We start from the raw sequence: 57,671 nt of genomic DNA on the forward strand, positions 1-57,671 counted from the left end.
CACGTTGATTAGTATTATTTCCTAAACGACTGTTACCTAAGTTAATATCTGCAAAGACCCCGCTAAAATCTTGTTCGGCATTAGTATTAATCTTAGTGTTATCGTTAAACCGGTTAAACATCTCTTGAAAGTCTTCTGGCTTCAACGTATTATTATTAACTTTATCAGTAATCGACTGCCAAGTATATTCTGGCTCAATTGCATAGCCTAAGTCTTCAGCAATTGCTGTCAGAAAGTCTTGTAGTTCATCTCCTACCGCTTGCTCTAGATAGTCTTTATTTAATTCTTCAAAAGTATTTCCAGTCAATAAGTCACTTTTACGCAAATGATCTAATTGATTTTCTGACAAATAACGATAAAACATGAAACCCAGAATATAATTACGATATTCATCAGCTGCCATATTTCCTCGCAATTCATTGGCCATAGCCCATAATTTACTTGTAATTTCTTGAGCACGATTTTCACTCATTTGTTTCTCCCTTACTTATTTAACTGATCTGCAAACTTTTTAAATGATTGACGCAACTTAGTATGATATTTAATTTTACTAAGTTCTCTAACCATTGTATCTTCTGCGTCATTTTGGTAATTCTGTTGGCCTTCCTGCACTATCTTGGATAGACCACCTTCAACATCTAAGTCATCTTGACCAACAACGTGTTTTTCTAATAACTCATTGATTCTTTGTGAATCAGTAATATCTACTAGACCCCATTTTTTCTTAAAGTCTAGAATTTCTGTACGATGATTCTTCTCTGTATGATCCTTAATCAGCTGTTTTACTTCTTCTGCTAAAACCGGATATTTCTTAACATCTACCTGATGAACCATCAAATCATTAGCTACAGTTTGAACATCTTTAGCATATTTTTCATCTTCTAGTTGTGCGATAAAGTTTTCAATTTGTAATTTGGTTTTAGCGGCCTCAGTCATTTGTTCATTATTAACCTGGTTGGCTAATTGTGCAATTAATTCATCGAGGTAGTCATAGTCAACGTCAATATCTTTGATATGTTCCATTTCTAAAGTTAAGTCACTAACGTCCAAATGCCGACTTTTAGCTACACATTCTTTTATTTGACTAGTAAATGCACCCGTTAGTTTTGCCTCGTCATCTTCAGACATTCCAAGCTCTTGCAATAATTTTTCTGGATGTTCCTCATCATATTTTTCATCCTGCTTAATTCTAGCCATAGAATGACTATAATCATTCAGAGTGTTATACATTTGTTTTTGTTTAACTTCACTATGAGGAATGTCATCAAAATTATTAGTTAATGTGGCTAATTCATCCACTGTTTTCTTTAGTGCTTCAACTTCTTCATCGTATGACTTTGCTAAAATTGAGGTAGCTGCAACTTCAGGTAATTCTTCTTGCACAAAAGCAGATTGCCTGTCAGCATATGTTGCTAAAGCTTGCTTCATTAGCTTTTCAGCGTTCTTAGGCCAGCGATAATTAACAATGCGACCAAAGGGCTTTTTTTGCATATCATGAACCCTATTGGTTCTTGAATAAGCTTGAATCAGAGCAGACCCTTTCAGTGTTCGATCAACATAAAGAGTATTTAATTCAGGGGCATCAAAACCCGTTAATAATTGATCAACTACGATTACTAAATCTAGATAATTTCGATCATCAGCACTGCGATTAAGCCTAGACATCAGGTCTTGTTCATAATCGTCTACCTGATCATCTGTAAAGTTGGTATTGAACAGTGAATTGTAATTATCCATTGCCCTTCTTAAATTAGTATTATTAACTAATTGGGTATCATCATTACTTGTACTTTGACTAAAAGTTACAGCAACCTTTAGTGGCTTAGCCATAGTTGCCATCTGTTTATTAAATTCATCAAGATACATCATTGCCATTTCTGATGAAGAACCTTGACCAACATGAGTAGTCAGTAACGCGTTATATTGACCTTTATTGGAACGCTTGTCCCACTTTTCTAGAATATCCTCGACTACTTTTTCAACATGTTTAGGATTACGATCATAGACACTTGGCTCCACCATCTCATCCATATCATCGGGTGTTAAATTATTAATTCGTTCCTCAATTTGAGCTTGAGAGAATTTAGGATATCTAAATTTAAAGTATCTTGGTAAATATTGGTTCTTCATCACTTCTTCTGATAAAGTCGTTTCAAAATCAACTTTAAACCCCAAAACGTTTTTATCAGAAATTGCATCCTTGATGGTGTAAATATGAAGCGGGTCTCCAAATACTTCTTGGGTAGTTGGACCTTTTTTAGCATCAAAATTTGGCGTTCCTGTATAGCCAACAAATGCTGATTTTGGAAATGCTGCCTTAATCTTTTGCATCATGTCACCAGCAGTAGAACGATGAGCTTCATCCATGATAAAGACAATATTTTTATCAGAACCATAAACTTCTTTATGACTGGCAAGACTAGATAATTTCTGAATCGAAGTCACGATAATATTATTACTTTTAGACCGCAATTGCCGACCCAAATCATAATGATTTTTAGTTTTAGAAATTGACCCACCAGCAGCAGTATCTGCTGTTGGATCATAGGCTAAATACTGTTCAAAAGTTTGCTTAGTTAATGCTTTTCGATCAACCGCAAAAACAACTTTATCAACATTAGGTAATCTGGCAGCTAACCAAGCAGCTTTAAAGGAACTAATAGTTTTACCAGAACCTGTTGTATGCCAAATATAGCCAACCTCTTTAGGGTCAAAACCAAAAGAATGATGCCGTAATTTTTCCAAAATTCGTTTGGTTGCGTATACCTGATATGGACGCATTACTTTAACATTTTCATGATTTTTTGTACCATCCAAAATCATAAAGTTAGTTGCCATTTCATGAGCCATCGGGATTGAGAGCATTTGTCTAGCAAATTCACGCCATTCATATACTGGATGATTATCTTTTTCTCTTTGCCAACGAAAAGCAAAGTCTGTATTAAACTTATCCAAAGTGGTATTAGCCATATAACGAGCATCATGCGGCGTTAAAGCGACTAAAATCTGCACTGTTGAAAAAATATCACTATACTGATTTTCCGAAATATATTGCTGCATTTGATTAAGTGCTTCTTTGGCATCGTGAGCATCAGCTTTTTCTTCAATTTGAATAATCGGCAGACCATTAATTAATAATGTTGTATCAAATCTTCGTCTTTTGCGACCTACTATTACAGGGTCACGCCAAATCTGATTAACAACTTGATAAACGGTATTACCAGCACCAATATGACTTTGATCAAAAACGGTAAGGAAAACATGGTTACCATTATCCAAATCTACTTCAACTTGGGAAATTCCATTAACTCCGTATAAAAATTGCCCTGCTTCATAAGGTGTAGATAAATTCTTGATTTGCACCTTAACTTGGTTAAATTCATTAGTAGTTAATGGCTGATCTAATTTATCTTGATTATTTTGTTCTAAAATTTGCTTAAAGTTTGCCCATAATTGCTCAGTCGTTTTTATTTTTAACATATAGGTCCATTGCTTGTCACCACCAATTTTAGTTAAATAATCAATTAGTTCATCTTCAAATTTTAATTCACTGTTTTCAATTGCCATTTTTTGCCTCTGTTTTAATACCAATAATATTGTCTAAAGTTTGATACACAACCCTATCTCTATTTAAAATATTTTTATACAATTGATTAGACTGTTTTAACTGGTCCACATATAACTTACCAATTGATTTTTGATTTTCAATGCTCAATTCCGGAACAATGATTTCTTTGAGAATTTTTGTTGTATATTTAAAAACAATGCTACCCTGCAAATATTTTTTTATTTGTCGATCGAAACATCTACTTTCGTTTAATAGAAAAAGAATATATTCAATTGATACAGAAGTTCTAGGAATTAATTTAACAAAATTTTGTGTTAAAATGTATTTGTTGTGTTTCTGAGTTATAATGGCTGCTTTTCCACTTTGTAGGTTAAAAATTAAGTCACCTTGCTTAACCAGAACCACATCAGATGTAGTTTTTATTTGCTTTGTTTTGCTATTATTTGTTAGGGATTGAAAAGTATCTTCTAAATAACAATTTCTATCATAAACAAAGTAAGATTTTGTATTACTTTTATTATTGGTTTCTAGTCTAGATTGTAATGAACCACTTTTAAATTCGAAAAGGTCATTTAATTTCAAATTTAGTTCTCCTTTCTTTTAGTAATTTAGCTAAATTACATAAATAATTATAATACATTGTTTACTAAAATCAAGTGTAATTTTTAAAAATTACTTTATTTTCATCACTTATTACTATAAAAAGAAGGTACAAAAATGATTAAGTTTTATGGTTATAAACGTTGTTCAACCTCACGCAGTGCCGAAAAGTGGCTGCACGAGCATGATGTTGACGTCGACTTTCAAGATTTAGTAGAGCAGCCACCTAAAAAAGAAGATCTAGTTAACTGGATGACTGCCCATCAGGACCGCGGACTGCGTTACTTCTTCAACACCCACGGCATGGACTACCGCAAACTGCACTTAAAGGACCAATTACCAGACATGACAATTGATGAAGCAGCCGAAATGATGTCCAAAAACGGCAAGTTAATCAAACGACCACTAGTTGTTGATGGCGACAAGCTAACTTGCGGCTTCAACGAGGATGTTTACAAAGATACTTGGCTATCAAAGCGAGCTTAATGCTCGTTTTTATTTTGCCTATTTTCTATGCTTACAATAACCTTTATAATAGGAAATAAAAAAGGAGCACAGTATGAAATACAATCAATATGCATATGTCAAAACCGACTTCAAAACGCAAGTGCAAGAATTACTTAATATTCAATTTTTACCAGAAAATTATCAAGAACTGACTTTTAGCGAGTTATTGGCAGAACTTGTCGAGAACACGCTGGCAGAAGTTAAGCCTTGGGAGGACTCTGCTAGACAAGCTAAGCTGGGTGAATTTGCCGTTTCAGAAACACAAACCTTGGCCGACTTTTTAGCAGTAAATCCTGAAAGCATTACACTAGATCAATTTTACAACGTTGCCTTGCAGCTTTTGGGCTACCATGTCTACTACGATTATCAGTTGTCTGACCCACTCGGCTTTATGACCAAGCAAGCCCTACCGATAGTTTCTAACATTAACAACAAGGATGAGCTAATTCATGCTTGTTACCGATTGTTAAACACCCGCGCTAAAAACGGTCAACTATTAATTGATGTCATAGCTGGTAAAGGTTACTTTCACGAAAAACTCCTTGGTGACCCTGAGAGCAAATTTATTTTATTTAACGGCAAAAGTTTGCCAGTATTTGATACCAGCAATGTTATTCGCGAGGTTGTCTATGTGGAAAGTGACCTCGACACCGATGGCGATGGTCAAGCGGACTTATTACAAACGACTATTTTTCGTCCAGTGGAAAGCGAAATGATGAAAGTCCCCGCACTCTATACTGCTAGCCCTTACTTTGGCGGCGTCATTGACAACGTTAAACGCAATCACAGTGTCAATGAGAATTTGAGTGATGCAACTGAATGGACTAATCCGCAATACGAACCTGCTGCACGAGTGAAAGCCGAAAAGTCTGGCTCTGAAAATCATGCCGCAATGGAAGAAGCTGTCGGCAAATCATCTTACACATTTAACGAGTACATGCTTGCCCGCGGCTTCGCCAGTGTCTTTGCCGGCGGCATCGGAACTCGCGGCTCCGACGGCTTGCGTATCACAGGTTCTCCTGAAGAAACCGAAAGTGCCAAGGAAATTATCGAGTGGCTGCACGGCGATCGGATTGCTTATACTGATCGCAAGCGAACTCATCAAGTTAAGGCTTCATGGTGCAACGGCAATATCGGCATGACTGGTCGCTCCTACTTGGGCACCCTGCAAATTGCTGTTGCTACAACTGGAGTTAAGGGACTTAAAACCGTTGTTTCAGAAGCCGCAATCTCCTCTTGGTACGACTATTACCGCGAGCACGGTCTAGTAATTGCCCCTGAAGCTTGCCAAGGTGAAGACATGGATTTGCTTGCCGAGACCTGTCAGTCTAATCTTTGGGACGCAGGTTCTTATTTGAAGATCAAGCCGAAGTATGATGCTATGCAACAGCGGCTTCTAACTAAAGAAGACCGCACAACAGGACAGTATTCGGACTTTTGGGAAGCACGCAACTATCGCCACCATACAAACAATATTAAATGCTCTTGGATCAGTGTTCACGGGCTCAATGACTGGAATGTTAAGCCGAAGAATGTCTACAAAATTTGGCAAAAAGTTAAAAACTTGCCGCTGCCAATTAAGCCGCACTTGTTCCTACACCAAGGACCACACTACAACATGAATAACCTGGTCTCAATTGACTTTACCGACCTGATGAACCTCTGGTTTGTTCATGAATTGCTCGAAGTTGATAATGGTGCTGAAAAGCAGTGGCCAGCCGTCATGATTCAAGACAACTTAAAAGCTGACACTTGGCATCAAGAAACTGATTGGAGTAATAATTTAGGCCAAGAAACGACTTATTACCCAACTGATGATGGTGAGTTGCAAAAAGATGGCAATGGTAAAAAGCAACTAGCATTTGTTGATGTTGGCGGGCAAAAATTTAAGCAAGCCCATATTTCTGAAAGTGATTGGCAATATCAATTTATCTGCGGCAAAGAGCCGTGGGCATCATCAAGCCTGCGTTTTACCACCGATGAGTTTATTCATCCCGTAACAATCGTTGGTCGACCCGAAGTTACAGTTCATGTTTCTTCCAGTTTGAACAAGGGTCAACTCTCAGTTGCCTTAGTTGAGTTAGGTGACCGCAAGCGGCTGACAGCCACACCTAAATTCCTAATGCGCGGCGGACAAGAACTCGGCTATCGCTTTGGCACCGATACCCTGCAAGAATTTATGCCGGACAAGCTAACCCATGCTAAATTAATTACTAAGGCACACATGAATTTACAAAATTACGCTGATATGAAAAAGCCTGCTGCAATTAAAGCTGGACAATTTTATTACCTGACCTTTAAATTGCAGCCAACTTATTATCGGCTTCCTGTCGGCAGTCGCCTGTGCCTAATCATCTATTCCACTGACCAGGGCATGACTAAGCGCCCACTTGAAGAAGCAACTTATACAGTTGATTTGGCAAAGACAGCAATCAAATTTAGTCAAAAATAATCAAAAAATCGTTAGAACCTAATAGTTCCAACGATTTTTTGATTTTAAGAAACAGTTTTTATTGCCAATGCCTCATAAGGTCTTAGATGCAAAGAGTGATTAATTTCAACCTCATCTTCTTGATAATTACTAATTAAAACCTGGTAAGTCTGATTGCAGTACTCCTCTGGCACGCTAACTACATGCTCTTGACCATAAAAATTATTAAAGACTAATATTTTTGGTGAATCATTATTCAAATAACGTTCATAGGCCAGCACCCTCTGATCAGATTTCAAGAACATTTTAATATGGCCATCTGAAATTAAGTCTTCATGCTTACGCAATTTAATCAGCTGTTGATAATAATTGAAGATTTCACCCTGCGTCAATTCTTTTTTGACATTAATCTGTGCTTGGTTTTTCGGCATTAACCACGGCTTGACCTTACTAAAGCCCGCATATTTTTGATCATCCCAGTGCATTGGCGTTCGCGAATTATCGCGAGACTTGGTATGGACAATGTCAAAGGCCTCTTGATCTGACATGCCTTGCCTTTTCAAATTATTAAAGGCATTCTTGCTTTCAACATCAACATAACTATTAATCGAAGAGTAATCAGGATCGGTCATGCCGATTTCTTCCCCCATATAAATGTACGGCGTGCCCCGCATCAGATGAATTGCCGTCGCTAGCATCTCCGCAGACTTTGCCCTGTACTGTCCGGAGTCACCAAATCGGCTCAAGGCCATTGGCTGATCATGATTATTCCAAAACAAAGCATTCCAGCCGCCACCTTGGTCCATCTCTTCCTGCCATTGAGTTAACAAACTTTTCAGTTTCATAAAATCAAACGGCATCTTAGTCCACTTTTCACCATTTTTGTAATCAACTTTTAAATGATGAAAGTTAAACACCATTGATAATTCATGCTCACTAGGCTTGGAATACGCAATCGAATTTTTAATGGTAGTTGAAGACATTTCCCCAACTGTGATGCTGTCAGGATCTTTACCAAAACTGGCCGCATTCATTTCCTTTAAATACTTATGAACTACTGGCGTATCAGTGTAAAGACTCTTTTCTTCCACTGGGTCAGTCGAATCAATTAACTTAGCGGCCTTTCCGGTAACGTTGATAACGTCAAACCTGAAGCCCTTTACCCCCTTAGAACGCCAAAAGTTGATTACCTTGTACACTTCCCGTCTTACATCAGGGTTATGCCAATCAAGATCAGCCTGACTTGGATCATAGAGATGTAAGTAGTAATAATCGGTATCGCCAAACTTAGCCCATGCAGGACCGCCGAATTTACTTTGCCAATTGGTCGGCAAACTGCCATCTTTTTTAGCTTTACGTAAATAGAAAAACTTCTGGTACTTTTCATCCCCTGCCAGAGCCTTTTGAAACCAGATATTGCTAGTCGAGCAATGATTAAAGACCATGTCGAGCATCACATCAACATTAATTTCTTTTAATTTAGCAACTAGCTCCTCGAAGTCCGCCATCGTGCCAAAAAGCGGGTCAATCTGATAATAGTCCGCAATATCATAGCCATTATCACGCTGCGGCGAAACGAAAAAAGGATTGAACCAGACCATATCAACATTTAATTTTTTGATATAAGGAATTTTTTGAATGATTCCGCGAATATCACCAACACCATCACCATTAGCATCATAGAAAGATTTGGGATAAATCTGATAGATTATCTTTTTACCTAAATTAACCATTTAATTTCTCCTTAAAATCTAATTCTTTGTCTGCGCGCAAAATCAACAAATTTAAATTTACTTGGATCATGATAAGACAGCGTCAACTGAAATAAGGTTGCATCACTTAAATAATTATGACTAGCAACCAGTACAGCGGTTTTATCCTTCAAGCTTAACTTTCTTTGCAGCTCATCGTCGACCTTTTCAACCGTAATTGCCTTGGTCGCATACGAAACTTCCAACCCTTTTTCATTTTCCAGATAGTTATAAATTGAAGTCTGAGCCGCATTTAGTGGCAACTCGTTAATCGGTGGTGAAAAAAGAAAATCACAATCAAGAATTTCTGCATTGCCATCAATTTTTCGTAATCGCTCAACATAAAACCCAGTTTGTTGCTTCTCATTAGGGAACTTTTCCTTAAAAAGTTCAGGTAAGGTATGCATCTTCTCTAAAGTTAAAACCTCGGTTTGCGCATCCATCCCCAAAGACTTGCTTAGTTCCGCAAAACTCGAAATACCAGAAATTGGAAAAGAATACTGCTCCAAATTCAAAACTAGCGATCCCTTACCACGTATCTTTTGAATCAAGCCTAACGAATTTAACCCCTGCAATGCCTTACGCACCGTCTCTCGCGAGGTCCCGTATAACTTAGTTAACTCACTTTCGCTTGGTAAAAAAGAATTAGCTTTAAATTGCTCGTGTTTAATTTTGGCTGCAATATCTTGCGCAATAATATCTGATTTTGACTGCATCATGGTTTTCCTTTCACTTAATCAGATTAATTATATCTGCTTATGTACATACAAGTAAATAAACTTTACGAGCATAGTTATAAATATCAACAAATACTCTATTGCATCTTGTCTAGACAAGTATGATAATAATCATAAATCATTTATTAATAAATGCAAATGTATTTAGTTAGAAAGAAGGAAAACTAATGGCAATTAACAAAGAAACTGCTCTATTAGCTCCTGCAAACGGAAAAGTTGTCGCTCTTAGCAGCATTGATGATCCTGTCTTTAGCAAAGGAACAATGGGACAGGGATTTGGTTTAATACCGACTAATGGTAAAGTCGTTGCACCAGTTTCCGGAAAGGTTGTGACGGTTGCGGAAACAAAGCATGCGATTGGTTTCAAAACCTCTGATGGCCTTGAAGTACTGGTTCACATGGGGATTGATACTGTAACGCTTAAAGGTCAGCCATTTACAATCGATATTCAAAATGGTGGTGAAGTTAAAGCTGGACAAACAATTGCCCAAATGGATCTTGAAGCCATTAAAACTGCCAAGTTAGACCCGACAATCATTACAGTTATTACCAATACAGCTGATGCAATTGACGGGTTAGACATTACGGAAGGTGACACATCTAGTGGCGCTAAAGTAGCTACCGCTTACCTTAAAAATGACATCCAATCAGTATCTAATAAAAAGTTATCTTATGATGAACTAGCTACTTTTATTATTAATAACGTCGGTGGTCCAGAGAATATTAACAACGTCATTCACTGTATTACTCGGTTAAGGTTTTATCTTAAAGATGAAGCTCAAGCCAATGATGATGTGCTTAAAAATCAGCGCGGGATTCTTGATGTCATGCACGCATCCGATCAATATCAAGTCGTAATTGGCGATGGCGTTGCCAATCTCTACGATGCCTTAGTTAAGCAGTTACCAGAATTAGATGATTCAGCTGCGCCAGCAACTACGCAAAATGATGGTAAAAATCCTTTCTCACGAGCAATCAATAACTTAATCGGCTTTATTACGGGCTCAATGAGTCCCGTTATTGGGGTTATCGCCGCATCCGGTATTATGAAAGGGATTCTTGCACTACTAACACTGCCGCAACTCGGCTCTCTACTTAATGTTAACAGTGTGCCTTACATTACCATCAGTGCAATGGCCGATTCAGCCTTTTACTTCCTACCAATCTGGGTTGGTTTTAGTGCTGCTAAACGGCTGGGCAGCGACCCGATTATCGCCGCAGTTATCGGTGGTGTAATCACCATGCCACAATTAGTCACATGGGGCAAAGCTGGAAAGGTTATGTTCAATCTTGCGGGATTAAACTTCCAGTTTTTGAATTATACCTACTCCATCTTCCCAATGATTTTGGCTGCATGGCTAGCTTACAAGTTGGAAAAATGGCTTAAAAAAGTCCTACCAACTTATTTGCAAATGATTTTTGTACCTTTAATCACTGTCCTAATTGTTGCCACGATTACTTTGGTTATCACTGGTCCAATCATTCAAGGAATTGCGAATGGAATTGCTGTCTTCATTAACTGGTTGGTATCTGTATCTGGCTGGTTCGGTGGTTTCATTATCGGCGGCTTTTACCAAGTACTTGTTATCTTTGGCTTCCACTGGGGTGTTGTGCCGCTGGTTGCTCAACAAATTGCAAGTACTGGTCAAAGTGCGATTAACGCAATTATCTGTTCAACCATGATTTCTCAAGGTGCCGCAGTCTTGGCAGTTGCGATTAAATCAAAGAAGGCTGACATCAAGGAATTAGGTTTTGCAGCAATGATTAGTGCGTTCTGCGGTGTTACTGAACCTGCTATTTACGGTATCAACCTTAGATATAAGAAGGTCTTCATTTCTGGATCAATTGGTGCCGCATTTGGTGGACTAGTTACCGGATTAATGCACGGGACCATGTTTGGCTTTACTGGTGGATTGATTGGCTTCTCAAGTTTCTTCAATCCGAAAAATCCTGGAGACTTAAGCAGCTTTTACGCATTCTTGCTTGCCAGTGCAGTTGCCATCGTTGTTGCCTTTGTTATCACTTGGTTCTGGGGTTATGACGATAAAATGGTCATGGGCAAAAAGGTTGCTAAAGCTAAACGCCCGGGGACAATTTAATTTGCTAAAAACTTAACTATCTTCAATAACATAAAGCGGTCAAGAATTTCTTTTGAAAAACTTGACCGTTTTTTATTGTCTCAAATTTTACTTGCTACTTAATTTTTATTTCAGACTAGTTGTTAAAAATGACCGGTTAGCAAGTGCCGTCAACAATGCGCGTGCCGTGTCCAAGCTAGTGATTAGCGGCACATTCTGCTGGATTGCCATCTGCCTGATGATAAAACCGTCTGAGTTCTTGGCTAAATCGTGTCCCATCGTATTGATTACCAAATCAATCTTGCCGCTGCGCAATTCGGTTAACAAATTGTTGTCTGCTTGGTCATGAATTTTTCTAAGCAGCGTCACATGAAGATTGTGCTTTTGCAAAAATGCCGCGGTGCCACTGGTTGCGAATATCCGGTAACCAATCTGGACAAATTTTTGTGCTAAAGGCAAAACCGCTTCTTTATCGCGATCTTCAATGGTTAGCAGCACATTACCGCTGTCTGGAATCCGCATCCCCGCACCAGCAAAGGCTTTGTAAAGAGCTTTGGGAAAGCTTAAGTCACTCCCCATTACCTCACCAGTCGACTTCATTTCAGGTCCTAAATAACTGTCAACATCGGCTAGCTTACTGAAAGAAAAGACAGGTGCTTTCACACTAATCAGCTTCGACTCTGGTGCTAGACCATCGGCGTAACCTTGCTCGCGCAAACTCTGCCCCATAATTACTCGAGTTGCAACCTGAGCCATTTCAATGCCAGTGATTTTACTTAAAAATGGCACTGTACGACTAGCTCGCGGATTAACTTCAATGACATAAATCTCATTATTGCGCTCAATTAGCTGCAGATTCATAATCCCGCGGCAATTTAGCTTTAACGCCAATTGCTTGGTAATTGTTGCAATTTTTTGCTTAATTTCAGGTGTAAAAGTTTGTGCTGGATAAACAGCCATTGAGTCACCAGAGTGCACCCCGGCATGTTCGATGTGCTCCATAATGCCGGGAATGAGTACACGTTCACCATCACAAATAGCATCGACATCGCATTCGCGCCCATCCAAGTAATCATCCACCAGAATTGGGTGGCTGCTGGCAATATCAACATGGTCGCGCAAATAATCTTCTAGTTCGTCTTGGCTGTAAACAATTGCCATTGCCTTGCCACCCAAAACGTAACTTGGCCGCACCAAAACTGGGTAGCCGAGTTTAGTCGCTGCTTGAATAACGCCATCATGAGTTGTCGCCGTAATTCCCTGCGGCTGCTTCAGATGCAATTCCTTAACCACTTGGTCAAATAATTCGCGGTCTTCTGCGCGATTTAAGTCCTTGACGCTTGTTCCCAGAACCTTGATACCATGTTCTTCCAGACCAGCCGCAAGATTAATCGACGTTTGCCCGCCAAATTGAATAATCACACCAACAGGCTGCTCCAGGTCACAAACGTTAAGCACATCTTCCAGCGTTAACGGCTCAAAGTATAACTTATCGGAAATCGAAAAGTCAGTCGACACCGTTTCCGGATTCGAATTAACGACAATTGCTTCATAGCCCATCTTTTGCAATGCCTTAACAGAATGCACGGTCGCGTAATCGAACTCAACGCCCTGACCAATTCTAATTGGGCCGGAACCAATAACCAGTACCGACTGTTTATGGTCAGGTTGACTCTCATTTTCTGTATCATAAGTCGAATAAAAGTATGGCGTTTGCGAAGCAAATTCGGCGGCACAAGTGTCAACCATTTTATAAACCGGAACAAGCCCCTGCTTTTTACGTAATTGCCTTACCTGTTCGGCCGTTTGCTGCCACAAATTAGCAATTGTTTGGTCACTGAAGCCATATTTCTTGGCGGTTTTAAGCACTGCTAAATTATCTGAATGCGACTTAATCATCTTTTCCAAATCAACAATGTGGCGCACAATATCCAAAAAGTAGAAATTGATTTTAGTTAATTCGTGAACATCCTTCATCGAATAGCCGCGACGAAAAGCTTCAGCCAGATAAAACAGGCGATCATCTTGTGCCTTAACCAGCTTTTGTTCCAAATCTTCATCGCTTGTCTTGTGCGCTACTTCTGAATAAAAATCCTTCTGATCAATTTCCAGCGACCGGACCGCCTTTTGAAAGGCTTCTTCAGCCGTGCGCCCAATTGCCATCACTTCACCGGTGGCCTTCATCTGGGTGCTCAACTCGCGATTAGCTTTGGGAAACTTGTCAAACGGCCACCGCGGAATTTTACAGACAACGTAATCAAGGACTGGTTCAAACTCCGCAAAGGTTGTCCCTGTTACCGGATTTTTGATTTCATCTAAAGTCAACCCAACCGCGATTTTGGCTGCCATTTTGGCAATTGGATAACCCGTGGCCTTCGAAGCCAAAGCCGAAGACCGCGACACCCGCGGATTAACCTCAATCACATCATAATTGAAGCTGTTTGGGTCAAGTGCCAACTGCACGTTGCAGCCACCCTCAATCTTCAATGCTCGAATTAAGCGCAATGAGCAATCGCGCAACATTTGATATTCCTTGTCCGACAGTGTTTGTGATGGTGAAAAGACAATCGAATCACCAGTATGAATGCCAACAGGATCAAAATTTTCCATGCAACAAACAATCATCGCATTATCGGCGTGATCACGCATTACTTCAAATTCAATTTCCTTATAGCCAGCAATCGACCGCTCTACCAAACATTCAGTAACTGGTGATAGTTCCAAGCCATTTTTGGCAACACGGGCAAGTTCATTACGGTCATTACAAATGCCACCGCCAGTGCCACCCATGGTAAAGGCAGGACGCACAATGATTGGGTAGCCGATTTCATCCCCAAAAGCCAATGCTTCTGCGACCGTTTTGACACTTTTTGACGGTGGGACAGGCTCACTCAACTGTTGACATAGCTGCTTAAACTTTTCTCGGTCTTCGGCTTGCTCTATCGACTCTAATTTAGTGCCTAACAGTTCAATCCCTAGTTCTTTTAAAATGCCACTTTTGGCTAATGCCAAAGCCATGTTTAAACCAACTTGACCGCCCAATGTTGGCAAAATGGCATCGGGATATTCTTGGCGAATAATCCGCGAAGCCGCGTCAACGGTTAAAGGCTCAAGATAAACCTTGTCGGCAATTGCAGTATCGGTCATAATCGTTGCTGGATTGGAGTTAACCAGCACAACTTCGTAACCTTCTTCGCGCAAAGCCAGACATGCTTGAGTTCCCGAATAATCAAACTCTGCTGCTTGCCCAATAATTATCGGGCCAGAGCCGATTACCATAATTTTATGAATATCTTGTCTTTTAGGCATGCTGATTGGCTTCCTTTCCTTGATCAATCATTTGCATAAAGTAATCAAAAATCCCTTGCTGATCATGTGGGCCAGGAGTTGCGTCCGGATGAAATTGCACTGAAAATGCTGGGTACTTCTTGTGCCGCAGGCCCTCAATTGTACCGTCATTAACTTCAACATGGGTGACCATCAAGTCAGTTGCAGCAATTGATTCTACCTTAACCGCATAACCATGATTTTGCGAAGTAAAACCAATGTTTCCCGTGGCGATTTCACGAACTGGATGGTTAAATCCGCGGTGACCAAACTTCATTTTGAATGTCTCAGCACCATTAGCTAGGGCAAAAATCTGGTGTCCCATACAGATCCCCATTAATGGCAAATGCTGTTCAACTTCTCGCACCATTTTTGCCGCGTCGATCATTTCACTTGGATTACCGGGACCATTAGAAAGCAGTACGCCGTCTGGATGCAAGCTTAAAATACGCTCGGCAGTGGTCGTATACGGCACAACAATACAGTTACAATCGCGCTGTGCCAGTTCACGCAAGATACTATTTTTAATACCAAAATCAACGACGACAATGTTGCGTTTAGAACCCGGTACCGGATACGAACGGGTTGTCGAAACGCGGCCAATTGCCCCTTGGGTTAAATCTTCTTGCTTTAATTCTTGCGTAATCTGTACAGCTTCAGCAGCGGAATTGACAATTTGACCCCGCATTGTCCCGCGCGAGCGTAACTTTTTAACTAACGCCCGTGTATCAACTCCTTGAATACCGGGAATATTTAGCTTTTTAAGAAAATCCGGCAAAGTCGTCTGCATGCGCCAATTATCAGGATGATGAGCAACTTGGTGACAAATCACACCCTTAATGCCGGGCTCAAGTGACTCATAATCCGCTAGGGTAATACCGTAATTGCCAATTAGTGGGTTAGTAAACACCAAAATCTGGTCGGCATACGATTGGTCCGTGATGGCTTCCTGATAGCCGGTCATTCCCGTGGTGAACACGACTTCACCCTTTGTCTCACCTGCTGCACCGAAGCCTTCACCTTGGTAAACGCTGCCATCTTCTAAAATTAGATACTTCATTATTGCTCCTTTGCTTGGTAAACTACTTGGCCAGCAACCATCGTTAATACCGTTGAGCCGTAAACATTGTCCCCAGTAAACGGTGTATTAGAACTTTTTGAAAAATAATTCTGCGTCTGCATTTTTGTCTTCGCTTGCAAGTCAAAAATGGCAATGTCCGCTGGCTCACCAATTGCAATTTTGCCCGTATGTTGCAAACCGAAAACTGTCGCTGGCTTAATCGTCAGCCAAGTTAACAGTTGCGACAAACTACAATAACCCGTTTTTACTAGCTGCGTGTATAGCTCACTAAAAGCTGTTTCACTTCCAGTAATTCCAAAGGCAGATTTGGCAAAGCCGCCCGCCTTATTCTCCCGCGTATGTGGCGCGTGATCAGTGGCAATCATATCGATTGTCCCATCAAGAAGCCCCGCAATTAACGCTTGGCGATCTTCCTCCGTTCTCAGCGGCGGATTCATTTTAAAATTACTGTCATTCTGGTCAATATCATCTTCTGTTAAGAGCAGGTGATGCGGCGCTGCCTCACACGTAACATGCACGCCGCGCTTTTTGGCAATTCTGATTAGATCAACACTAGTTTTAGTTGAAACATGACAAACGTGATAATGCACGCCTGTTTTCGCAGCTAGCAATAAGTCGCGAGCAATCTGCGTGGTTTCGGCAAGTTCAGTAATTGGTCGTAAAGCAAACTCCGTTGCTCTTAGGCCAGCGTTAATTACACCCGAATTAAAAAGTGTATCGTCTTGCGCGTGCTCGGCAATAATTAACTGGTTATTCTTTGCCTGCTGCATTGCGCGCAGCATCGTTTGCGCATTCTGGACGCCCTTGCCATCATTACTTAAAGCAATTGCGCCCGCACTTTTAAATCCAGCGTAATCAGGTAGTGTCTCGCCAACTTCATCAACCGTAATTGGCCCGTATTGTAAAACATGGACGATGCCATTTTGTTGGTTATTCGCCACCATCTTTTGCATTAACGCTGGCGTATTGGGAACCGGCGTTACGTTAGGCATTGCTGCGGTAGTTGTAAAACCGCCACGCGCTGCGGCCAGCGTTCCCGTATGCACGTCTTCTTTTGCAGTTTGCCCAGGGTCACGATAATGCACATGCATGTCGACCAAGCCGGGACTAACCAATTTTCCCGTGGCATCGATCACCTGCTCAGCACTCAAATTCTGACCAACGGCACTAATGCAGCCATTTTCAATTAATAAATCACACGGCGTAATTGCACCGCCAAAGTAAACCTGACCATTTTTAATGACTGTTGCCATTATTCTAGCCCTCCTAGCTGCCGGCCGCGCATTACGGCTTCAATCATTGCCATGCGCATAAAGACACCGTTTTGCATTTGGCGAACAAACATACTCTTAGGTGCCTCAACCAATTTGCCAGCCAATTCCACGTCGTGATTAATCGGACCTGGATGCATGATAATCGCGTCCTTTTTCAATTCTTGATAGCGGCGCTCATTAATACCAAATTGCTCGTGATACTTCACCGCATCAAACTTGCTTTCATTTGGATCGCCCGCATGGCGCTCATGCTGCACCCGCAATAGCATCATCACGTCAACTTGACTAACCAAATCGTCAAGCACCGCAAATTGACCGTACTTGTCGAACTGCTTGTCGTACCAATATTCTGGGCCAGAAAAGTAAACTTGCGCGCCAAGTCTAGTTAGCAATTCCATATCACTTTTGGCGACACGTGAATTAGTAATGTCACCAACAATTGCTACTTTTAAATTTTTAAAATGACCAAAATGCTCGTGAATTGTCATCATATCAAGCAGGCATTGTGATGGGTGCTGACCACTGCCGTCACCAGCATTAATGACACCAATTTGGAGGTGTTGGTCATCCTGTGGGTGAATTAGTTTGTCGTAATATTCATTTTCCGAATGACGGATAACCTCAAGGTTAATCCCCAAAGCAGCCATAATCAACGAGGTATCGTACAGCGTCTCGCCCTTTTTAACCGAGCTATGAGCAGGGTCAAAGGGAATGACAGTCAGACCCAACTTACGTTCAGCCATTTCAAAGCTAGTATGGGTTCTGCTCGAATTTTCAAAAAACATGTTGGTCACATAAACTGGCTGGGTTAATGCTGGCCTAGCACCGCCCCGCTTAAAATACTCGGCGCGGTCAATCAAGGCCTGTACTTCATCTGTTTTTAAATTTTCAACGCTAACAAAATGCGGCAAACTAACAAAATTTTTACTTTTCATGGCCTAAACCCTTTCTTTAAGATAAAAAAACCTGAAGCATTTACTTGCTCCAGGTTAATCAAAAGGGATTTTTGGCTTATTTTTAGATATTCCAAAAGAACTCAAACCCTTCTGACCCTCTCTGGAGTCAATTAAATGGTTGAATTAACTAAATTTATACTATTTTTCTTGTAACGGCTTGAGCGCTACACTATCTTGGCCGTCAACTTCTTCAACGTTAACAGCAACTTGTTCTTTCGATGATGTCGGAATATTCTTCCCAACAAAGTCTGCCCGAATTGGCAACTCACGGTGTCCGCGGTCAACTAAAACAGCAACGGCGATTGAACTCGGCCGGCCAATATCCATTAAAGCATCCATTGCTGCCCGAACCGTGCGACCGGTGTAAATAACATCGTCAACAAGCACAACGTGTTGATTGACAATCTCCACACCAACCTTATTCGAGTTCACAACTGGATCCTGCTTAAGAGTTGCATCATGGCGGTCATCACGATAAAGGGTAATATCAAGCTCGCCTAAAGGTATATCCACGCCTTCTAACTTTTTGATCCGGTCATGAATGCGTTTAGCTAGATAAACACCACGCGTTTTAATACCGACAAGCACCAAGTTATCGGTACCCTTATTCCGTTCAATAATTTCATAAGTAATTCGCGTTAGTGCCCGCTTCATCGCGAGTGCATCCCAAATTTCTTTTGCCATCTTGTTCTTCTTTCCATCCCAAAATAAAAGCGCCTAGTCACTGAGACCAGGCGCTAACTCGATTGCCTTGCTAGCCTCTCTGGACTAATTAAAGGGATATTAAGTTAAATATACGAACAAATTACATAATTGTCAAATAAAATTCTCAATTAAATTGGACTTGGCCGACCAAGTCACTAATATTACTAGCACCAAGCTTGGTTAACAAGCTTGGCAATTTTTGAATAATATGCGGGCAAGCAAGTTCATCATGAAAATGCGCACTACCCACAGCCACGGCACTAGCTCCTGCTAATATAAATTCAACTACATCTTCTGCAGTAGTAATGCCGCCCATCCCGATAATTGGCAGGTGCGTTATTTTAAATACTTGATGAACCTGATACAATGCCAGCGGCTTGATGCCACTACCTGAAAGACCACCAACATTGTTGCCTAAGAGCGGCTTCCGCGTTTCAAGATCAATGCGCAATCCCATCACCGTATTAATCAGTGACAAACCATCTGCGCCACCACTTTCTGCAGCACGTGCTATTTCGGTAATATCGGTCACGTTCGGCGTTAACTTAACATAAATTGGCAACGCAACCGTCTGCTTAATCGCGGCTGTCAGCTGTTCAACCAATTCTGGATGAACACCAAAGGTCATGCCGCCGCGCTCAACATTAGGACAAGAAAAATTAAGTTCTAGTGCATTAACCATCCCAGATTCTGCCAATTCTTCAGTCACCTGCACATAATCAGCCGCACTACTGCCACCAACACTAGCAATAATTGGCAAGTCAGGATATTGCTGACGTAGGTGTGGCAACTTTTCACTGACAACGCCGGCAACACCCGGGTTAGTTAACCCCACTGAATTTAAAACACCATCTTCTAAGACCGCAATTTGCGGCTGCGGATTACCACGCCGCAAATGTGGCGTCGTTGTTTTCAACACCAGTGCTCCTAACTTATTTAAATCAAACTTATTAGCAGCAGCAACATCGCCAAAACCAAAGGTACCACTTGCTGGCATTACCGGATTTTTCAGATTAAGACCGGGTATTTTTACACTAAGATTAGTCATTTTCCCTCCAAAAATGAATGCTCACAGACATTACAATTATTTTTGCAATTTATTTTACACGTTTTTAATTATTTGCCAAGATTTAATTAAACAGCTCTAGACATAACTTATTTCAACTTGACGTCCCAAACAGCCTGCTGCATCTCACCATAGAACTTATGGTAAAGCTTCTTAGTTTCCTCAGTTTGATAACATTTGACAACATGTTGGTAGTCGGGATCATTCTTCTTGTCCTCTGTCGTACAAATATTATTAATGGCACCAGCCGACTCCTTATTAATTGGTTCCACAAAAATCGTTTCTTTCGGGCCAAGGCCAGCCGGCACGGCAAAGTCATTGTTCACAATCACCGCGTCAACGGAATTAATAATCCGCGCACATTGCTCGTCACTGACTTCTTTAATCTTGATATGTTGCGGATTAGCAGTAATATCCGCAATCGTCTTTAACTTTTGCCCACTAGTTAAACTAATTAACCCGGCATTCTTTAAGACATGGAGTGCCCGCGATTCAGTTGCGGCATCATTGGGGATTGCAATTGTAGCTCCTTGCGGCAATTGGCTCAACTTATGATACTTCTTGGAGTACAAGCGAATCGGCGCAATATAGGTTTTACCAATCGAAACAATCTTTGCATGATTTGCCTTGGACCAAGTATGCATAAAAGTTGTCGTTTGAATGGCATTGAGGTCAATTTCACCGTCTCGCAAAGCCTTGTTGGGTTGATTGTAATCTGTAAAAACCTTGGTCTTAATGATAATGCCATAATCGCGTTTGGCCTTTTGGGCAACATGTTGCCAAATTACTTGCTCAGAGTTGCTTTCGCCAACGACGCCAATCGTAATCACCCGCTCTTTTGGCGCATGATTAGAAATTCCAGGGCCAAAACTAAACCAGCCGGCAACTAGCAGCACCAAAGCGATAACTGTCCAAGTAATAATATGTTTCTTTCGCTTCTTACTCATTTTTTAATTCCTTTTCGTAATTCTGTTAAACAGCTTAAATTTATATTAATTATACCAAAATAAATGACGTGCATTACCATTGCTTAAAACTATTAGCAAAAATTAGTTGTCTTTTAGTCAAGATGATGCTAAACTAACTAACAATAAACTTTAAACGGTACAGAGAGACCGCAAGTTAAACATGACTAAATACCGAAAAAGTCTATTTTGACGCGCTCTGTGCCAAAATAGACTTTTTTTGGAGGTTTGCAATGGAAAAAGCAGTTTTTGTCGCCCTTGATTATGCTAACGAGCAGGATGTTGCACAACTTTTGCCTAAACTTGGCACTGCACAAGAAACTTACTTAAAAATTGGCATGGAACTTTTTTATCATTCTGGAAGTACTTTAGTTAAACGATTAAGCAATGCAGGTTACCACATCTTTTTAGATTTAAAATTGCATGATATTCCAAATACAGTTTATAACGCGGCCAAACAACTGGCCCAGCTCAATATCTTTTGTATTACTATTCACGCACTCGGCGGTAGCAGCATGATTAAGGCGGCCAAGGACGGTTTAATCGCTGGTACGCCAGCTGGACAAGGTGTGCCTAAACTGCTAGCTGTTACGGAATTAACTTCAATTTCTGACTCAATTTTAAAAAATGAGCAAAACTGCCGCTTACCAATGAATGAGCAAGTTATCAGTCTTGCACAAACAGCACAAAAAGCTGGCGCCGATGGTGTCATTTGCTCACCTCTAGAAGTTCAAAACCTAAGAGCAAAAATTGGTCCCGACTTTCTTTACGTAACGCCGGGAATTAGACCGGCACACAGCAATAATGGCGACCAAAAGCGAGTCGCTACCCCAGCACAAGCAAAAAAATACGGCGCTAGTGCAATTGTTGTCGGCCGACCAATTACCCAAGCTGCTAACCCAGAAGCAGCCTATCAAGCAATTAAAAAGGAGTTTAACTAAGATGCATCAAGAACAAATCATTGCTAAATTAATCGCAGAAAAAATCATCACAGTTTCGCCAGACAAGCCTTTTACTTATGCAAGTGGCATGCTCTCACCAATCTACACGGATTTACGACTCACGGTTTCTTACCCCGACTTACGCGATTGGATTGCCAGCGACTTAGCTGACTTAATCAAGGCTGAGTACCCAGAAGTAACCATTATCGGTGGTGTGGCAACCGCTGGTATTCCTCATGCTGCATGGGTTGCTGCCAAGCTTGGTCTACCAATGATTTATGTTCGTCCTAAGCCTAAAGATCACGGTAAGGGGCGCCAAATTGAAGGCTGCTTCACTGACCAAGACAGAATTGTTTTAATTGATGATTTAATTACAACCGGTAGTTCTGTCCTAAATGCAGTTAAGGCAACACAAAATGAAGGCGGCAATGTTATTGGCGTCAGCTCAATTTTCACTTATTATTTGCCAGATGCTAAGCAAAACTTTGCCGCAGCTAACATTGCCTTCAATCCCCTTCTTTCTTATCCTGAATTACTAAAGAAGGAAAAAGAATTAAATTACATCAGTGCAACCGAATATGACGCACTCAAGACTTGGCACGAGGACCCGTGGCAATGGGGTAAAAAATTTAAATAAAACAAACATCTGTAAGCCAACACATAGGAAAAAATTCCTGCGTGTTTTTCTGTTTAGAAGGTATTACAATAATTTTACCTTTTTTAATTAAAAAAATTTTTGCCTATTTTAAAACAAACTTGTATGTTTAGAAAAATCAAAACTAGTATTATAACTGAACACCACAAAACAAAGGACCAATTATTCACTGGCATCATACTTATCCAATAAACACTAATGATACTACTGGCTATACCAAAAATAAGTCCCGGTACATAAGACTGAACTACAATCGCCTGAATTACATGTCCTAAAATATGGTAGTTATATGCAAGCATCAAAGCTACATAAAATTCTAAGTATGAAATTTTGAGCAATGTAATCCCAGTAATTAATACTAAAATAATAAATTCTTCAAATATTGTTAAAATAAATGTTCTTAATGATAAATTAAGATATTTGTTCAAATAGTTACCTTTAAACATTTTAGGTACTTTATTATTTATTAGCTCTTTATAATCTTTAAAGAATAAAATTTCTTCTAATTCATGGAACATGAAAACCGTTGGAAACAAAGCAATATAAATCCTAAAATCCAATTTTATCCTCCTTACTATAAAAAGCGTTTCTTAATTTATTGCTATAAGCTTTCAATTATTAACATACTTATACTAAATACTTTTACATATAAAATTCACTATACTCTACTTTTTAAGCAATAAATTTTATTTTTCGCTAAAGATTTATCCCCTTTAGATAACCATAGTAAAACCCCGAAGTTAATTTTTCTAACTTCGGGGTTCTTATTTTCTAATTATTTAAGCCGTTTTTGTATCATGGTGCTCACGATAAGTGTAATAAATATAAGCAACAACACCAAAAGCAACTGGACCAATTGCTGTCCAGAATGATGTCATGTAGTCGCCTTCCAGCAGCGGCTCAATACAAGTAAAGATAATGCCCATGGCAACAACCAACCAGACAACAATCGTTACTGCCCAAACTTTACCTTTACCCTTGATAAAGACAAACGGTCGGTCGATGTCCTTCTTCATCTTAAAGAACGGGAATACCCCAATCAAGAACAGATATGGCACAGTTGATGAAACGTTCATCATATCCATTAAAATCGTATAAAATTGTCCCGCAGCGTTACCACCAAAGGAAATAAACAAGATAATGACACTAATTAGTGCTGCTTGTGTCCACATTGCACGTTCTGGCATATTATGCTTGTTCAATTTAACTAATTTTTTAGGTAAAAGACGCGCATCACAGCCCTCAATGAAGGACTTGATTGGTGAGTAAACCATCAAGAAGGCAGCAGAAATTCCAGATAAAACATCAGCTAATCCAGCAAGCCGTGAAAAAATCGTTCCAAGAGTCAACGTTGCAGATTGCGACAAGCCCATACTGTGACCCATTACAATCCCTAAATTGTTGACCAACACATATTCCATATTGGCAATGTTAACGTTTTTGGCACCTAAAACAGCAGCCCAATTAGTTGAAATCCCACACATGAGAATATTAATTACATAGAGTCCTGTCATCAATGCCATCGCGCCCATCATTGCTTTAGGGAAAGTCTTCTCAGGCTTATCAACTGAGTCAATAACACCAGCCGAAGTTTCAAGACCGCCGTAAGCAAACAAGGCGTAAACAATAAACGACAAAACAGCAACGGGCGTTTGGAACGCTGGATTAGGCGACTTAGTAAAGTTCATCGCTGTAACTGGTTCTGCAAAATGACCATGACTAAAGGCGAAGACTAACATTGACGCTAACATGAAACCAAGAGCAATCAGAATAGCAAAGGCCCCGCCGACCTTGTCAACAGCTGTAATTTTATCAATTCCCTTAGCAGCAAAGAACGTAACAATAATCATGAAGGCAACTTCAAGCACACCCAAAAGTTGAGTCGACGACAAAAAGCCCAGATGCCAAGTTTGCGTCATGTCTTTACCTGAAATTAATGTTGACAGCGCAACAAGGAAAAATTGTGTGGACGAAACCAGCCACACCACCCAGGCGGCAAGCCAAATGAAGGTACCAACAAATGCAACCTTTTCATTAGATGACTCTTCAAGCCAAGAAAAAATACCACCCTTGACACCCTTAAAAGATGCGCCATATTCTGCAAAGATTAGTGCAGATGGTAGAAAGAACAGAATTGCTGCAATCACATACCAAATGATACTTGCATAACCCATTTGGTAGTACGCAGTCAGCGAATTACTGAACCCAAAAATGGACGAGAAGATCATTAAAATTAACGTGCCGAGTGTGATTTTTTTCGGCTGTTTATTATCCATAAATAGTAACTCCTTTTCAAATAGACCCTACTATTATGGACCTTTTTGGATAATTATTCAAAATGTCTTATTTTACTGTAATTATTTTTTAAGCAAATTTTACAATAGTTCTATTAAAAAAAGACAAGGAATAAATATCCCTGTCTTTAAATATTAATGATTATCAATCGCACTGTTCAAACGCTTACGATAACATAAATAAACAATAATCATCAACGGAATCAGCAGCAGTTGAACAGGATAGAAATAATTAATCGGTAGTAGATCATTTACAAACCCCATAATGATTGGTCCAAATGCCATCCCAATATCCAATCCCAAATAAAAGGTGCTGCTTGCCAGCCCCTGCTCATTAATCGGTGCGAGCAACAATGCCGTTGACTGCAACACGGAGTAAATAACGCCGTAGCCAATCGCCATGCCACAAGCAGCTAAACCCATTTCCCAGTTATTTTTCATCATTGCAAGTAATACCAAATAAATCGCTGTTGCGGCAGCACTCAGCCAGAACCACACACCAAAGCGAACTGTATCAAATAAATTTTTTAAGCCAATTCTAATTACCAACAATACAACAGCATAAATTAAAAAGTATGAACCAACTGCTACATTCAAGTGCCGTTCTTCTGCGTAAGTTACCAAATCTGCTTGAGTAGCAAAATACGGAAAGGCAAATAGCGTAGTTAATAGCGCAATCGGCAAATCCTTAACTTCGATAATCTTAAAATGTTTAGATTTGCTTGCTTCTTCTATCTTTTTCTTAGGCTTGGCATGATTGCCAACAAATTGAATCGTAATAATCATCAAAAAAGAAGATACCGCGGAAGCAATTATTGCCAGTCGGTAACCTGTTTTCTGATAAACATTAATCGCTAGAGCCGGCGCCACGGCCATCGCCAGTGCATTCATTAGGCCGTAAAAGCCCATGGCTTCACCGACATGCTCGCGCGGGACTAAGAATGCTAGCCAAGTAGTCATGCAAACTGTATCGAGCACATATCCAGCACCATTAATTAGCCGAAATAGTAGCAGCCAGCCACTTTTTGGCGCAAGAACGTACCCAGTTACGCCAATAAAAATTAGCACACCACCAATTAATGATAAGCGAAATTTAGAAAACTTATCCGTCAAGTTACCCGCAATTGGCCGCAAAAACATTGCGGCAATGCTCATAACCCCCACAATAATTCCCGCAAACGCACTGCTAGCACCGAGACTCTTAGCATAACCATTAATTAACGGGTTAACAAACATCGTACTAAACATGAAGAAGAACGATGCTGCCATTACCAATATTACATCTTTAGTATAAATCGATTTATGCTGTGTCACTTTTTACCTCACAAAATTAATCAATAGTACAATTTTACCACTTACGCCAAATTAAATTAATGGCTCTATTCCTTTATTTTTGCATTAATAAAAAAACAGAACCTCTTGAAGTTAATCAAGCAGTTCTGTTTAATAAATTAATCTTTTAATTAGTAACCCATGTACTTATTTCTTTCCCAGTCAGAAACAGTCTGCGTATATTGTGACCATTCCAATTCCTTAGAAGAAATAAAACTGTGTGCCAGGTGCTCACCCAAGGCATCTTGAATCAACTTGTCAGCCTTGAATGCCTTAATGGCACTGTGCAAAGTTGCTGGCAATGGTTTAATGCCCAATTCTTCGCGTTTTTCTTCGCTCATTTCAAATACATTAGAAGTAATTGGGGCCATTGGCATTTCTGCTTTCTTAATCCCATCAAGTCCAGCAGCTAGACAAGCTGCAAGCAGAAGATATGGGTTAGCAGTTGGATCAGCAGAACGCATTTCCAAACGCGTGTTGATTTCTTCAGCTGAAGGAATCCGCACCATTGGTGAGCGGTTCTTTGAAGCCCAAGAAATATAAACTGGTGCTTCAAAGCCTGGAATCAATCGCTTGTATGAGTTAACAGTTGGGTTGCCAACTGCGGTAATTGCACGAGCATGTGTCAAGATACCATTTAAGAAGTAAAGTGCGGTATTTGATAAGTGGAACTTATTGTTCTTGTCATAAAAGGCATTCTTACCATCTTTGAACAGGGACATGTTAGTGTGCATCCCGTTACCAGCTTGACCTTGAAGCGGCTTAGCCATAAATGTCGCAAATAAATTGTGCTTTTTAGCAACTTCACGAACAACCATCTTAAAGGTTTGAACACGGTCAGCAGTTGTTAATGCATCATCGAATCTGAAATCGATTTCTTGTTGACCATCACCAACTTCATGGTGAGCAGCTTCAACTTCAAAACCGATGCTTTCGAGAGTTTCAACAATATCACGACGGCAACTAGCACTTTCATCGTTTGAAGTCATGTCAAAGTATGAAGCGTGGTCTGGCACCTGAGTAGTCCAATTGCCACGCTCATCTAACTTCAACAAGTGAAATTCAGCTTCAAAACCAATATCAAAATCAGAAAAGCCCATCGTCCGCATCTGGTCAACCACACGCTTTAAGTTGTTCCGTGGATCACCAGAAAATGGCTTACCATCAGTTGTATGAACTGAACAAATCAGCCGACCAATCTTACCACCTTGACGGTCAGTCCACGGCAATACTGCCCAGGTTGAGAAATCTGGGTATAAAACCATGTCGCTTTCTTCCAAACGAACAAAACCGTCGATTGAAGACCCGTCAAAACGGATGTCATTACTCAAAACTTTTTCAAGTTGGCTATTTGGCACCTCAACGGCCTTCAAAGTACCGTTGATGTCCGTAAATGCTAATCTTAAAAAGCGAACGTCATTATCAGCAACGCTCTGTCTAATATCATCTGCTGTAATTGTTTTTGCCATTTTTTCACCTAATAAAAAATCATACAGTAATTGGTCTGGTCCTAGCAAGATTTCCTCGTTCTGCTCTAAACCTGACTAACACAATAGCAAACTCTTGTCTTAAAGTCAAAGTGGTCTAGTAGTTTTGAACCAACCTTTAACATTTTTTTAATTATTTTAAGAATTACTTGCGAAAAAACAATTCGTTAACTGCATTTGTGATTGCGATTTTGACATGTGCGTAAGTTAACCCGCCTTGCATGTAAATAGCATAAGGCGGCCGAATTGGACCATCACCAGAAAATTCAATACTTGCACCCTCAATAAAGGAGCCATCAGCCATGATTACTTTGTCTTCATAACCTGTATCATTGCTTGGAATCGGGTCGACAAAGGAATTAACCGGTGAATTTTCTTGCAGAGCTTTAGCAAAGCGAATCATTTTATCTTGATCGTGAAAAATTACGGTCTGAATCAAGTCAGTTCTATCTTCGTTCCACTTTGGCGTTACTTCCTCACCCATCTTTTCCAAAATGGCTGAAGAATAAATTGCACCTTTAATTGCATTCCCCGTTGTGTTTGGCGCAATAAAGAGACCTTCGAAGTAATCCATGTTGTTATTTAAGCTGGCACCTTCCTCGCGGCCAATACCACCAGCAGTCAAGCGCGCCGCAGTATTTTCGATTAGTTCGTGCTTGCCCACAACATAACCACCAATTTTGGCTAAGCCACCGCCGGCATTTTTAATTAATGAGCCAGCCATCAAGTCAGCGCCATATTCGGTTGGCTCGTGCTTTTCGGAAAACTCGCCATAACAATTATCAATCATAATGATACTCTTAGGACTAACCTCGCGAATCATTGCAATCATCGGCTTAATCTTGGCAACGGTGAAACTTTGCCGCGTGTCGTAGCCGCGTGAACGTTGAATAACAACCATCTTCGGTTGGTGCTTGCTCAGCAATTTACGCGCAGCATCGTAATCTACCTCGCCATCTTTTAAGTCAACGTGTGAGAATTTAACACCGTATGATTGCAAGCTGCCGCGCCCATCACCCGCAACACCAATTACTTGTTGCAGGGTGTCATAAGGCATTCCCGTTAAATAGGTTAATTCATCGCCTGGTAGCAAATTCCCCGCCATTGCTGTGGCAATCGTATGTGTGCCAGACACAAATTGTGAACGCACAAGCGCATCTTCAGTATGAAAAATCTGCGCGTAAATACGGTCTAACTTATCACGCCCCGAATCATCTGAGCCATAACCAGTGGTCCCAAGCAAATCTGCTTCTGCTACTGCCTTGTCCTTAAATGCTTGCAGCACTTTGTTCTGATTATACAAAATATTATCATCAATTTTCGCAAGCTGTGGCGCAATTTGGGTGTCTACTTCCTTAACAATTTCTTGTAATTTTTCTGGCCAATTATTCATGAAGCCATTCCTCAACTTTCTCTTCTATTTCTATAATACAATTTTGGTCATTCAACGGGTCAAACCAGTGACATGGCAATTGATGACGAAAATACGTCAATTGCCGCTTCGCATACCGCCGCGAAGCTGTCTTTAGCTGCTCAACACAATCGGGCAGGCTTTGTTCTCCCTTAAAGTATGGGAAGAACTCTTTATAGCCAATTGCCTGCAAGATTTGGTGTTCGCGTTCGCGATTTTGGTAAACAAATTCGGCTTCCTTAAGCATCCCCTGAGTCATCATCTGGTCAACTCGCAAATTAATTCGGCGGTAAATTGCCTCTCGCTCAGAATTTAAACCAATAATCAAATAATCATAGCGTGGTTCAATTTTAGATTGCTGCTGGGAAAACTTTTGCCCAGTCCGCTCAATTACAGTCAGCGCTCGTAAGGTGCGCCGAGAATTAGCCACGGGTATTTTACGAGCGGCATCTGCATCACGCTTATTCAACTCTTGCCACAAAGACTCCGACCCTTTTTTGTCTAAAAAATCTTGCCACTTAGCGGCAATCGCTGTCTCATGCTCATCTTTTTCACCCAGTTGCATCTGGTTAAGCAGGGCATTAACATAAAAGCCGGTCCCACCAACTAATAGTGGTAACTTGCCCTTAGCCGCAATCTTATTAATTGCTGATTGGGCTTGTGTGACAAAATCCTTAACTGAATATTGTTCAAAGACCGATTGCGTATCAACTAAATAATGCTTAACTTGAGCTTGCTCTTGCGGCGTTGCCTTTGCCGTTCCAATTGCTACTTCGCGATAGACCTGCATTGAATCGCCAGAAACAATTTCACCATTCAAGTTTTGGGCTAATTTGATAGCTAAGCCAGTCTTCCCGATCGCTGTCGGTCCTACAATTGCTAGTACTTTTTGCATCTCGAATATCCTTTTTCGGTATAAAAGCAAAAAACACGTTTGCGCGAATGCTCCAAACATGTTCTTCTAATTAATATTTAGATGTTTTTGTGCGACCATTCCACTCATCAAAACCATTTTTGAGCCATTTAATCGAAGTAAAGTGCTTTTTTTGCAAAAATCTGGCAGCTCTTAAAGTTACGATTAATGAGTCAGAGTACAAATATACCGGTAAATCAGTTCTAAGTTCACCGTATTGGTATTTCAGGGTAGTATAAGGCAAGTTGCGTGCACCATCGATATGCTTTCTCTTAAATGGCGCTTTTTCACGTAAATCAACGATTTGCGCCTTTCTCATTCCCTGATTAAATTCTTCGTTAGTTAAATCACCGCTACCAAGACGCTTAGTCTGGAACTTATTCCAAAGCCAAACTGCAACAAAAGCCAGAATGATAGCTACTAATACAACATCCAAAATAATTAAAAAAGTTGACATCGGTTAAACTCTTTTCTAAATAAACTTATAAGAATAATTTTACTACTAAATTATTCTAGCTTCTATGCTTTTCTTTTTCTTTGCGTTCTTCATACTCATGTTCACGCCGCAAAATCATCTTTGCAACCAGATAATCATGCTTGTCAATTAGGCGCGAACGGTTAATATTGTCAAGTTCAAGGGCCATCAGCTCAATGTCCCAAATGCGCTTACCAACGTGCACCAAGACACCATATTTTTCAAGGAGCTGCTGAACATCATACAAGGTCTTCATTAGAATCTAATAACCATACCCATTCTAACAGTAGCAACTAAATAGACAATCAGAACGCAAAGAGCAACTATCCGCCACTTTGTAGAATATTTTTGTAAAGCGCGGTCACCTAAAATAATTGCTAACAAAAGTCCTGTGATTAAACCACCAATATGACCCTGAATGTCAATATTAGTATCAAATAGGTCAAGAACAATATTGATTACGGCGAGCCAAAGTGCCTGTTTGCCCAAATAAACAAGAACTGGATTATCGCGATTACGCAAACCAATTGCCGTCATTGCACCCATTAGACCAAAAAGTGCGGTCGAAGCACCGGCACTAATTGCTTGGTCACTGCCAAGAGCTAAACTCAACAAATTGCCGCCAATCCCTGATAACAAATAAACTGCTAAAAAGCGCCAATGACCTAAAATTTGCTCCATATAAACACCGAGGTAATAAATCATCACGGCGTTTGAAACAATATGCATGATTCCCATATGCAAGAATTGCGCCGTAAACAGGCGCCACCATTGACCACCTGCGACTACAGCATAGTTGCTCATTGCGCCCATTTTTATTAAAACAGCGGTATTCTGTGAGCCACCCAAGGCGGTTTCCATTAAAAAGACCACAAACAAAACAATTAAAATGATCCACGTCATATAACTATCTTTAAAACTTTGCTTTTGCATAATTGCCTCGCTAATTTATCAGACCAGATTGGAAGTAATCAGCGTTTGGATTGGAATATCCGTCTGCTCAACATTCCACTCAGTCGTATTAAAAATCATTTGTGAATTTGCTAGAGCAACAGTTTTAGCCTGCTTATGCTTTGCTAGAAAGCGATCATAATAACCGCCACCAAAGCCAAGTCGCTGGTGCGTATCTTCAGCAAATGCAAGTCCAGGAACAATAATCAAATCCAAATCATTGTTGATCTTGGCACTTGGATCATTAACTTCCATCACGCCAAACTTAGACGCAGTCAGCTTAGTCATATAACTATAATACAGAAAATCTTGTGAATGTTCTGGATTATTATTGGCTTTAGCCAAGTAGACATCTTTACCCTGATCCCAGAGTAAAGCAATTAGGCGCGAGGTATCAACCTCATAAGCTAATGAGGAAGTCACACCAATTGTTTGGCTACTTTTGAGTCCATCCCAAGCCATTATTTTTTCTAATAGCTGGCGATCCTCCTGCTCTTTTTGTTCAGTTGCCGCAAAATCCTGCAAACGACTTATTTGTTTCTGCCGTAAATCTTTTTTGTTCATCGATTTCTTTCACTACAAAAAATAGCAGGAACACATGCCCCTGCCATATTGTTTATTACTTAGTTTCACGATGAAGAGTTGCGTGTCTTTCAACAGGGCAATACTTCTTCAAACTTAAACGTTCCGGATGCTTACGCTTGTTTTTCTTAGATAAGTAACTTCTATCGCCACATTCGGTGCATTCCAAAATGATGTTATCTGCCATTTCTTTCACCACCTACAATTTATTATTCTGACTGAATTATGATAGCATTTTTTAAAGACTTTTACCAGAGTTATCCTCAAATTTCTAATTTTTATGCAATTTAAAGTAATCTTGGACCATTGCCTTAGCCATTTGCAAGGTGTAAGAACCTTCCAAATCTGGGTCTAATCCCGGAAAGACAACCGCAACTGCTAATTTAGGATTATTCGACGGTGCGTAACCAACAAAGGTCGCATTAATTAACTCTGGCGGATTCTTCTGGTTTGGATGATCAGGATCATAATAGAACGTTTGGGCTGTCCCAGATTTACCTGAAATTGACGGCTTAACGTTCTTCAGTTTATGAGCAGTTCCCCATGCATTAGTTCCGTGAACAACGCGCCAAAATCCTTGATGAATGACGCTTAACTCATCGGTTGTCCACGGAATCCGTAACTGCACATTAGGCTTTTTGTTATAATCAATGTAGACTTTTTTACCATTACTTGCCGTTCGACCAACTGATTGAACAACATACGGTTGCAGACGGTAGCCGCCATTAGCAATTGTTGATACATACTGTGCCAATTGAATCGGCGTGTAAGCGTCGTAGTTACCATATGCCAAGTCAAGGACGGACCCGGACAGAATTTGCCCCTGAGCGTTAAACGACTTACCTTGAATTCCTGCGGATTCACCGGGTAAATCAACGCCAGTCTTTTGTCCCAAGCCAAACATGTTAAAATTGCGCCGCAACGTACTAAAAGCATTGTCGGGCATACTAATAAATTGCTTAGGCACATATTTAGCATGCACCCAATTCATTGCTAAGTGCATCATGTAAATGTTACTTGATACTTCCAGAGCTGTTTGCGCGTCAAGCGCACCAAAAGTTCCGACTGGATAAACTGATTTCTTAATCGGAGAACCTGGTAAGTAAATTGGGGTATCAGGCAAAGTATTATTAGTAGGCGTAATTACTTTATTTATCAGGCCGCCACCGACCATTGCTCCTTTGACAACAGACCCCATAACGTAAGTCTGGTTGATTACACCTAAGGCATTGTCAACCGTCTTATTTTTATTAGGATCGCGGCTAATTCCTGCAACAGCAAGCAAAGCACCAGTCTGCGGATTCATCGCCACAGCATATGCCCCGTTAGAATAGTGCGCTGCACCTGACCCAATAGCTGCAGCGTAAGTCTGCTTGAGTGCGTTCTGCACTTCTTTTTGGTATTTAGCATCAAGAGTCAATACCAAACTAGCTCCGGCCTGACCTGAATAAACGGACTTAGTTTGCTCAATATTCCCATCGGACTTAGTCCACACCTTGCTGGTCGACTTAGTTCCTCTTAACAGTGGTTCATACTCTTCTTCTAGATATGATGTTCCAACCCGATCATTACGCGAATAACCATTAGTTAAATAATATTGTAAATTATCGCTCGGCAAACCGGCCTTTTCAGTTGAAACCGAACCAATGATACTTTGAATGGACGACCCATTAGGATATGAACGTTGCCAGTCAGTCCCAATGCCAACTCCCGGTAAACTAGACAGGTGTTCACCGACTTCCGCAATTTCCTTATCAGTTAAGCCCTGATTTTTAATATAAATCGTTGACAGCGTATAAGCACCTGATATTTTGTTATAAATTAAAGCCGCGGTCTTTTCACGCGTCGTTAATTTCACATGCTCTTTACGTACCTGATTATTAATCGCATTATTAATCAATTCTTCGTCTTCGGTATTGCGCACCGCTTTAGGTACCTTAGCTGTTTCCTTAGCACTGTTAGTCTTATTGCCAAGATAATAATCAATTACCTGTTGCTCTGTCGGCTTTTCATCATTAAGTCGGATGTAATAACTTAAAGCATTGGCAATGGAATATACCTGATCGGCAGTAGTTGAAGCACTTTTGGTATAAGTAATAGCATTTTGCGCCTTATTGCCGACTAAGACGCGGCCCTTGCTATCATACATAACTCCGCGCGGCACTTGACTTGATACCACGGCAGAATTAGATTTCTGCACTTCGGCCTTAAAGCGTGAGCCGTAACCTAACTGCAAATATGCTAATTGACCAATCAACGTCGCAAACAAAACAAAAATAATTCCCAAGATAATTTTCATTCTGAGTGGTGTCGATGATTGATTCTTCGCATTAGCAGCTCCGCGATGTTTTTTAGAATATTTCACTTAATTCAAACCTCTCTAAACTAGAGTTATTTTAACAAAAAGCAGACGCCAATTCTATCACTAGACCATAGCTTTGGCAAAATTTTAAAAGATTAACCATGAAATTATCGTCTACTTAACTTCAGGAATTTAGTTATCGCTAACATAATTTTATAATTTGCTTCTGTCTTGTTAATCTTTGTAATAAAATTAAGATTATAAACCAGTCTAAAAAAGGAGAAAATTTTATGACACTCACATATCAAATCGGCGTTGATGCCGGCGGAACACATACCACAGCAATTGCATACGACATGCACGGGCAAGAACTTGAACGTGCTGAAGCTGGAGCTGGGCAAGTTAATACTGACTACGATAACGCCATTATTAATATTAGCAAGGCGATTAATCAGTTACTTAATCAAATCGATGGCGATTGCCAGCGAATCTTGTGTGGCATGGCAGGGTTATCAGTCATCGGTAATGCACCGCAAGTTGCTGCCGCAATCTCTAGTAAGGTTGGCAATTTACCGACCCGCGCAATTACTGATTCCCTTCTTGCCCTGTATAACGGTCTTGAAGGTGCAGATGGCGGCCTTGTAATTGCAGGAACTGGCTCCGTCTTCAATGGCTTGCAAAACGGGCATATCATTACCACTGGTGGCTACGGCGCCACACTAGGTGATGAAGGATCAGGTTATGCAATTGCCTTATCTGCCTTAAAAGCAGCCTTGCTCAGTTGGGACAAACGCGAAGATAATGCCTTGATTACTATGTTTAACCGCATTTTCGAAGTTGATAATATCGTTGACGGAACCGCTAAGTTTTATCAAATGACCAATCCAGAAGTTGCCTCAATGGCTGTCGAAGTTGCCAAACTTGGCGATGAAGGCAATGCTAATGCCATCGCGGTTATTAAGGAGCAGGCTGAATTACTGGCCCGCGATATTATTATCGGCATGGATCGTTATGAAGCTCCTAAGCCAATGAAGGTAGCTTTAACCGGCTCCGTTTTGGCTAATAATGCAATGCTGCGGGGCTTTTTAGAAGACGAGGTACACTCAAAATATCCACAAGCTGAATTTTCAATTTCAAATGGTGAAAATGCCCGCGGCGTTGTCTTTGACAAGAGTAATGATTACCGTCACTTTACAAATTAAATAAATAAATTTTACTCAACAAAAAAGCAGTTCTTACGAACTGCTTTTTTAAGTGCAATTATTCTTCTACCTTGTTAATGACAATTTCAAACTTGCCACCAGGGGTTGAAATAGTTACTTGGTCACCCTTCTTCTTGCCTAAAATGGCTTGAGCGATTGGTGAATCGTTAGAAATCTTACCGTTTAGTGGGTCAGATTCATCACTACCAACAATAGTATATGTTTCTGGATCGTCTTCACCGACTTCGGTATAAGTAACTGTCTTACCAACAGCTACTTCGTCGGGATTAGTAGCATTAGCATCAACAACGTGAGCATACTTCAGCATTTCTTCAACAACGCTAATCCGGTCCTCAAGGTGACTCTGTTCATCCTTAGCAGCATCATACTCGGAGTTTTCGGATAAGTCACCGTATGAGCGGGCAACCTTAATTCGCTCGATTACTTCTGGACGCTTAACAACTTTTAAATTTTTAAGTTCTGCTTCAAGTTTTTCTTTTCCTTCAGCAGTCATTGGATATGATTTTTCAGGCATAAAATGTACTCCTTAAAGTTAAATTTTCTTTGCAATGGTCTATGATATTAATTTCCCAGCACAAAGTCAACCTCTAACGAATTTTTGCGCTAAGTTTATTTTCCAAATCAGCCATAATCGCACCCATTGCCTTAGTGACAATTTCATCGGTCAAAGTATCTTTTTCATTCAAGAATGTTAGGTTGTAAGCCAAGCTCTTCTTATTTTTATCAATATGAGTACCTTGGTAAACGTCAATTACGCGTAAATTGCGCAAGTACTTACCACCATTAGCTTTAATGCTATCCTCAATTTGCTGGTTAGTAACGTCTTCGCCAACCAAAATTGACAGGTCACGCTCAATTGCAGGGAATTTTGGCGCTGGTGTCGAAACTGTCTTCGGCTCAATAATCATCGGAATGATTTCATCCAGATTTAATTCGTAACCGTAAATTTCTGCACCATTAAGCGCCTTATCAGCCATGGTAATGGTGTGAGCAATCATCCCGATTAAACCAACATACTTGCCTTTAATGTAAATTCCAGCAGTTCTAGTTGGGTGCAAGCCCACTACGACTTCTGCCTTGTATTCAACCTCGCTTAAGTCAATGCCAATTGCCAATAGTAAGTTAGTTAATTGGCCCTTAACGTAATAGAAATCGATCTTTTCATCTTCATGTTGCCAATTAGCAAAGTAAGTATTACCGCTGTATAGTGCTGCTAAGTGTTCGTGTTCATTGTAAGTACCACCATCATGGTCATAAACACGCCCTTGCTCATAGAGTGCCAGTTGATTTTGCTTGCGCGCCATATTATAGCTAGCAGCATCAACTAACCCCGTCAACAAGTTTTGTCTTAAAGTTGAACGACTTGAGTTCAACGGCATTTGCACTTCAACAACTTCTTTAGGTTCCTTAGTAAAGGCAAGTGCCTTAACTGGTGAAGTCAAAGAATATGAAATAGCTTCGATCAAGCCTTGACCTTGAGCGACCTTTTTAATCCGTCTCAAAACTGTCTCTTCTTTAGAGTAGCCACCGTGGGTTTCTGCTAAAACTGGTTGGGTAGATTTGATATTATCATAGCCGTATAGCCGACCCACTTCTTCAACCAAGTCCGCAGGAATAGCAATGTCCCAACGTCTTGCTGGTACATCAACAGTCAAATTATCACCATCAAGTTCGGCTTTGAAGTTTAACCGGGCAAAAATATGCAAGATTTCATCACCGGAAATTTCAGTACCTAAAGTCTTATTAATGTACGAAGCGGTTGTCTTAATTACAACTGGTTCGCGTGATTCATCGCTAGCCTTAATCACACCTTCAGCAATTGTTGCTTGGGCATTATTTCTAAGTAACAATGCTGCCATGTCAAGTGCACGCATGGTGGCATCCCAGTTAATGCCCTTTTCATATCTGCTTGAGGCCTCGGTTCTGTTAGCGTGGCGCAAGGCTGCTTTTCTGATTAAAGTTGGGTCAAAAATAGCTGATTCCAAGATAACATCGGTGGTATCATCTTCAATTTCTGAATTAAGACCGCCCATTACCCCAGCCATCATAACAACTCGGTCGCCATCGGTAATTACAATATCGTTTGGATCAAGGTCAACATCCTTGTTGTTCAGTAGGACTAGCTTTTCACCTTTGGTAGCCTTGCGCACAACTAATTTGCCACTCTTAAAAGCCCGAGCATCATAAGTATGCATTGGTTGACCAGTCAGCAGCATCATGTAGTTAGTCACGTCAACAACATTGTTAATTGGCCGAATACCCGCATTCCATAACCGCTTTTGCATCCATAAAGGACTGTCAGCAATTTTAACACCAGTTACCTTACGTAAATAAAATTTAGGTGCTAGTTTAGGATCGACTTCAACAGTAAAATCATTCGTCCAATCTGGACCATCAGCCTTCAAAGTTACATCTTCAACGTTAACTGGTTCATCAACAATGGCCCCAACCTCATATGCGGAACCTTCCATTGATAAGGTGTCTGCTCGGTTAGGGGTAATGTCAAAGTCAAAAATGTAATCATCCATTCCCAATGGCTCATAAGCATCTTGACCCGGCTTAACGTCAGCATCCTCAGGAAAGACGTAAATACCATCCGTGTATTTTTCAGGAACTAAATTGTCAGCGAAGCCAATTTCCTGTAAACCACAAATCATGCCGTTGGATTCATAGCCGCGCATCTTGCCTTTTTTAATCTTAACGTTGTCAGCAATCCTAGCGCCCGGTAAGGCAACAACAACATCTTCGCCAGCAGCAACATTTGGTGCACCACAGACAATTTGATGAGGTTCATCTTCGCCAACATCGACATGAGTCACATTAAGGTGGGTACCTTCAATTGGTTTGCAGTCAATAATATGACCAATAACCAACTTTTTCAATCCTTCTTCTGGGTGCTTAACTTCGGCAACTTCAACACCTGTGCGTGTGATTTTTTCGCCTAATTGTTTAGGATCTTGATCTAATTTTAGAAAATCTTGCAGCCAATTATATGAAACTAGCATTATCTTTCCTCCTTACGGAATTGCTCTAAGAAACGGACATCATTTGTGTAAAAGTCGCGAATATCATCAATTCCATATTTCAAAATCGCGAACCGATCCAAACCAACACCAAAGGCAAAACCACCATAGACGTTTGAATCAACACCAGCATTTTTCAAAACATTTGGATGCACCATTCCGGCACCCAGAACTTCAATCCAGCCAGTATATTTACAAATTGCACAACCCTTACCGTCACAATTGAAACAGGAAACATCCATTTCAACTGATGGCTCAGTAAATGGGAAGTAACTTGGGCGCAAACGTGTTTTCCGGTCTTCACCAAAGATATGTCTAGTTAGCAATTCCAAAGTACCCTTTAAGTCACCCATCGTCACGTTCTTGTCGATAACTAGCCCTTCCATTTGCATAAATTGGTGTGAGTGTGTCGCATCATCGTCATCGCGACGGTAAACTTTACCAGGTCCGACCATCTTTAATGGTCCCTTAGAAAAGTCATGCTTTTCTAGAACACGAGCTTGGTCGCCGGAAGTTTGTGAACGCAGTAAATCTTCAGAGTCAACATAGAATGTCGCCTGCATATCACGAGCTGGGTGATCTTTAGGTAAATTCATCATTTCAAAACAGTAATGGTCTGTTTCAACTTCTGGACCCTGAACTACTTGGTAGCCCATGCCAATAAAGTACTTTTCAAGATCATCTAAAATAATATTAATCGGGTGCTCTGAACCAATATGATTTTCCCGACCCGGCAAAGTCACATCAATCTTTTCTTTTTCAAGACGTTCTTCAACAAGTGCCTTGACAATCTCACTCTTGGCATCGTCCAACTTGTCATTGAATAAATCACGCAATTTGTTTACTCGTTGACCAATTTCACGTCTATTTTCAGGCGCTACATCCTTCATCGAGTGCAAAATTTCGGTCAGTTCACCTTTACGGCCGACTAATTTTACCCGAACATCATTTAACTTTTCTTCGCTTTCTGCCTTGTCAATTTCAGCGAGGCCTTTATCGCGGAGTTCTTTTAACCGATCAAATAAGTCCATAAACTTGTCCTTTCAAATAAAAAAGCTCCGTCCCTAAAAAGGGACGAAGCTACGCGGTACCACCCTAGTTTGGACTATAAAAAAGTCCACACTCAAGTTTTCGATAACGGTGAATACCGGAATTGATTAGATTCTACTGGCAAGATGAAATTCACAGTTCCATTTAAACCTTTCTCTCAGCTCAATAAAAAGGTTTCTCTAACTAAACGATTGCCGTTACTAGTCTTGCTCATTAGTAATTAACTATTAGAATAATTCTTTTGTCTACAAGTTGCAAGTAAAATTTTACTTTTAAACCCAGTTATCGGCCCATTCGTGAATTTGGTCAAAGACTGGCTGCAATTCTGCACCCTTTTTCGTTAAGCCGTAAGAAATAATTTTGGTCTTTTCATCAACTGAACGCTTAACAATTTTTTCCTTTTCTAATTCTTTTAATCGTTCAACTAAAACTCGGTCGGAACAAGCAGAAACGCAGTTTGCTAGGTCCTTAAAACGCATGTAATTCGTATCGCACAAGGAACTGATAATCAGACCATTCCACTTCTTACCAATGATTTGAAACGCACTAATAAAATGTGGACAGGCTTCATAAGTTAAAGCCCGACAACCATTAGTTTGTTTAAATTTTCCTTTGTGACTCATAGCAATTCCTCCGTTATCGAATTCTGTTCTCGACAACTATTATAATTAATTCACTTACTAAAAACAAGTACCTGCTCCTAGCATTTAAGCAAAATGATAAATCATAATTCCGGCTGCAACTGCTGCATTTAATGATTCAGCCTGCCCCTTAATCGGAATGTACAATTTTTCATCACTAGCTTGTGCTACTGCTGAACTGACACCATGAGCTTCATTACCAATCACCAAGCCTAATTGCGGTATTGGGGCAAAATCCGGCAGTTGCTTAGCCGTACGGTCTAGCATACTGGCATAAACAGAAATGCCATTATTTCTTAACGAAGCAATTGCTGCTGGCAAATCAGTTACAATTAAACTGATGTGGAATTGACTGCCCTGCATTGCTCGCTGCGTTTTTGGATTGTACAAGTCAACACTATTTGGTGATAAAATCACACCATCAAAGCCAGCAGCATCAGCGGTTCTAATAATTGTACCGACATTACCCGGATCAGCCAGCTGATCGAGCAAAACCCACTTGCCATAATTAAACGGATAATCTTTCGGCTGGGCAATCTTCAAAACCATAAAAATATTTTGAGAATTTTTGGTACTCGCCAAATGCCGCGCGATTGCAGAGTTAATCAGAATAACATTTTTGGCTGTCAAATCGACCTCATCTTCAGCCTCAACTATATCTAAGGCTTCCTGTGTCCCCAACAGATAGAAGTACTTGCGGCTTGCCTTAATTGCTTCCGCAACTAAGTGAAAGCCTTCGATTAAATATAATCCCGTTTCCTCACGATATTTTTTCTGCTTTAATTTAGCTAAATCCTTAATTAACTTATTATTTACCGAACTAATCTGTTCCATTGCTAAAACCTCTTTCTCTGACTCTATTTTAATGTAAACTATTCAATTTTAAAAATGGTAAAATCAAGTATATAATTTATAGAAAGGACTAATTATGGGCTTTTTTAACAAAAATAACCACCATAACTATCATAATTCTGCCGATTCCAATCAGGAAACTTGGGCACTTACCGTTTCTGGAATTGTGCAAGGTGTCGGCTTTCGCTGGAGCGTCCAAGTCTTAGCTAACAAAATGCAGCTGACTGGATCTGTTCATAATAATTTGGACCAAACAGTAACTATTGTACTGCAAACTGATCTCAATCATGTTAACCAATTTTGCCAAGAATTGCCCCACAGCATTTCACAATTTGCTAAAATAACTAAAATTAAAAAAGAAAAACTGACAAATGCGGGCAAAATGCACGGTTTTCATGTATTATATTAGATGTTGACAAAAAATAATAATGTGGTGAATTGAATGAAAAAATATCGTAAATATCTTGGTTTGGCTGCTTTAACATTAGCAGTCATGTTAATTGTGACTGGTTGTGCGCAAAACGGCAATGCATTGAATACGCCGCCGTCAAGTGGTATCTACGGCTGGATCTACAGCTTTATTGGTAAGCCCTTGCAAAACATCATGCTGCGCTGCTATGCCATTATCGGTGGGGCAAACGGCGCTGGCTGGGCCATTATTTTAATGACCTTGGTCGTGCGGATGATTTTATTGCCATTAATGTTAAACCAGCAAAAGAAATCAACAACCCAACAAGAAAAAATGGCGCGGTTGCAGCCCCAGATGAAGTTAATCCAAGACGCAATGAAGAAGAAGGATTTAACTCAGGACCAACAAATGACTTTGGCCAACTGGCAACGGCAATTGTATTCGCAAAATAACTTGTCGTTAACGGGCGGCATGGGCTGCTTACCACTGATTATCCAGTTCCCAATCATGATCGGAATTTATCAAGCGGTAATGTATTCCAAGACACTGGCAAATTCGACTTTCTTTACAATTTCGCTTAGTGATAAATCCATGCTAATGGCGATTATCGGTACTGTGTTTGCATTTATCCAAGGTTACATTTCACTAATTGGAATTCCTAAGGAACAAAAAAAGCAAATGCAGTCAATGATGCTGCTTAACCCAATTATGACCCTATTTATTTCCATGTCTGTTTCCGGTTCAGTCGCACTATATTGGGCTGCAGGTAACTTCTTTACCATTATCCAGCAAGTAATCGTCACCTTTATCATCATGCCACGCGTAAAGAAAAATGTTGATGAAGAGCTTAAGCGTGAACCAATGAAAGAAATTGTTACACCTGCTAAAGTTGCCGAACTTCTAGACCAGACAACTGCAGCCCCTGCAGCAAATAAACAAGTAAAAGAAATGCACGAAAATTTGCGTAACCGCAATAGGGGTAAGCAAAATCATAAGCATTAAAATAAATGGTTTTTACCAAAATAAGCATCAGATTAAGTTAATCTGGTGCTTATTAATTTAGCTAAATTTCATCATTAAACTTAGCTGGAGTTGTGTTATATCCTGCTGCCTGCGCTACAGTAACAGCACTGTCTTTTGTCAGAGTTGGGTCAGCTGCTCCGGGAAGATGGAAATTAGCATTATCTGGAGGAATAACTGCTTGCAGAAAATCTTCCCTAGTTAGCTGTGGAATCCAATCGTAAGGAATTCGATAAGCTCGAAAGATCAGCCCGTCACCTAAGTTGGGATAAACATATTCCCAAACGATTTCCTTATCCTGCGTTACCTCTAAAAAGCGCCCCTCTGTTCCCTCATCAATTAGCGTGTTACCATTGGGTAAACGTTGAGCGCTACTAACAAGTGGCGAATAGAAATGATGCCGGTGAAAAGGAGTATGACTATCAGCAATATCCGTTGCGCCAAATGACCAAACAACTGCCAAAGTTACCGGATTGAATTCAATTACCTGTGAGGTATCAATACGACTAGTTTTCGCCCCTGTACTTGAAGTCTGATCAGGAGCACCATAGCCAGCCCAGCCCCCGTTATTGAAGACCAAAATATTACCAGCTCCAGGTAAGCCCTGCGGAATCATGTGCGTGTGGTGCATCCCAATTAATGGCCCTAATTTTTGCAAAGCTGGACTTGTGGTATAATCTGGCCCAATTTGCCAGACAATTTTGCCAGTTTCATGGTCAATAATCCACATAATGTTTGCTTCACGAGAATCCATTATAATGTTATCCGGCTTAAAACGGGGATCGCCTTCTTCAAACCAATGATTTGGTCCTAAATAACTAGCGCAATTAACATGGAACAGGTCACCTTCACCCTCCCCATTAAAGCTATCCTCATGAGTATTGGGATCCAGAAAAATAGCATTCTTTTGCAAATTAGATAAATGAAATTCATTAAAGTGGTCTGTTATGTGCCACGACCAGAGTTTTTCCCCGTTACGGTCAACTTCTAGCAAAACTTCTTCAAGTAAGGGTTGTGGTGAAATCTTGGGCTTTTTAACATTGCTATGCGTCAACAATAATACTTTGTTGAAATCATCTTTAACAGTTTGACCTGGGACAAAATAGCCAACTGGATTACCTTCAATTTGGTAGTCATGGTGTTGCCTGGCGACCCAAGTTTTGCCATAGCCCTGATCCGTCACTTCTTGGTTATGATTAAAACTCCAGATCACATTACCATTCCAATCAACCTCGGTTACATCAGCATAATCTTGGTAGGCGTCTAGCCGATTGCGACATCTGAGTGAACCGAAGATTTTGCCGCCAGGAATCATTTTGTTAGGAAAGCCCTGCAACCCGCGCCACTGATGGACTACTTTCCCAGACATATCAATTAACACGGCACCAATGCCGCCAGCATTAAACAAAGTATAGCCATTCCACGCCTTAGCAGGATCGAACATAACCGTTCCTGTTGGAAAAACATTTCTACCCATGATAAAACCTCCTTATGCCTTTCTATTTTCCAATTTATTTAATAGTGCCATTGCAAGAGGTAACAGCAAAAAGCCTACAACCATCATGGCAATTGCGTACCAATTAATGCCAACAACTTGGCCGTTGACGATTACGCCAAACTGAACTTTCCAATTGTATTCAATTAATAAAAAGACAACGAGCAAGATTGAAATAACAGGAATAATAATATCTGTCCAAACATTTTTAGGAGCATCTAAGACCTGCTCCCTGTTGGTTCCCCGGTAAAAACGCATAACAGAGAGTGGAACAACAATAAATTCGACGAAGCTAACCATTGCAGTTAGTGTAATCAAATTTGTCATGTTAAATTGAAAAGCCATTGGAATCAAAATAACTAAAATTATTGAAATAAAGTAACTCCTGATCGGAAAATCGTTTGCTGTTCTTTTAGTCAATTTTTGGGATAACTGTCCTTCTTTAGCCATTGCTTCTAGAACTCGCGGAATACTGAAACTTTCAGCAATATTAACACCTAACATTGAAATTAGAGCACCAGCTAGAATTAGGTCACGAAGAATTTCGTTCTTGAAAATTGCACTGATTGCGACAACCTGCTTAGTAGTCATTAAGTCCTGTGGATCTAGTTTTAGGGCAACTGCGATAATCCCCATGTAGATAAAAGCAATGATAAAAATCGACAGTGGGATCGCGCGCGGCAAATTCTTTTCAGGATGCTCCATGTCTTCTGCACCCGAAGCAACTGACTCAAAGCCCATGAAAGAATAAAAAGCAGAAACCACAGCCATAGCAAGACCACTAGTAGTTAATGTGGGGACAATTTTATGACCGTTTTGTCTAATTTGGTCAACTTCTGCAAGGTGATGAGTTGCACCAGTAGTCAACATCAGAACAACTGCAGCTATGATAATCAAAATAAGTGCCGCAAGCTTACCAATGGTTGCCATATTCATAACGTATTTGACAACTTTTTGACCGAATAGATTAATTATAGTAATCAAAACGACCAAGAGTAATAGCCCAATGGTTAATGACACGTTGTTATTAGGATTGCCACCAAAGATAGAAATAGTCGATTTAACAACGCCAGTTGCCATTACTGACCAAGTAACACTAGCGGCAAAGTAGCGCAAAATACCCATGTAAAAGCCTAACTTATCGCCAAAAGCCGCCTTCGAATATGCATATGAAGCACCAGACTTAACAACGTATTTAGCAGCTGATGCCGATGAAATCCCAAAGGCAGCCGCGCAAATAGCAGCAATTAAGTAAACCCATAGCGACATGCTTCCAGCTTGATCGACAACACTAGCCGGTGTTAAGAAAATACCCGAGCCAATCGTAGTATTAATTGCTAAAAAGACAATAGACCAAAAGTCTAATTTATCTCCTATATTTTTATTTTTCATTGATGTTTCCTCTTAATTTGATAAAAAAATGAGCATGTTAGATTAAAAACCTAACATGCCCACTTTGGAACTTGATATTTAGAACATAATCATGCTAATGCACACTTGCTAGGTATTAATTAATCTAGCAGGTTGCAATATGCGAGCTAGATACGGCTTTATTTTGTCCGTATCTAATACAACGGACGTTATTTAACCATAATAGGTATAAAAAACGCCTGCATAATATCGCTGAATTGCTTGTAGTGATTGTTGCATGAGATTAGTCCTTTCTTAAATGATAATGTTTATTAAAACATAAAAGTTCAATGTATACAATAGTAAAATTGCAAAAATATTAAATTAAAATTAATTATCGGTATTATTTACCAGGCTTAGATTGTCTGTTATTTTTTACTTTCAGATTCTGCACGCTTGCGCAGCTTGTCAGCCTGCAGTTTAGTTAGCGCTGGCAAGACAATCTTGAACTGACTGCCCTGTCCCGCAACAGAATCAACGCTAATCTGGCCGTGATAGCTGTTAACCAGTTTTTGCGCAATCGACAAGCCGAGACCATTGCCACCCTTTTCACGTGTACGAGCCTTATCAACCCGATAAAAGCGATTGAAAATCTTGTCCTGATCAACCTTAGAAATTCCTTCACCAAAGTCTTGGACAATAATATTGACGTCATCTTGTGAAAGACCAGCTGAGACATTCATTTGCTTTCGGTCGGTTGAATATTTAATACCATTATCAATCAGGATTACAAGTAATTGTTCCAGATGGCCTTGATAAATCTGAACTTCCGTATCTTGCGGCAAATCATCCATGTCAAGACTAATATTAAAATCTTGATGAACCAATGACATGTCACTAACCACACGCTTCAAAACCTCTGAGATCTTAGTCACGGCATTCGGATACTGAACATTAATCTGTTCGGCACGCGTCAAATCTAACATTTCTTGAATCAGATGCTGCATGCGCTTAGCTTCTTGCAGTGACGCATTAATCGATTCATCCAAGATTTCAGGATCATCCTTGCCCCACCGCTGAAGCATATTTAAATGACCTTCAATTACCGCCACGGGAGTGCGCAACTCGTGTGAGACATCCCCGACAAACTCCTTCTGTTGGTCAATATAACGCTGCATTCGGTCCAACATTTGGTTAAAGGATACGGCCAACTCTTGCAATTCATCATTGCGATGAAAGTTAGCAATCCTCGCCGTACTATTCGGGTCATCGTTGACCTCACGCGCCACCTTCGACATTTCCTTAATTGGCCTGACAATGTCTTGCACAATAATAAAGGCAATTAACGTAAATAACACAATTGCAATGATGGAAATGCGTACCATCCATTTAAGCAAGTTTTTCATCAGCCCGTTGTAATACGTCATGCGGTTAACAACCACAATATAACCAGTTAATTTGCCGGTCCTGATTGAACGTACTTTTTGGTACGTAATTAATTCTTGACGATTATCTTGAAAAGTCTGTTCCTGCTTGTACTCACCCTTGAAGTCCTTAAATGTCGGAATTTCATTTTCACTACCATTATCAAAGACATCTTCTTGCTGTAAGTTATAAACAACAACATTTAAGTCAGGATTAGTCAATGACGCTAATAAGTTGTCGTTAAAAGCATTACTTGCTCGGTCATCGCGACTAATCACAGGATTGCCCTGTAAAACCTTTTTAGCAGAGGGCGTTAACGCCGGAACAACATTCGCAATTTGTAATTCACCAGAAATAGAACTGAGATTTTCATTCAGCTGCACGACCATTTGGTTAGAAGTTTCCTTCTGCTGACCAATTGATTGCTGACCAACAAACGTGTAAATAACTACTGAAAATACAATAAAGGAGACCATAATCGTCAAACTGACGACACTGACCCACCGTACAATTAACGATGAGCGTTTGGTCCCCTTTTTACTTTGTTCATGCTTTCTAGTTCTTTTCATCATCTTCATCTCTTACCATATATCCAGTACCGCGTACGGTCTTGATATAAGATGGTTGACCGGGAACGTCAATTTTATTGCGAAGGTAACGAACATAAACTTCTACAACATTAGTTTCAATGTTTGAACCTGGTCCCCAAATTTTAGAAAGCAATTGATCACGACTAACAACATTATTCTTGTTCTTAATCAATGTCATGAGCAAGTTATATTCCCGCTTCGTCAAATCGACAGTCTTACCATCGCTGCGACGAACAATCCGGTTGGCCGTTTCAATTGTCATATCCTTAAACTTAATGACTTTCTTTTCAATTGTATCGTCAGAAGCTTCTTTTTCAATTTTAACCCGGCGTAAAACAGCGCGTAAACGAGCAAGTAACTCCTCAATTGCAAATGGCTTAACAATGTAATCGTCGGCACCATGGTCAAGACCAGAAACCCGATCAATTACGGAATCACGAGCTGTCATCATAATAATCGGTGTTGTCTTAACTTGACGAACCCGCCGAGCAATTTCTAAACCGTTCAAGTCTGGCAACATTAAGTCAAGCAAAATAGCATCAAAATCTTCGTTCAATGCAGTTTCTAGCCCTTTACGACCATTTGCTTCAACAACTGTTTCATATTTTTCGTGTTTTAATTCTAGCTCGACAAACCGAGCCAAATTCTTTTCATCTTCAATAATTAGTATCTTTGCCATTTTATCCATCCCTTTTAAAATTATTGTTCACACCAAAAACTAAAATATTTTTAAACTTAATTTAATAACTAAAGGATACTTTAAAAAAGCAAGCAAAACAAGCTTAAGCTTCTAAGTTACCTTAACTTTAATTATCTTAAAAATACTTAATTTATTCAATCTCTATCTTGCTGGTTATCCTTTTGGTCTAGCAATTCTCTTAATTTGGCAAACGCCGGATTAACCTGATTTTTTTTGCCTTCGTCAAATTCTGCTTCTGAAATAACTGCCCAGCCATTACCTTCTGGATAAATATCCTGGTCTTCTTCTTCGGGCGTTAATATCGTTGTCGGAATGTGTAGGAGCAGATTATCCTCAATTGCTGTTTGCAAATCAATTTGATCATCCTCAATTTGCACAATCGGCGTTTCACTAGCCTCTAGTTCTTCCTTAGAAACTGCGTCCTCAGAATAATTTTCACTAAAACGAAAATCCTCATGATAAGTCACTGGTTCCAAGCTCCGACTTGACGGGACAACTAGATCAGCTGTGACGTGCAAGTCACAAGTAACGTATGGCTCATTATAAAAAGCATCACCGTCTAAACGAACATTTTCAACCTTATATAATAGCTTTTGACTGCGCTGCAAAAATTCTGGTCGCATTGCAACTTCACGCTCAATGTGCATCAGTGGTGTCTTGCTGCTTTCTACTTGCGAAAAACTAATCGTAAACATCTCTAAACCTCCAATGGTCTGCGACCAAAGTTTTGGTCAACTTGCAAAATTTGCTCAACCAGCCGATCTACACGTAATTGCAAGTGCATTGAACCTGAACGCGTATTCTTCTGGTCAACCTTTGAAATAACGTTAGCAGTTGTCTCTTTTCTGATTTTTTTTAGATAACGACGGCCTAATTTGCTATAACCAAGCAAGAATAATGCCTCATTGTTAAAACTGTCCAGCATGTCATCTTGGGTCACGTTTAATAAAGTATACAAACTTAATCGGCGCAAGCGTGAATAAGTATAACGCTTAGACTTGATATAGCGCAAGAATTCCGTAAAATTACGTGCTCGATGAATCTCTTGCTTCATTTTATATTCCAGTCCCTCACTCATTTGGTAGATTTGCCGTAATTCTTCAACTGAAGAAGACTCAAGGCGATACTTCAGAAACGGGAACAACAAGTTCCAGTTGGGATAAGCCGATTGCCGATACAGCTGTGCTACTTCAGTCTTAGGCAGCCATTGTTCCAATTCTGCACCTGTTTTTTGGTGCAAAATAATATTCCGAATAGCACTAGCACTCTGCACAACACCTTCACGCTGCAACAAATCATCATGGCCAGCGCCAATTCGGTTAACTGGATGCAAAGTAAGCGGCGTCCACAAATTATGGTTGGCAACCGCATAAGCTAGCCCCAAAATTGCATTCGGTTGGTTAACTTCATAGCCTACTTCACGCGCAACCATCTCATTATACTGAGTTGAATAGGTCTGACTATAATCGTTAAAATTCATGTGATTAGGCGGGATTTCAGCAATTTTACTACCAAGATAGGCAAAGTTAAGCGTAGCATCTTCCACACCAAACACCAAATCGCTGACACCTAATTTAGCTAACTGATTAATACTCCCTAGTGAAAAAAGGTCAGCAGGCTCAACCGAAGTTGAAAAAGGCATCTCAAAAACAAGATCAGCGCCACTGTTTAGCGCAGCCTGTGCTCGTGACCACTTATCCATGATTGCCATTTCACCACGCTGAACATAATTTCCCGACATCAAAACCACAATCGGATCTTTACTGCCAGCCAGCAGCCTTGCCTGATTTAACAAAAACTCGTGGCCACTGTGCAAGGGATTAAATTCGGCAATGATTCCCACTACACTCATTGTCAGCTAGTCTTCCTTTATTTCTAGTTGCTTACCTTCTGACCACAATTTTTCTACATTATAAAAATCGCGCGCCTCTTCGGTAAAGACATTGACAACGACATCGCCCAAGTCAAGCAAGAGCCAGTTAGACTCGCTTGACCCTTCAATGCGATAGTCATAGTAGTCAGCCTGATGCGCCTCATCAACAATTGCATTGGCAATTGCGTGCAGCTGCCGATTAGAACCGGCACTGGTTGCTACGTAATAATCAGCCAAGATACTAATTCCCTGCATGTCATAGGCAATAGTATCTTCACCGTGGCGGTCGCTGATGGCTTTTAAAACAAAAGTCAAAATTTCTTTACTAGTCAAATTTTTCTCCTTAATTATTTTTAATACTCCACACATTATATGCTTTAAACGTGCGCGGATAAATCTTATCTCTTTTTTCAGCTAAAAAGCTGAGGCTATGTGCTAGCTGGTAGCCCACACCAGCGTCTAAATTGGCAAATGTTACCTTGCGTGCTTCTTCAACCCCAGGAAAATCGCGGCCAGGCTCAATGAAATCAGCCATGAAGACTATCCTATCTAAAGTCGTCATTTCAGTATCACCAGTCGTGTGTCGGTCAACAGCCGTTAAAATTTCACTATCAGTGATTTGCAAATCGCGCTTAATAAAGTACGTGCCAACAATCCCGTGCCAAATTGCACGATTCCAATTTAAGAGCTCCTGATCAAAGCCCTGCGACTTAATCACTTCACGATATTCTGCAACTGGGACCTGTTTGGCATAATCATGGACAAAACCAGCTAACGCAGCCTTATCTTCATCATAATGATTGAGCTGAGCCAATTTTTGCGCGGTTTGGCTCACACGCACACAATGCGCAAACCTAGATGCATCCATGTTGGCTTTTTCTTTAGCGATAATTTCCTTGCTTGATAAAGGTGAATAAGTGTTTGCAAAAAATAAATCAGTCATAATAGAGTCCCTTTCGATGAATATAATCGCTAACCAGTTTTGGAACTAAATATCTAATTGAGCCGCCCATTGCAATTGTTTGCCTAATTGAGCTTGAACTTAAGTCAATTGCTGGAACATCAACCCAAATAATTGGCAGTTGCGCCTTTTGCTCATATCCCGGACGCCTAATACCAACCAAAGTTGCCAATTGAGCTAATTTAAGTGGCTCTTTCCATTCACTTAAATTATTAACCTGATCACTGCCCATAATCAAATAATAATGATTTTGTGGTGCTTTTTCATGCAAATAAGTCAGAGTATCAACAGTGTACGAAACACCGCCGCGAAACAGTTCAAATAATTTTACATGAAAATGCGGATTATCTTGCGTTGCCAATTCGAGCATATTCGCCCGATCTTCTGCAGATACAGTGGGCTTATCTTTTAAAGGTGGAATATTTGTTGGAATAAACCAGATTTCATCTAAATGCAGCTTAGTTAGGACTTGGTCAGCTACGACCAAATGAGCTAAATGAACGGGATTAAAAGTGCCGCCCATTATCCCAATTTGCAATCCTTGGGACTGCGGAATTTTTTCTTCTTTAACCTGAACTACCGGCTTTTTTTCAATACTTTTTGCAAACGTCATTCTTCGCCTCTAAATTAACGCGCGTCTAATTCCTAAACCAATCTTGTCAGGCGTGTATATTTTGACTAAACAATCGGCAGGCACCGTGATAAAGCCAATGCCGCCAAATAATAGATCGCTCTTATAAATCGGATGCATTTCTTGACCCTTGAGTGCAGGCAGGTCTTCCCCCTCTGACGGCGGTGTTAGCAGGTCACCCACATGCTTTTGGTAAAATTCATCCGCATTTTCTGTCTTTGTCCGGTGAACATATAAATTTCGCGCAACATAGACCGTAAAGCTGGTTGGCTCACCCTTCAAATAATCTATCCGGCCTAATCCTGCCAAAAAGAGCGTGTTACCTGGTTTCAACTGGTAAGTTGCCGGCTTAAGTGGCTTTTGCGGTGAAATTGCCGCCAAATCTTGCGGCTCAAGGTGTGTTGCCAATTGATTTTCGGACATAATTCCTGGTGTATCAACCAAAAAGTGACCATTTTCTAACGGAATTTCAATTCGGTCAAGTGTTGTCCCCGGAAAGCGTGACGTCGTAATCAAGTTCTTGACATCACCCATCTTGTCAATGATTGCATTAAGCAGCGTTGATTTACCAACATTGGTCATTCCGACAAAATATACATCTTCCGTGCGAGACTTCTTATCCAAATAAGCAATTAAATTAGTTAAATTTTTCTTTTTAGCCGCACTAACTAAGAAAATTTTCTTGGGAAAAAGCCCAACACGATTTGCTTCCTGCCGCATCCAATCCTTAATTTTGCTTTCGCGTGAATTAAGTGGGAAAAGGTCAAACTTGTTGCCGACTAAAATTAACTCATTGTCACCAACAAACCGTTTCATTGACGATAAAAGTGAGTTGGTAAAATCAAACAAATCAACGACATTAACCACCAATGCCTTCTTCTCGGCTAAAGAGTTGAGTAGGGCCAAGAAGTCATCATTATCAACATCAACCGGCATGATTTCATTATAATGTCGTAAGCGAAAACAGCGCTGGCAATAAATATCGTTGCCCTCGTCTTCGCTCTCAAGTGCCTTCTTAAGCCGTGAAGCTGGCAAATAACCTGCTCCCTTGGGATTGTCGGATTGCAGCTGCGCGCCACAACCGATACAAATAATATCATCCATTTTTTAATGTCTCCTTAAAACTTACCCGGTGGGAAATTGCTAAAAAGAAAAAGATAATTTTTTCCAAAAACCGGTTAATCCGAGTATTCCACTTATCTGTTTCAATTAATGGCTTAACCAGTACTGACTCAACGCCAGCTAGGTTACCCGCTTGAATGTCCGTGATTAACTGGTCACCCACCATCATTACCTGCTTCTTAGTTAAGCCCATTTCCTTACGCTTTTTTGTAATTGCAAATGGCAATGGCTTCCTAGCTTTAGCGACAAACTCGATATGATACGGATTAAGTACTTTGCCCACTCTGAGTGCATTATTGTTTGAAATAACAACAAGTGTTACCCCAGCAGCTGCTAGCCGCCGATTAAGCTGGTCCATCTTCTTAGCCGTTTCAAACTCATTCCATGCAAGCAAAGTATTGTCTAAGTCCGAAAACACTGCCTTAATTCCCATCTGGTGCAGTACATCAGTATCTAAATGATAGATTGTATCAATTGTGTAACGTGGCCTGAATATCATCTAGCTCCCCTTTTCTGCCATCTTCTTAGTCTAATATATCAAAAAATGACGTCAAGGTCATAAATTTTGACATAAAAAAACGGCGCCATAAGCGCCATTTTTGAATTAATTTAAAGCTTTCTTAGCAGTTTCTGCTAATTGTGCAAAAGTCTTTGAATCGTTATAAGCAATGTCAGCTAACATCTTACGGTTAATATCAACACCAGCTACTTTCAAGCCGTGCATTAACTTAGAATATGAAATATCATTTTGTCTTGCTGCAGCATTGATTCTAGCAATCCATAACTTTCTGAATTCGCTCTTACGTCTTCTACGGTCACGGAATGCATATCTGTAAGATACAAATAATTGTGTACTTGCAGCCTTAAATTGCATATGCTTTGCGCCACGGTAACCCTTGGCAAGCTTCATAACCTTCTTACGACGTTTACGTGTTACTGTTCCACCTTTAACTCTTGGCATCTGAAATTCCTCCTAAATATCGTTGTTCTCGTCTAACTTGATAATTAACGCATTTGAGAGAGCATCTGTTTGATGCGCTTCAAGTCGCTGCGTGAAACTAATGCAGCCTTTCTCAAATGACGACGTTGCTTCTTGGTCTTACCGTGGAAACGGTGGCCAGTAAATGCGTGATGACGCTTTAATTCACCAGAAGCAGTTCTCTTAAAACGCTTTGCAGAAGCGCGGTGGGTTTTCATTTTAGGCATTTTTCAATTCCTCCAAATTAACTAGTTTTTACTTTTTGTCACTCTTAGGAGCGAGTATCAAGAACATTGAACGACCTTCCATCTTCGGCTTGCTAATCACAGTAGCAATATCTGAAGTGGCTTCAGCCATCTTCTCCAGCACTTCACGTCCTAATTCCTTGTGGGTGATTGCACGACCTCTGAACCGAATCGAAACACGAACTTTAGCACCCTCTTTAGTGAGGAACTTTTGTGCGTGCTTTAACTTAGTGTTAAAGTCGTTACCTTCAATGGTTGGACTTAAACGGATTTCTTTAACGCTGACTGATTTGGACTTCTTACGAGACTCTTTGAGTTTCTTCTGCTGTTCAAAACGGTACTTACCATAGTCCATGATGCGAGCAACTGGTGGCTTGGCATTAGGCGAAATCAGAACTAAATCTAAATTCGCAACACTTGCTTGCCGTAATGCTTCAGTCTTAGTTACAACACCAACTTGATCACCATCTGCATTAATTAAACGAACTTCGCGTGAACGAATTTGGTCGTTTAATATTAAATTCCTTGGTATAATTCTTCACCTCCGTGTTAATTTGAGGACAAGAAAAGAGCGGGTATTAAGTACCCGCTCTTAATCAACAGAAAATATCGATTAGCCCAGAGGTCAACTTAACTTAGGCGAGAAGCGGGAGCTTCTTCTTGTTCTCAACTAATAAGTAATTATAGTACCAACTACATACCTTTGTCAATAACAATCATTTATTTATCTGATTTGGCTTTAATTGACCCTTAAATTTATATTAAGACAATTTATTTTATCAAATTATTTTTAACTGGCCAAAAAATGCTCCCAGTAACTATTAAACCAATTATCTGGAAGCATCGCTCTTAAATTTAATTCAGTTGTTTACCAACTACGCTGCCGACTAATGACAAGGCAAAGCAAACTATAAAATAAAGTAGTGCCAAAGCCACAAACATCGGCAATGTAAAGTTAGCGTTCTGACCATAAACAATCTGTGCTTGCTGGGTCATTTCGGGAACAACGATAATGGTTGCTAGCGACGTATCTTTGATTAGCGATACTAACTGGCTAACAAGTGTTGGAATCATGTGCTTATACGCTTGCGGCAACACAACGTGCCACATTGCCTGCGCAAAATTCATCCCTGTTGAGCGGGCACCCTCGATTTGACCTATTGCGACCGACTGTATCCCCGAGCGCACAATTTCTGCAATCATCCCGGACTCAAAAACTGTCATCGCAATAATTGCAGCTGGAATCACATCGGGTCTAAAGCCAAAGTTTGGCAGGCCAAAATAAGTAAAGAAAATAATTAATAATAACGGCAAGTTGCGAACAACATCAACAATAAAGCCAACTGTTGCTGAAATATATTTAATTTTAGCGAACCGTAAAATCCCCATTAGTGAGCCAATTACAAAGCTCAAAACCATTACAATTACGGAGATACCAAGTGTAACCTTCAATCCCAGTAGTAAAAATCTAATATTAATCCAGGAAAAGGCGTTAATCCAAGTTTGCATCGTTTTGCCCCCCTAACTCAATTTTTTCTCTAAATAATGCATGTAGTAACTTAGCGGCATTGTTAACAGCAAATATAAAATGCCAACCACCAGGTAACTATTGATTGTATCAAACGTTGTTGATGCAATTGCATTAGCTTGATAAAGCAAATCAAAGCCGGCCACAAAGGCCAAAATAGAGGAATCTTTAATCAGATTGACAAATTGATTGCCAAGAGACGGTATAACGATTTTAAATGCTTGGGGCAGGACAACATAACGCATTGCCTGCCAGTAGGTCATCCCAGTTGAACGCGAACCTTCTAATTGTCCTGCTTCCACCGATTGGATCCCCGAGCGGATAATTTCTGCAATAAAGGCCGATGTGTAGAGTGTCAACCCAATTGTTCCCGCAGTAAAACCGTTAATCTTAAAGAAGTACAGCGGGATAATCAGATAGAAGAACATCACAATTACTAGCAAAGGAATATTACGAAAAACTTCAATATAAATTCGGCACAAAAAGTGAACTAGTTTACTTGGCAGCATTTGCAATAGCGCAAGTGATGTACCAATTATTAAGCTGAAAACTAGGGTAATCAAGCTGCACAATAACGTCCAACCCAGACCAACTAACAGCTGATTACCAAAATGCATAAAAATGTTAATCATCGTTGATCCATCTCCTTGTAGTTAAATCCGGGAACTTTGCCAAACCATTTTTTAATTAAATGATTGTATTCCCCACTATGCTCTAACTGGACAATTGCGCGATTGACAGCTCGCTCAAAGGGCTTTTGCTGCTTATTAATCGCAATGCCATAAGGCTCTTTAGTAAAAGTACCACCAGTTACAACAAGGCTAGGATTTTCGACTGCCAAGCCGTAAAGCACTCCATTATCTGAAACCAAGGCATCACCTTGGTGCGACTTCAGAGCACTAACTGCTTGACCATAATTCTGCATCCCAATTACCTTTGCCTTGGGCGCAAACTTCTTAACTACTTCAGAAGAATTATCACCAACAATTCCAATAACAGTTTTACCATTCAAATCATGCACGTTTTTAACACGAGAATGAACTGGTACGAGCAGCGACTCGCCCGCATTGAAATACGAATTAGAAAATGCAATTACTTTTTTACGAGCAGGAGTAATTGACATTGTCGCAATTACCGCGTCCACATTACCGTTTTTTAGTAATGGAATACGCGATTGCGCGGTTGCCGTTACGAACTTGGCATGACCACTTGGTCCCAAGATTTGCTTGGTAATTGCTTTGGCAAGGTCAATTTCAAAGCCCTTATGGGCGTTATCACGCACGTCAATCAGACTAAACAGCTTCATATCTGCTTCCACGCCCCAAGTAATCGTCTTAGAACTCTGCGCATTTTTTAAAACCGCTTGGTCTGCCACCTTTTGACCACAGCCTGATAGAAGCAACATGCAAAACAGTAACGGGACTAACCAAAATTTCTTTTTCATCATGGTCACCCCTTAATGCGCAATGATTTTGCTTAAAAACTGTTGTGCACGTTCAGTCTGAGGTTGGTTAAAGAAAGCTTGACTGTCATCATCTTCGACGATATGACCTTGATCCATAAAAATCACGCGATTAGCAACTTCCTTAGCAAAGCCCATCTCATGCGTCACAATTAATGACGTCATTTCGCTAGCCATTGTCACCTTTTTAATGACCTGCAATACCTCATCAATCATTTCGGGGTCAAGCGCTGAAGTTGGCTCATCAAATAGTAGCAGCTTCGGACGCATGGCTAGCGACCGGGCAATTGCCACCCGTTGCTTTTGCCCACCTGATAGTTGGCGCGGCATATTTTGCGCCTTATCAGCTAAGCCAACCATCTCTAGTAAGTTCATCGCGCGCTGTTTGTTTTCAGCTTCTGGCATATGACTGACAATCCTTGGCGCCAGCATAATATTCTCCAGCACATTTTTATTAGCATAAAGATTAAAGTGCTGAAAGACCATCCCAACATCCCGCCGCAAGATATTTGCATCTGTCTTGGAATCCGATAAATCGTGATTATTGACGATTAATTGACCACCTTCAATTGATTCCAACTGATTAATCGTGCGAATTAACGTACTTTTACCAGAACCAGAAGGCCCAATGAGAACGACAGTCTCGCCCTTATCAATTTTTAAATTAATATTGCGTAAAGCATGAAACTTACCATAAAATTTC

Annotated in this window: 55 protein-coding genes and 1 other annotated feature (2 of these 56 running past the window's edge); of the genes, 8 read left to right on the forward strand and 47 right to left on the reverse strand. The window is 40.3% G+C overall.

What is annotated here, in order from left to right:
- The 3 genes in view from OZX76_RS06440 to OZX76_RS06450 are tightly spaced (at most 11 nt apart) and all read right to left on the reverse strand, a layout consistent with a single transcriptional unit that may run on beyond the window.
- A protein-coding gene (locus tag OZX76_RS06440; RefSeq protein WP_277178832.1) for a type I restriction-modification system subunit M crosses the window boundary here: on the reverse strand, positions 1-472 show its start. It extends 1,184 nt beyond the left edge of the window; 472 of the gene's 1,656 nt are visible here — the first part of the coding sequence; its start codon is at positions 470-472; its stop codon lies beyond the left edge, outside the window.
- An 11-nt stretch (positions 473-483) separates the two neighbouring features.
- Positions 484-3,567, reverse strand: a complete 3,084-nt coding sequence (locus OZX76_RS06445; RefSeq protein WP_277178834.1) for an HsdR family type I site-specific deoxyribonuclease — start codon at positions 3,565-3,567, stop codon at positions 484-486.
- Complete coding sequence (locus OZX76_RS06450; RefSeq protein WP_277178836.1) at positions 3,557-4,150, reverse strand: hypothetical protein; 594 nt, start codon at positions 4,148-4,150, stop codon at positions 3,557-3,559. The genes OZX76_RS06445 and OZX76_RS06450 overlap by 11 nt, the downstream gene beginning before the upstream one ends.
- A gap of 135 nt (positions 4,151-4,285) precedes the next feature.
- Here OZX76_RS06450 and OZX76_RS06455 point away from each other — a divergent pair, with 135 nt between their 5' ends.
- Positions 4,286-4,654 carry an arsenate reductase family protein gene (locus OZX76_RS06455; protein WP_277178838.1) on the forward strand — a complete coding sequence of 123 codons (369 nt, stop codon included), beginning with the start codon at positions 4,286-4,288 and terminating at the stop codon, positions 4,652-4,654.
- Positions 4,655-4,727: 73 nt separating this feature from the next.
- Positions 4,728-7,127 carry a Xaa-Pro dipeptidyl-peptidase gene (locus OZX76_RS06460; protein WP_277178840.1) on the forward strand — a complete coding sequence of 800 codons (2,400 nt, stop codon included), beginning with the start codon at positions 4,728-4,730 and terminating at the stop codon, positions 7,125-7,127.
- Between the two features lie 44 nt (positions 7,128-7,171).
- On the opposite strand, the gene treC is transcribed toward OZX76_RS06460, so the two are convergent.
- Both treC and treR read right to left on the reverse strand, forming a co-directional pair.
- The gene (treC, locus tag OZX76_RS06465) at positions 7,172-8,839 is read right to left on the reverse strand and encodes an alpha,alpha-phosphotrehalase (protein ID WP_277178842.1); all 1,668 of its coding nucleotides are present in this window, start codon (positions 8,837-8,839) and stop codon (positions 7,172-7,174) included.
- A gap of 11 nt (positions 8,840-8,850) precedes the next feature.
- Positions 8,851-9,576: a trehalose operon repressor gene (gene treR, locus OZX76_RS06470; protein ID WP_277178844.1), complete on the reverse strand. Its 726-nt coding sequence runs from the start codon at positions 9,574-9,576 to the stop codon at positions 8,851-8,853.
- A 185-nt stretch (positions 9,577-9,761) separates the two neighbouring features.
- Between treR and OZX76_RS06475 the strand changes: the two genes are divergently transcribed.
- A complete protein-coding gene (locus tag OZX76_RS06475) occupies positions 9,762-11,693 on the forward strand; it encodes a PTS glucose transporter subunit IIABC (RefSeq protein WP_277178846.1) in 1,932 nt (643 codons plus the stop codon).
- A 105-nt stretch (positions 11,694-11,798) separates the two neighbouring features.
- On the opposite strand, the gene carB is transcribed toward OZX76_RS06475, so the two are convergent.
- The 7 genes from carB to OZX76_RS06510 all read right to left on the reverse strand — a co-directional run bounded on the left by carB (position 11,799) and on the right by OZX76_RS06510 (position 21,028).
- A complete protein-coding gene (carB, locus tag OZX76_RS06480) occupies positions 11,799-14,981 on the reverse strand; it encodes a carbamoyl-phosphate synthase large subunit (RefSeq protein WP_277178848.1) in 3,183 nt (1,060 codons plus the stop codon).
- A complete protein-coding gene (locus tag OZX76_RS06485; RefSeq protein WP_277178850.1) occupies positions 14,974-16,059 on the reverse strand; it encodes a carbamoyl phosphate synthase small subunit in 1,086 nt (361 codons plus the stop codon). The genes carB and OZX76_RS06485 overlap by 8 nt, the downstream gene beginning before the upstream one ends.
- On the reverse strand, positions 16,059-17,333 hold the full coding sequence (locus tag OZX76_RS06490) for a dihydroorotase (RefSeq protein ID WP_277178852.1): 1,275 nt from the start codon (positions 17,331-17,333) through the stop codon (positions 16,059-16,061). The genes OZX76_RS06485 and OZX76_RS06490 overlap by 1 nt, the downstream gene beginning before the upstream one ends.
- On the reverse strand, positions 17,333-18,289 hold the full coding sequence (locus OZX76_RS06495) for an aspartate carbamoyltransferase catalytic subunit (protein ID WP_277178854.1): 957 nt from the start codon (positions 18,287-18,289) through the stop codon (positions 17,333-17,335). Before OZX76_RS06495 ends, OZX76_RS06490 begins: the two co-directional genes overlap by 1 nt.
- Positions 18,290-18,448: 159 nt before the next feature.
- Positions 18,449-18,994 carry a bifunctional pyr operon transcriptional regulator/uracil phosphoribosyltransferase PyrR gene (gene pyrR, locus OZX76_RS06500; RefSeq protein WP_277178856.1) on the reverse strand — a complete coding sequence of 182 codons (546 nt, stop codon included), beginning with the start codon at positions 18,992-18,994 and terminating at the stop codon, positions 18,449-18,451.
- A 145-nt stretch (positions 18,995-19,139) separates the two neighbouring features.
- Complete coding sequence (locus tag OZX76_RS06505) at positions 19,140-20,063, reverse strand: dihydroorotate dehydrogenase (RefSeq protein WP_277178858.1); 924 nt, start codon at positions 20,061-20,063, stop codon at positions 19,140-19,142.
- 107 nt (positions 20,064-20,170) lie between these two features.
- On the reverse strand, positions 20,171-21,028 hold the full coding sequence (locus OZX76_RS06510) for a MetQ/NlpA family ABC transporter substrate-binding protein (RefSeq protein ID WP_277133512.1): 858 nt from the start codon (positions 21,026-21,028) through the stop codon (positions 20,171-20,173).
- Positions 21,029-21,279: 251 nt separating this feature from the next.
- On the opposite strand from OZX76_RS06510, the gene pyrF reads away from it, so the two are divergent.
- Together pyrF and pyrE are read left to right on the forward strand one after the other, a co-directional pair.
- Positions 21,280-21,987: an orotidine-5'-phosphate decarboxylase gene (gene pyrF / locus OZX76_RS06515; protein WP_277178860.1), complete on the forward strand. Its 708-nt coding sequence runs from the start codon at positions 21,280-21,282 to the stop codon at positions 21,985-21,987.
- A 1-nt stretch (position 21,988) separates the two neighbouring features.
- On the forward strand, positions 21,989-22,624 hold the full coding sequence (gene pyrE / locus OZX76_RS06520) for an orotate phosphoribosyltransferase (RefSeq protein ID WP_277178862.1): 636 nt from the start codon (positions 21,989-21,991) through the stop codon (positions 22,622-22,624).
- Between the two features lie 83 nt (positions 22,625-22,707).
- Here pyrE and OZX76_RS06525 read toward each other — a convergent pair whose 3' ends face one another.
- The 12 genes from OZX76_RS06525 to OZX76_RS06580 form a co-directional block, all read right to left on the reverse strand.
- The gene (locus tag OZX76_RS06525; protein WP_277178864.1) at positions 22,708-23,202 is read right to left on the reverse strand and encodes an HXXEE domain-containing protein; all 495 of its coding nucleotides are present in this window, start codon (positions 23,200-23,202) and stop codon (positions 22,708-22,710) included.
- A 219-nt stretch (positions 23,203-23,421) separates the two neighbouring features.
- Positions 23,422-24,918, reverse strand: coding sequence for a glutamate/gamma-aminobutyrate family transporter YjeM (gene yjeM / locus OZX76_RS06530; RefSeq protein ID WP_277178867.1), 1,497 nt, complete (start codon positions 24,916-24,918; stop codon positions 23,422-23,424).
- Between the two features lie 153 nt (positions 24,919-25,071).
- Positions 25,072-26,250 carry an MFS transporter gene (locus OZX76_RS06535; RefSeq protein ID WP_277178868.1) on the reverse strand — a complete coding sequence of 393 codons (1,179 nt, stop codon included), beginning with the start codon at positions 26,248-26,250 and terminating at the stop codon, positions 25,072-25,074.
- 149 nt (positions 26,251-26,399) lie between these two features.
- Positions 26,400-27,737 (reverse strand): type I glutamate--ammonia ligase, encoded by a 1,338-nt coding sequence (gene glnA, locus OZX76_RS06540; RefSeq protein ID WP_277178870.1) that lies wholly within the window; start codon positions 27,735-27,737, stop codon positions 26,400-26,402.
- Between the two features lie 163 nt (positions 27,738-27,900).
- A complete protein-coding gene (locus tag OZX76_RS06545; RefSeq protein ID WP_277178873.1) occupies positions 27,901-29,148 on the reverse strand; it encodes a methionine gamma-lyase family protein in 1,248 nt (415 codons plus the stop codon).
- Positions 29,141-30,061 (reverse strand): tRNA (adenosine(37)-N6)-dimethylallyltransferase MiaA, encoded by a 921-nt coding sequence (miaA, locus tag OZX76_RS06550; protein ID WP_277178875.1) that lies wholly within the window; start codon positions 30,059-30,061, stop codon positions 29,141-29,143. Before miaA ends, OZX76_RS06545 begins: the two co-directional genes overlap by 8 nt.
- A 70-nt stretch (positions 30,062-30,131) precedes the next feature.
- Positions 30,132-30,536: a rhodanese-like domain-containing protein gene (locus OZX76_RS06555; protein WP_277178877.1), complete on the reverse strand. Its 405-nt coding sequence runs from the start codon at positions 30,534-30,536 to the stop codon at positions 30,132-30,134.
- A 55-nt stretch (positions 30,537-30,591) separates the two neighbouring features.
- On the reverse strand, positions 30,592-30,810 hold the full coding sequence (locus OZX76_RS06560; RefSeq protein WP_277133494.1) for a YqgQ family protein: 219 nt from the start codon (positions 30,808-30,810) through the stop codon (positions 30,592-30,594).
- Positions 30,810-31,487 carry a rhomboid family intramembrane serine protease gene (locus OZX76_RS06565; RefSeq protein ID WP_277142412.1) on the reverse strand — a complete coding sequence of 226 codons (678 nt, stop codon included), beginning with the start codon at positions 31,485-31,487 and terminating at the stop codon, positions 30,810-30,812. Before OZX76_RS06565 ends, OZX76_RS06560 begins: the two co-directional genes overlap by 1 nt.
- An 18-nt stretch (positions 31,488-31,505) precedes the next feature.
- Complete coding sequence (locus OZX76_RS06570) at positions 31,506-32,069, reverse strand: 5-formyltetrahydrofolate cyclo-ligase (protein WP_277178880.1); 564 nt, start codon at positions 32,067-32,069, stop codon at positions 31,506-31,508.
- Between the two features lie 55 nt (positions 32,070-32,124).
- Positions 32,125-32,274 carry a 50S ribosomal protein L33 gene (gene rpmG / locus OZX76_RS06575; RefSeq protein WP_172999151.1) on the reverse strand — a complete coding sequence of 50 codons (150 nt, stop codon included), beginning with the start codon at positions 32,272-32,274 and terminating at the stop codon, positions 32,125-32,127.
- An 84-nt stretch (positions 32,275-32,358) separates the two neighbouring features.
- Complete coding sequence (locus OZX76_RS06580) at positions 32,359-34,452, reverse strand: penicillin-binding protein 2 (RefSeq protein ID WP_277178882.1); 2,094 nt, start codon at positions 34,450-34,452, stop codon at positions 32,359-32,361.
- A gap of 227 nt (positions 34,453-34,679) precedes the next feature.
- Here OZX76_RS06580 and OZX76_RS06585 point away from each other — a divergent pair, with 227 nt between their 5' ends.
- Positions 34,680-35,591 carry a BadF/BadG/BcrA/BcrD ATPase family protein gene (locus tag OZX76_RS06585; RefSeq protein ID WP_277178884.1) on the forward strand — a complete coding sequence of 304 codons (912 nt, stop codon included), beginning with the start codon at positions 34,680-34,682 and terminating at the stop codon, positions 35,589-35,591.
- A 58-nt stretch (positions 35,592-35,649) separates the two neighbouring features.
- Here OZX76_RS06585 and greA read toward each other — a convergent pair whose 3' ends face one another.
- From greA to OZX76_RS06610, 5 genes are all read right to left on the reverse strand, one after another.
- The gene (greA, locus tag OZX76_RS06590; RefSeq protein WP_277142417.1) at positions 35,650-36,126 is read right to left on the reverse strand and encodes a transcription elongation factor GreA; all 477 of its coding nucleotides are present in this window, start codon (positions 36,124-36,126) and stop codon (positions 35,650-35,652) included.
- Positions 36,127-36,199: 73 nt separating this feature from the next.
- Complete coding sequence (gene pheT / locus OZX76_RS06595; protein WP_277178886.1) at positions 36,200-38,617, reverse strand: phenylalanine--tRNA ligase subunit beta; 2,418 nt, start codon at positions 38,615-38,617, stop codon at positions 36,200-36,202.
- On the reverse strand, positions 38,617-39,666 hold the full coding sequence (pheS, locus tag OZX76_RS06600; protein WP_277178888.1) for a phenylalanine--tRNA ligase subunit alpha: 1,050 nt from the start codon (positions 39,664-39,666) through the stop codon (positions 38,617-38,619). The genes pheT and pheS overlap by 1 nt, the downstream gene beginning before the upstream one ends.
- 291 nt (positions 39,667-39,957) lie before the next feature.
- Entirely contained in the window at positions 39,958-40,308 is a 351-nt protein-coding gene (locus OZX76_RS06605) for a helix-turn-helix domain-containing protein (protein ID WP_277178890.1), read from the reverse strand.
- Between the two features lie 84 nt (positions 40,309-40,392).
- Positions 40,393-41,160, reverse strand: coding sequence for an RNA methyltransferase (locus OZX76_RS06610; RefSeq protein ID WP_277178892.1), 768 nt, complete (start codon positions 41,158-41,160; stop codon positions 40,393-40,395).
- Between the two features lie 94 nt (positions 41,161-41,254).
- On the opposite strand from OZX76_RS06610, the gene OZX76_RS06615 reads away from it, so the two are divergent.
- Positions 41,255-41,587 (forward strand): acylphosphatase, encoded by a 333-nt coding sequence (locus tag OZX76_RS06615; RefSeq protein WP_277178894.1) that lies wholly within the window; start codon positions 41,255-41,257, stop codon positions 41,585-41,587.
- Between the two features lie 33 nt (positions 41,588-41,620).
- On the forward strand, positions 41,621-42,589 hold the full coding sequence (yidC, locus tag OZX76_RS06620; protein ID WP_277178895.1) for a membrane protein insertase YidC: 969 nt from the start codon (positions 41,621-41,623) through the stop codon (positions 42,587-42,589).
- Between the two features lie 61 nt (positions 42,590-42,650).
- Here yidC and OZX76_RS06625 read toward each other — a convergent pair whose 3' ends face one another.
- From OZX76_RS06625 to OZX76_RS06710, 18 genes are all read right to left on the reverse strand, one after another.
- Positions 42,651-44,084 (reverse strand): aryl-sulfate sulfotransferase, encoded by a 1,434-nt coding sequence (locus OZX76_RS06625; RefSeq protein WP_277178897.1) that lies wholly within the window; start codon positions 44,082-44,084, stop codon positions 42,651-42,653.
- Positions 44,085-44,096: 12 nt separating this feature from the next.
- The gene (locus OZX76_RS06630) at positions 44,097-45,494 is read right to left on the reverse strand and encodes an APC family permease (protein ID WP_277178899.1); all 1,398 of its coding nucleotides are present in this window, start codon (positions 45,492-45,494) and stop codon (positions 44,097-44,099) included.
- 386 nt (positions 45,495-45,880) lie between these two features.
- Positions 45,881-47,446: a HAMP domain-containing histidine kinase gene (locus OZX76_RS06635; protein ID WP_277181516.1), complete on the reverse strand. Its 1,566-nt coding sequence runs from the start codon at positions 47,444-47,446 to the stop codon at positions 45,881-45,883.
- Positions 47,433-48,146: a response regulator transcription factor gene (locus OZX76_RS06640; protein ID WP_277178901.1), complete on the reverse strand. Its 714-nt coding sequence runs from the start codon at positions 48,144-48,146 to the stop codon at positions 47,433-47,435. Before OZX76_RS06640 ends, OZX76_RS06635 begins: the two co-directional genes overlap by 14 nt.
- A gap of 155 nt (positions 48,147-48,301) precedes the next feature.
- Positions 48,302-48,862 (reverse strand): DUF177 domain-containing protein, encoded by a 561-nt coding sequence (locus OZX76_RS06645; protein ID WP_277178903.1) that lies wholly within the window; start codon positions 48,860-48,862, stop codon positions 48,302-48,304.
- A gap of 2 nt (positions 48,863-48,864) precedes the next feature.
- On the reverse strand, positions 48,865-50,019 hold the full coding sequence (locus OZX76_RS06650; protein WP_277178905.1) for a nucleotidyltransferase: 1,155 nt from the start codon (positions 50,017-50,019) through the stop codon (positions 48,865-48,867).
- A 6-nt stretch (positions 50,020-50,025) separates the two neighbouring features.
- Positions 50,026-50,373, reverse strand: coding sequence for a ribosome silencing factor (gene rsfS / locus OZX76_RS06655; RefSeq protein ID WP_277142441.1), 348 nt, complete (start codon positions 50,371-50,373; stop codon positions 50,026-50,028).
- A gap of 10 nt (positions 50,374-50,383) precedes the next feature.
- Positions 50,384-50,983 carry a bis(5'-nucleosyl)-tetraphosphatase (symmetrical) YqeK gene (gene yqeK / locus OZX76_RS06660; protein WP_277178907.1) on the reverse strand — a complete coding sequence of 200 codons (600 nt, stop codon included), beginning with the start codon at positions 50,981-50,983 and terminating at the stop codon, positions 50,384-50,386.
- Positions 50,976-51,614 carry a nicotinate-nucleotide adenylyltransferase gene (locus OZX76_RS06665; RefSeq protein WP_277133457.1) on the reverse strand — a complete coding sequence of 213 codons (639 nt, stop codon included), beginning with the start codon at positions 51,612-51,614 and terminating at the stop codon, positions 50,976-50,978. The genes yqeK and OZX76_RS06665 overlap by 8 nt, the downstream gene beginning before the upstream one ends.
- Before the next feature lie 9 nt (positions 51,615-51,623).
- Entirely contained in the window at positions 51,624-52,736 is a 1,113-nt protein-coding gene (gene yqeH, locus OZX76_RS06670) for a ribosome biogenesis GTPase YqeH (protein ID WP_277178909.1), read from the reverse strand.
- Positions 52,729-53,253 (reverse strand): YqeG family HAD IIIA-type phosphatase, encoded by a 525-nt coding sequence (locus OZX76_RS06675; RefSeq protein ID WP_277178911.1) that lies wholly within the window; start codon positions 53,251-53,253, stop codon positions 52,729-52,731. The genes yqeH and OZX76_RS06675 overlap by 8 nt, the downstream gene beginning before the upstream one ends.
- Before the next feature lie 105 nt (positions 53,254-53,358).
- Positions 53,359-53,715 carry a 50S ribosomal protein L20 gene (gene rplT / locus OZX76_RS06680; protein ID WP_277131488.1) on the reverse strand — a complete coding sequence of 119 codons (357 nt, stop codon included), beginning with the start codon at positions 53,713-53,715 and terminating at the stop codon, positions 53,359-53,361.
- Between the two features lie 44 nt (positions 53,716-53,759).
- Complete coding sequence (gene rpmI, locus OZX76_RS06685; RefSeq protein ID WP_122018520.1) at positions 53,760-53,960, reverse strand: 50S ribosomal protein L35; 201 nt, start codon at positions 53,958-53,960, stop codon at positions 53,760-53,762.
- A gap of 28 nt (positions 53,961-53,988) precedes the next feature.
- On the reverse strand, positions 53,989-54,513 hold the full coding sequence (gene infC, locus OZX76_RS06690) for a translation initiation factor IF-3 (protein WP_277133715.1): 525 nt from the start codon (positions 54,511-54,513) through the stop codon (positions 53,989-53,991).
- 22 nt (positions 54,514-54,535) lie between these two features.
- Positions 54,536-54,646, reverse strand: a sequence feature (ribosomal protein L20 leader region).
- Between the two features lie 187 nt (positions 54,647-54,833).
- Entirely contained in the window at positions 54,834-55,487 is a 654-nt protein-coding gene (locus OZX76_RS06695; RefSeq protein WP_277178913.1) for an amino acid ABC transporter permease, read from the reverse strand.
- A gap of 12 nt (positions 55,488-55,499) precedes the next feature.
- Entirely contained in the window at positions 55,500-56,138 is a 639-nt protein-coding gene (locus tag OZX76_RS06700) for an amino acid ABC transporter permease (RefSeq protein WP_277178915.1), read from the reverse strand.
- Entirely contained in the window at positions 56,135-56,950 is an 816-nt protein-coding gene (locus tag OZX76_RS06705; protein WP_277181518.1) for a transporter substrate-binding domain-containing protein, read from the reverse strand. The genes OZX76_RS06700 and OZX76_RS06705 overlap by 4 nt, the downstream gene beginning before the upstream one ends.
- A 12-nt stretch (positions 56,951-56,962) precedes the next feature.
- Positions 56,963-57,671, reverse strand: partial view of an amino acid ABC transporter ATP-binding protein gene (locus tag OZX76_RS06710; protein WP_277178917.1) — the 3' portion only. The gene runs 29 nt beyond the window's last position; 709 of the gene's 738 nt are visible here — the last part of the coding sequence; the start codon falls outside the window, past its right edge; the stop codon is at positions 56,963-56,965.

Source organism: Lactobacillus sp. ESL0677, assembly GCF_029392875.1.
Classification (GTDB): Bacteria; Bacillota; Bacilli; order Lactobacillales; family Lactobacillaceae; genus Lactobacillus.

Bases quoted from the DNA above. Each gene is read 5' to 3' on its own strand.
- treC (WP_277178842.1), bottom strand. From the start codon at position 8,839: ATGGTTAATTTAGGTAAAAAGATAATCTATCAGATTTATCCCAAATCT.
- OZX76_RS06605 (WP_277178890.1), bottom strand. From the start codon at position 40,308: ATGAGTCACAAAGGAAAATTTAAACAAACTAATGGTTGTCGGGCTTTA.
- rpmI (WP_122018520.1), bottom strand. From the start codon at position 53,960: ATGCCTAAAATGAAAACCCACCGCGCTTCTGCAAAGCGTTTTAAGAGA.
- yidC (WP_277178895.1), top strand. From the start codon at position 41,621: ATGAAAAAATATCGTAAATATCTTGGTTTGGCTGCTTTAACATTAGCA.
- OZX76_RS06665 (WP_277133457.1), bottom strand. From the start codon at position 51,614: ATGACGTTTGCAAAAAGTATTGAAAAAAAGCCGGTAGTTCAGGTTAAA.
- yqeK (WP_277178907.1), bottom strand. From the start codon at position 50,983: ATGACTGATTTATTTTTTGCAAACACTTATTCACCTTTATCAAGCAAG.
- OZX76_RS06505 (WP_277178858.1), bottom strand. From the start codon at position 20,063: ATGACTAATCTTAGTGTAAAAATACCCGGTCTTAATCTGAAAAATCCG.
- OZX76_RS06570 (WP_277178880.1), bottom strand. From the start codon at position 32,069: ATGAACAAAAAAGATTTACGGCAGAAACAAATAAGTCGTTTGCAGGAT.
- OZX76_RS06650 (WP_277178905.1), bottom strand. From the start codon at position 50,019: ATGAGTGTAGTGGGAATCATTGCCGAATTTAATCCCTTGCACAGTGGC.
- OZX76_RS06485 (WP_277178850.1), bottom strand. From the start codon at position 16,059: ATGAAGTATCTAATTTTAGAAGATGGCAGCGTTTACCAAGGTGAAGGC.
- OZX76_RS06645 (WP_277178903.1), bottom strand. From the start codon at position 48,862: ATGTTTACGATTAGTTTTTCGCAAGTAGAAAGCAGCAAGACACCACTG.
- OZX76_RS06445 (WP_277178834.1), bottom strand. From the start codon at position 3,567: ATGGCAATTGAAAACAGTGAATTAAAATTTGAAGATGAACTAATTGAT.
- OZX76_RS06695 (WP_277178913.1), bottom strand. From the start codon at position 55,487: ATGCAAACTTGGATTAACGCCTTTTCCTGGATTAATATTAGATTTTTA.
- OZX76_RS06460 (WP_277178840.1), top strand. From the start codon at position 4,728: ATGAAATACAATCAATATGCATATGTCAAAACCGACTTCAAAACGCAA.
- OZX76_RS06635 (WP_277181516.1), bottom strand. From the start codon at position 47,446: ATGAAAAGAACTAGAAAGCATGAACAAAGTAAAAAGGGGACCAAACGC.
- pheT (WP_277178886.1), bottom strand. From the start codon at position 38,617: ATGCTAGTTTCATATAATTGGCTGCAAGATTTTCTAAAATTAGATCAA.
- miaA (WP_277178875.1), bottom strand. From the start codon at position 30,061: ATGCAAAAAGTACTAGCAATTGTAGGACCGACAGCGATCGGGAAGACT.
- yjeM (WP_277178867.1), bottom strand. From the start codon at position 24,918: ATGGATAATAAACAGCCGAAAAAAATCACACTCGGCACGTTAATTTTA.
- OZX76_RS06565 (WP_277142412.1), bottom strand. From the start codon at position 31,487: ATGCAAAAGCAAAGTTTTAAAGATAGTTATATGACGTGGATCATTTTA.
- OZX76_RS06455 (WP_277178838.1), top strand. From the start codon at position 4,286: ATGATTAAGTTTTATGGTTATAAACGTTGTTCAACCTCACGCAGTGCC.
- pyrR (WP_277178856.1), bottom strand. From the start codon at position 18,994: ATGGCAAAAGAAATTTGGGATGCACTCGCGATGAAGCGGGCACTAACG.
- pyrF (WP_277178860.1), top strand. From the start codon at position 21,280: ATGGAAAAAGCAGTTTTTGTCGCCCTTGATTATGCTAACGAGCAGGAT.
- OZX76_RS06675 (WP_277178911.1), bottom strand. From the start codon at position 53,253: ATGATATTCAGGCCACGTTACACAATTGATACAATCTATCATTTAGAT.
- OZX76_RS06630 (WP_277178899.1), bottom strand. From the start codon at position 45,494: ATGAAAAATAAAAATATAGGAGATAAATTAGACTTTTGGTCTATTGTC.
- OZX76_RS06700 (WP_277178915.1), bottom strand. From the start codon at position 56,138: ATGATTAACATTTTTATGCATTTTGGTAATCAGCTGTTAGTTGGTCTG.
- treR (WP_277178844.1), bottom strand. From the start codon at position 9,576: ATGATGCAGTCAAAATCAGATATTATTGCGCAAGATATTGCAGCCAAA.
- OZX76_RS06615 (WP_277178894.1), top strand. From the start codon at position 41,255: ATGGGCTTTTTTAACAAAAATAACCACCATAACTATCATAATTCTGCC.
- OZX76_RS06555 (WP_277178877.1), bottom strand. From the start codon at position 30,536: ATGTCAACTTTTTTAATTATTTTGGATGTTGTATTAGTAGCTATCATT.
- OZX76_RS06510 (WP_277133512.1), bottom strand. From the start codon at position 21,028: ATGAGTAAGAAGCGAAAGAAACATATTATTACTTGGACAGTTATCGCT.
- rplT (WP_277131488.1), bottom strand. From the start codon at position 53,715: ATGCCAAGAGTTAAAGGTGGAACAGTAACACGTAAACGTCGTAAGAAG.
- OZX76_RS06705 (WP_277181518.1), bottom strand. From the start codon at position 56,950: ATGAAAAAGAAATTTTGGTTAGTCCCGTTACTGTTTTGCATGTTGCTT.
- greA (WP_277142417.1), bottom strand. From the start codon at position 36,126: ATGCCTGAAAAATCATATCCAATGACTGCTGAAGGAAAAGAAAAACTT.
- OZX76_RS06545 (WP_277178873.1), bottom strand. From the start codon at position 29,148: ATGAATAATTGGCCAGAAAAATTACAAGAAATTGTTAAGGAAGTAGAC.
- OZX76_RS06610 (WP_277178892.1), bottom strand. From the start codon at position 41,160: ATGGAACAGATTAGTTCGGTAAATAATAAGTTAATTAAGGATTTAGCT.
- OZX76_RS06495 (WP_277178854.1), bottom strand. From the start codon at position 18,289: ATGAAAAGTAAAAATTTTGTTAGTTTGCCGCATTTTGTTAGCGTTGAA.
- OZX76_RS06490 (WP_277178852.1), bottom strand. From the start codon at position 17,333: ATGGCAACAGTCATTAAAAATGGTCAGGTTTACTTTGGCGGTGCAATT.
- carB (WP_277178848.1), bottom strand. From the start codon at position 14,981: ATGCCTAAAAGACAAGATATTCATAAAATTATGGTAATCGGCTCTGGC.
- OZX76_RS06585 (WP_277178884.1), top strand. From the start codon at position 34,680: ATGACACTCACATATCAAATCGGCGTTGATGCCGGCGGAACACATACC.
- OZX76_RS06475 (WP_277178846.1), top strand. From the start codon at position 9,762: ATGGCAATTAACAAAGAAACTGCTCTATTAGCTCCTGCAAACGGAAAA.
- OZX76_RS06625 (WP_277178897.1), bottom strand. From the start codon at position 44,084: ATGGGTAGAAATGTTTTTCCAACAGGAACGGTTATGTTCGATCCTGCT.
- pyrE (WP_277178862.1), top strand. From the start codon at position 21,989: ATGCATCAAGAACAAATCATTGCTAAATTAATCGCAGAAAAAATCATC.
- OZX76_RS06640 (WP_277178901.1), bottom strand. From the start codon at position 48,146: ATGGCAAAGATACTAATTATTGAAGATGAAAAGAATTTGGCTCGGTTT.
- rpmG (WP_172999151.1), bottom strand. From the start codon at position 32,274: ATGGCAGATAACATCATTTTGGAATGCACCGAATGTGGCGATAGAAGT.
- glnA (WP_277178870.1), bottom strand. From the start codon at position 27,737: ATGGCAAAAACAATTACAGCAGATGATATTAGACAGAGCGTTGCTGAT.
- pheS (WP_277178888.1), bottom strand. From the start codon at position 39,666: ATGGACTTATTTGATCGGTTAAAAGAACTCCGCGATAAAGGCCTCGCT.
- OZX76_RS06560 (WP_277133494.1), bottom strand. From the start codon at position 30,810: ATGAAGACCTTGTATGATGTTCAGCAGCTCCTTGAAAAATATGGTGTC.
- yqeH (WP_277178909.1), bottom strand. From the start codon at position 52,736: ATGGATGATATTATTTGTATCGGTTGTGGCGCGCAGCTGCAATCCGAC.